The organism is Halolamina sp. C58, assembly GCF_051195095.1.
Taxonomy (GTDB): domain Archaea; phylum Halobacteriota; class Halobacteria; order Halobacteriales; family Haloferacaceae; genus Halolamina.
The window spans coordinates 771,546-825,969 of the sequence record NZ_JBNTJY010000001.1 but is presented as its reverse complement, the minus strand read 5'-3'; the positions used below and the strand labels follow the sequence as shown (position 1 = coordinate 825,969).

Below are 54,424 nucleotides of genomic sequence, written 5' to 3'. Positions count from 1 at the left end.
TGCACCGCTGGAGTGGCAGGTGAACGCGGTCAACGCCCCCCGGGTCGCCGAGGAACGCGGCGTCGACGTGACCGAGACCAAGACCCGATCCTCCGAGGACTTCCGGAGCCTGCTGACGGTGACGGTCGGTGACGGGACCGACGAGCTCGCGGTGTCGGGCACGCTGTTCACGGGCGAGGAGCCGCGGCTGGTCTCGATCGACGGCTACCGCGTCGACGCGCTCCCGCACGGCCACATGCTCGTCGCGCGCAACGAGGACGCGCCGGGCGTGATCGGCCTGATCGGCACCGTGCTCGGCGAGCACGGCGTCAACATCGCCGGGATGTACAACGCCCGCGAGACGATCGGCGGCGAGGCGCTGACGGTGTACAGCCTCGACGACGACGTGCCCGAGGACGCGCTGGCGGCGCTGACGGCCGACGATCGGATCATGGCCGTTCAGGAGATCGACCTCTCGGACTGACCGTTACGCGTTTCCGGCGTCGGTAGTCGGCGCTGTACTGACGCCGCGGATATCGAACCGTACCCCGCCGTCGTCGGGCGCTCGGGCCCTGATCGTCCAGCCGTGTGCCGTCACGATCTCCTCGACGATGTTGAGCCCGAGCCCGGTTCCGTGCTCGCCGGTCGTGAACCCCGCCTCGAACACGCGATCGCGCTCGCCCTCGGGGATGCCTCGTCCGTCGTCGGCGACGTAGAACCCGTCCGCCGACCGTCCCACGCGGACGGTGATCCCACCGTCGTTGTGTTCGATCGAGTTTCGGAAGAGGTTCTCGAACAGTTGGCGCAGGCGACTGCTGTCGGCCCGGACCGTGCCGGTGTCCTCGACTTCGAGCGTCGCGCCGTCGGTCTCCACGACCTCCCACGCCCCGCGTGCGACCTCGGCGAGATCGACGGACTCCACGGACTCGACCGACCGCCCTTCGCGCGTGAGCGTCAGGATGTCGTCGATCAGCGTCGCCATGCGCTCGTGAGCCCGTTGGGCGATCGTCAGGTGTTCGCTGTCGTGGGCCTCCCGAGCCAGTTCGACGCGTCCTTGGGCGACGTTGAGCGGGTTCCGGAGGTCGTGGCTGACGATGCTGGCGAACGACTCCAGTCGGTCGTTCTGTCGCTCCAGGGCGCGCTCCCGCTCCCGGAGCGTCGTCACGTCCACGAGCACGATCACGCGGTCCGGGCTGCCGATGTTGTCGTCGAAGGCGGCGAACCGCACGTCCAAGTGTCGCCGGGTTCCGTCGGCGTCGACGACGAGATCCTCGCCGGGGTCGCCGCTCCGGAACCGTTCGAGGAGTTCGGGCTGCTCGTCGAGCACGGCCGCGATCGGCTCGCCGACGGCCGGCTCGTCGCCGAGGGCGAGCAGCCGTCTGGCAGCGCTGTTGAGGTCGACGACCCGATCGCCGGCCGTCACGACGACGCCCTCGTCGAGCAGTTCGAGCACCGCGTCCCGCCCCCGCGTGGGCTCGATCGCGTCCCACGTCAGCACCGCGTAGGCGAACGCGGCCCCGGTGACCGAGAAGAACAGCTCGGGCTCGACCGAGATCGCGCCCATCAGGGAGAGGAACTGCGCCAGCCACGGGACGAGCGGGCCGATCAGCAGCGCCAGCACCCGCCGTTCGATGATCCGGTCGGCGTAGACGACGGTGCGGAGCACGAGCCCCGTCGCGACGAGGTTCAGGAGGTTGCTGTACGCCCAGCCCAGCCAGAACGCCGGACCGAACGTCCGTTCGATGCGGACGGCCCCGTCGACGACCACGAGGTCGACGCTGCTCCGGACGAGGCCGTGGGCAGCGTTGGTCCACGAGAGCAGGACCAGCACCGCAAGCGGCGCCGCGAGCAGCCCCAGATGCCACCGCCGAATGCGGTCGTCCTCGCCGGCCAGCGCGACGGCGAACGCGAATATCGAGATCGGCAGCAGGGCGATCCCGACGTACTGGACGTTGATCCAGACGACCTTTCCGGCCAACGTCGTCGACGCGAGCTGGAGGGCGTTCCCTCCGGTCCACACCGCGACCGCGACGTTGAACGCCGCGAGCCAACGGCTGGCGTCGGAGTCTCGACGGGCCAACAGATACGCGCCGAGCAGTCCCGTGAGCAGCGCCGTCCCGGTGGAGAGCCACACCCCGACCGTGAGCTGCATCACGCCACCTCCGACGCTGCTCGTGTCAGGAGCGTAAACACAATCTGTACAACCCTGCGGGAAAATGAACAGTATCCGGTATAAGCTTGTGGTATGGCACGAGCGAGCGCCGGCCCAATCTGACGACTCTCGAAACTGTCCCTCCCGTCACGACAACCTCCCCGTCGTCCTCGCTCCGGCGCGAGTCGAGTTCGGAACTGAAGATGTTCGCCCCAAGACGCTCGTGCCCAGGGACCGATGCTCGATCCATGACTACCACGAGGGTCGACCGATGAGCGGGCTCCCCGAGCACGACGTGCCCGACGAGGTCGAGACCGACGACTGGGCGCTCGCGGTTCGTGGCTCGGTCGACCGACCGCGGACGTTCGACGCCGCCGACCTCGCCGCTCTCCCGACGGAGACGTTCGCCGAGGACTTCGACTGCGAAGCCGGCTGGACCGCCGAGGGGCTGTCGTGGCGCGGCGTCCGCGTCGGCGACCTGCTCGACTGCGTCGACCCGACGCCGGAGAGTCGGTTCGCGCTCGTCCACGCGATGGACGGCGACTACGCCTGTGCCTTCCCGCTCGACCGGCTCGAGAGCGCCGTGCTGGCGCTCGAACTCGACGGCGAACCGCTGCCGCGGGAACACGGCGGGCCGGCGCGGCTGGTCCCGACCGGCGACGGCGACTGCTGGGAGAGCGTCAAGTGGGTGGCAGCGATCGAACTCACGGCCGACCGGCCCGACGACACCGCCCGCGAGATCGCGCTGGGCCGGGTGGAGTGAACGGTCGCGGATCGCCGGGTTCGATGGGGATTTCCCCCTCCCCGCGCCACTCGGTCACATGACGGGTGTGCGCGGATGAGCGAGGCGGCGAGGCGGTTCGCCGACGACCGCGAGGACGAACAGCTCGAGGATCTGTTCTCGCTGCTCGCCCAACGGTCGATCAGCGCGACGGGGGAGGGTGTCGCCGACTGCGTGGAACTGGTCCAAGCGCTCTGCGAACAGTACGGGTTCGACGACGCGATGCGGGTCGAGACGCCGGGCCAGCCGGCGGTGATCGCGCGGGCGGAGGCGGCCGAGTCCGTCGACGGCCCCTCGACGGTGTTCGTCTACGGCCACTACGACGTGCAGCCGGCCGACCCCGACGAGTGGACGACGCCGCCGTTCGAGCCGACGATCCGCGAGGGCCCGGACGGCCGCGAGCGCATCTACGCCCGCGGCGCCGGCGACAACAAAGGGCAGTGGTTCGCCCACCTCTGTGCGGTCCGGGCGCTCCGGGAGACAACCGGCCTGCCGACGAACGTCACGCTCCTGCTGGAGGGCGAGGAGGAGAGCGGCAGCCCCAACCTCGACGCGGTGGTCCGGGAGTACGCCGACGTGCTGGGCGACGCGGAGTTCGCGTACGTCGCCGACGGGCCGATCGACGAGTCCGGCCGCCCGCACGTCCTGCTGGGCGCCCGCGGGATGCAGTACGTCCAAGTCGACGTGCAGGGGCCGAACCGCGACCTCCACTCCGGGAACTACGGCGGCCCGGTCCCCAACCCGGCGTGGGAGCTGGTCCGGATCGTCGCGTCGCTGAAGGACGAGACCGGACGCGTGACGATCGAGGGCTTCTACGACGACGTGCGCCCGATCGACGAGCGCGACCGCGAGGCGCTCGACGCGATGCCGTTCGACGCGGAGGCGGTGAAAGTGGACCTCGGGATCGACGCCTTCGCCGCGGGGCCCGGGGAGAGCTACCTCGAGAAGCTGCTGTACTACCCGACCTGCAACATCTGTGGGTTCACCGCGGGCTACGGCGGCGAGGGGAGCAAGACCGTCCTGCCCGCGACGGCGACGCTGAAGATGGACATGCGCCTCGTCGCGGATCAGGACCCGGACGCGATCTACGAGGCGTTCGAGGCCCACGTCCACGAGCACGCCACCGGCGTCTGCGACGTCGAGGTGACGAAGATGGGGCAGATGCACCCCCAGCGGACGCCGCTCGACCATCCGATCCGCGAGCCGGTGATGGCCGCCGTCGCTGCCGCGTGGCCGACCGAGCCGATCCTGAAGCCGACCCTCGGCGGTTCACTGCCGACCGCGGTGTTCGAGCGCGAACTGGGGCTGCCCTGCGTGACGGTGCCGTACGCGAACGCGGACGAGAACAACCACTCGCCCGACGAGAACCTCGCGCTCGACTGCTTCCGGAGCGGGATCCGGACCAGTATCGAGCTGTTCGCGGGGCGTTAGAACGACAGCCCGTCCTCGACCGGCCGTTCCTCCGTCGCGACGACGACGCCCGCGTTCGTGCTGATCTCGGGGTCGGCGTAGCTCAGCACGCCGACGGACGCGTCGGCGCTCAGTCGCGCCTCGACGGCCGCCTCGGGGTCCGAGACGGTCTCGGGCAGGACGAACCCGCTGGTGAGGCTGACGAGCTCTTCCTCGGCGTCGCTGACGCTGAACCCCATCGCGACGGCCGTGGGCGTGGTCTCGCCGACTTGGATTCCCACGTCGTCGCCCATCGAGATTTGGGTGTAGGACTCCTGACCGACCGCGGACTGGAGCGAGGCCAGCGGGCCGTCGCTGCTCGTCCGGCGTGCACCGTCCTCGCGGGCGTCGATCAGCGACTCGATCGCCGCCCGGTCGCGGTCGCCGTTCGCGGCGATGGCGATCCGGCCGTCGGCGACGCCGACGAGGTAGGAACTGAGCGTGGCGTCGACCCGGTAGAGCTCGTAGCCGCTGTACGTGCTGTTCACCGTCTCCGCGTCGAGCTCCTGTCGGTAGGCGTCGACCATCGCGGACTGATCGAACTCCGCCTCGACGCCGTACAGCGAGGTGGTCCACCCCCCGTTGTAGTAGACGGCGTCGAGCTCGCCGAACTCCATCGTCGGCACCGGCGGTTCGAGAAAGGCCGCCATCAGATCGTAGCGATCCCCGAGCGCGAAGCGCCCCTCGGCCAACGCGGCCGGCTCCATCGCTCGGATCGATTCGCCGCTCTGGTCGGCCCCGCTGCCCTCCCGCTCGGGCGTCCACCGACCGTAGACGGTTGCGCTCCCGCCGAGCACACCGGAACAGCCGGCGAGCCCGACGACCGCGGCCGCACTGCCGACTCGGAGGGCGTCACGTCGCGTCAGCGTGGTTCGGTCCATACCGGAGCGTCGTGCTACCGACGCAAAACTCTTCTTGCCGGAGAAACTGTGAAAGAAAGTCACACGCGTTGTCTCAGGCCACGCCGTCGAGCAGCGCGACCCCGCTGACTCCGGCGGTCGCGAGATGCGCGCGCCGACTCCCCTCGTGTGCGCCCTCGTCCCCGGGAAAGTCGACCAAGCGACTCCCGGAACCGTCACCGAGCATACTGCTTCGTCGAAGCCGGAGGCGGATAGTTCTCCGGGCCGTCACCCCTACGCGGAGTTCGCCGTCTCGGTGGCGATGGTCGCTGCGCTGTGGACCGGCCGGGAGCTCTCCCGGCTGTAGGGCGGGCTGTTCGCGGGCTCGGAGATCGTCCGCTGGGTGGTGGGGCTGCTCGGCTGAGCCGGCCCCCGTTTCCGCCACGGGTGGCTTTATTTTCCGGCGGCGACGACTCCCGCCATGACCGAGCCACGCGACGAGCGGTTCGACCACCTGTTCGCGTCGACGGTGCGCGAACGCCTCGACCGGGAGGGGTACGGCAGCAGCGCCTCCCCGGACGCCGAGGATGCGGTCCCCCTGACGTACGGCTTTCCCTACCCCGACTCGTTCCCGACCGCCGCACTCGAGGCTGCCACCGAGACCGTGCTCGAGGAGGAGGGCGCCGACGTGCTCCAGTACGGCGGCGGCGAGTACGTCGAGCGCCTGCGCGACGGGGTGCTGGCCCGGGAGGAGACGCAGGGGATCGACGCCACACACGAGGAACTGCTGCTCACCAACGGCGCGACCCACGCGCTGGACGCCGTCTGCGCGACGTTTCTCGACCCCGGCGACGAGGTGCTCGTCGAGGCGCCGACGTTCGTCTGGAGCCTCGCGGTGCTCGACAACCACGGTGCCGCCCTCACGGGCGTCGAGATCGACGAGAACGGGCTCGACCCCGACGCGCTGGAAGCGACGCTCGCGGCGCGCGAGGCCGCCGGCGAGCCGACGCCGAAGCTGCTGTACACGATCCCGGAGTTTCAGAACCCCACGGGCGCGACGCTCACCCGCGAGCGCCGCGAGCGCGTGCTCGAACTCGCCGACGAGTACGACTTCCTGATCGTCGCCGACGACGCCTACGGCGAACTCCGCTTCTCCGGCGAGTCGCCGCCGCCGCTGTCGGCGCTGGACGACGCGGGTCGTGTGATCCGGCTCGGCACCGTCTCGAAGACGATCGCGCCCGGCGTCCGGACGGGCTGGATCGTCGCCGACGAGACGCTGGCCGACCAGATCGGCGACATGCTGGCCGGCGGCACGAACACGTTCACCCAGAGCGTGCTCGGCCGCTACTTCGACGCCGGCCACTACGAGCCGACGCTGGACGATCTCTTGGCGGGCTACGAGACTCGCCGCGACGCGATGCTCGCCGCGCTCGACCGTCACCTCCCGCCGGGGTCGTCGTGGACCGAGCCCGCGGGTGGGTTCTTCCTCTGGGTCACGCTCCCCGAGGGCGTCGACGCCGAGGCGCTGTTGCCGCTGGCCGCCGAGGAGGGCGTGACGTACCTCCCCGGCGAACGCTTCTTCGTCGAGGACGGCCGGGGGACGCGCTCGGCGCGGCTCTCCTTCAGCCACTGTTCGCCGGCGGAACTGGAGGCCGGCGTCGCGGCGCTGGCGCGGGCGACCGAGGCGTACCTGGAGTAACGGACCACGCAGACGTATCCGGCGTTGCGGGCGGCGAAACAGCTTTGTACCCCCGGCCCAATCTCACGCCTGTGACTCACGCGACCACCGCCGTCGACGGCACGCACGCCGCCGACGCCACCGCCGTCGCCGCTTCCCGACAGCGGCGGGTCGCGTTCCGGCCGCGGGCCGCTTAGGCCCAACTCCACCTCTCCCCCTCGTCACCGTTTCGCCGATGTTCTCCACCTCTTCGTTCGATTAGCGTGTCGTCGCACATTTTCTTACAAACTCTAAAGCGATGTATTTATCGGGTAGCGACTATCAGACGTAGATATGACGAAAGTCGCACTCGCGTTCAGCGGTGGACTCGACACCACCGTCTGTGTCCCGCTACTGAAAGAGGAGTACGGCTACGACGAAGTGATGGCCGTCACCGTCGACGTGGGCCAGCCCGAGGCCGAGTTCGCGGAGGCCCGCGAAACCGCCGACGCGCTGGGGCTGGAGATCCACGTCGTCGACGCGAAAGCCGAGTTCGCCTCGCTCTGTTTCGACTCGGTGCGCGCCAACGCCACGTATCAGGGCTACCCGCTCGGCACCGCGCTGGCCCGTCCCGTGATCGCCGAGGCGATCCTCGAAGTCGCCGAAGCGGAGGACTGCGACGCGATCGCCCACGGCTGCACCGGGAAGGGGAACGACCAGCTCCGTTTCGAGACGGTGTGGCGCGGCTCGGACCTCGAAGTCGTCGCGCCCGTGCGCGAACTCGGCCTGACCCGCGAGTGGGAGGTCGAGTACGCCGCCGAGCGCGACCTGCCCGTCGAGGCCGGCAACGAGGGGACCTGGAGCATCGACACCAACCTCTGGTCCCGTTCAGTCGAAGGTGGTGACCTCGAGGACCCCAGCCACGTCCCCAGCGAGGAGATCTACGAGTGGACCCAGACCCCCAGCGGCGGCGAGGAGCTCGTCGATATCGAGTTCGAGGAGGGGTACCCCGTCGGCCTGAACGGCGAGCTGCTCGACCCCGTCGACCTGATCGAGGAGCTCAACGCGCTCGCGGGCGCCCACGGCGTCGGCCGCACCGACATGCTCGAGGACCGCATGCTCGGGCTGAAGGTGCGCGAGAACTACGAACACCCCGCCGCGACGGTGCTGCTGACCGCCCACGAGGCGCTGGAGCAGTTCGTGTTCACGAAGACCGAGCGCGACTTCAAACCCCAGATCGACCAGCAGTGGGCCGAACAGGCCTACCGCGGGCTGGTGTTCTCGCCGCTGACCGAGAGCCTGAACGGCTACCTCGACGCCTCACAGGAGAAAGTCACCGGCACGGTGACGGTCAAGCTGCAGGGCGGCGGCGTGCGCCCGGTCGCCCGTGACTCCGAGTACGGCGTCTACTCCGAGAACGCCGCCTCGTTCAACACCGAGACCGTCAACGGGATCGAGCAGGCCGACGCGACCGGCGTCGCGAAGTACCACGGGTTCCAGGAGCGCCTCGCGAACCAAGTGAAGGAGGCCGCCGAGAAGGAGGACGAGGCGGAGAAAGCGACGCTCTCGACCGACGGCGGGGAGTAGATGTCCGGAGAGTCGAGCGACGACGCGGAGATCGTGATCCGCCGCGAGCGCTTCGCGGACGGGCCGGCGCGCTCGTTCATGTCGAGTCTCGACGCCGACCAGCGCATCTTCGCGGCCGACCTCGCGGTCGACCGCGCCCACGTCGTGATGCTGGCCGAGCAGGGGATCGTCGGCGGCGACGACGCCGCGGCGATCCTCGACGCGCTCGACGGGGTCGAAACCGCCGGCCACGACGCTCTCCCGGAGGGCGAAGACGTGCACGAGGCGATCGAGTCGGCGGTCGTCGCCGCGGTCGGGCCCGCAGGCGAGCGGATGCACACCGCGCGCTCGCGCAACGACGAGGTCGCGACCTGCATCCGCTACCGCTTCCGCGAGGACCTGCTCGACGCGGCCGAAGCGTCGCTCGACCTCCGCGCGGCCCTGCTCGACGCGGCGGCCGCGGAGGCCGACACCGTCGTCCCCGGCTTCACCCACCGCCAGTACGCCCAGCCCACCACGGTCGGCCACCTGCTCGCGTCGTACGCGGGCGCGGTGGCCCGTGACACGGAACGCCTGCTCGCGGCCTACGAGCGCACGAACCGCTCGCCGCTGGGCGCGGCGGCCTTTGCGGGCACCACGTTCGACGTGGACCGCGAGCGCACGGCCGAACTGCTCGGCTTCCACGACGTGATCGAGAACAGCGCCGACGCCGTCACCGCCCGCGACTTCCTGATCGAGGGCTGTTCGGCGTTCGCCGCGCTGTCGGCGACGCTCTCGGGGCTCGCGACGGATCTGGTCGAGGGATCGAAGGACGGCCACGTCGAGTTGGACGACGCCTACGCCTCCACCTCCTCGATCATGCCCCAGAAGAAGAACCCCGACTCGCTGGAGCTAGTCCGCGCGGTGTCCGGCGACGCCGTCGGCGACCTGACCGGGCTGCTCACGACGCTGAAGGGGCTTCCCCGCGCGTACAACCGCGACCTCCAGCGTGCCACCCCCCACGCGTGGGACGCCGTCGACATCGTGACCGAAGCCACCGAGGTCACCGCCGGCGCCGTCGCGACCGCCGACTGGGACGCCGCGGCCTGCGCGGCCGACGCCGGCACGGGGTTCTCGACGGCGACGGGCGTCGCGGACGCGCTCGCGAGCGCGGGCGTCCCGTTCCGCACTGCCCACGAGCTCGTCGCCGACGCGGCGAGCGAGATCGACGACGGCACGACGGTGAATGAGCAGATCGACGCGCTCGCGGCGGCGGCCGAGGGCGTGCTCGACGAGTCGCTCTCGGCGTACGTCGACGAGGCGACGCTCGCGGACGTGCTCTCGCCCGCCGGCAGCGTCGCGGCGCGCGACTCCCGCGGCGGCCCCGCTGCCGCGGCGGTCGCGGACTCGCTAACCCGGCTGCGCGACACTCACGACGACCACGCTGCGGCTGTCGACGCCCATCGCGAGGCGCTCGCGGCGGCCGAGAACCGGCTGACTACGGCGGTGACCGACTATGTCTGAGAACCATCCCCCGGCCACGTCAGCCCCGCGGCGACAGCCGCGGCCAACGCCACCACGGCGAGGTCGGCGACGGCTTCCGCGGTCGCTCCGACGGCGACCGCGGCCACGGCCCGTCCGGGCCACCACTCACTCCGCGCCGCCGCGGCCCGTTCCGCGCGGCACCGTTCTGGGATAATTCGGCGGATAGAGGCGTCTAAGCGTTTATTTTACGGAAAATAAATAGACGGATTAAAGTACTCCCGTCGCCTCCCTCGGAGTACGATGTCAGAAGCTACCTGCGTGACTTGCGGCGACAGCGTCACACTGCCCGCGGACGTCGAGATCGGCGAGATCGTCGACTGCGGGAGCTGTGGCACCGAACTCGAAGTCGTGGGCGTCGAGCCCGTCGAACTGGACGAGGCGCCCGACCTCGCTGAAGACTGGGGGGAGTGATGGACGTCGGTCTGCTCTACTCCCGCATCCGCCCGGACGAGAAGCTCCTGCTTTCGGAGCTGCGCGACCGCGGCCACGAGGTCCACAAGGTCGACGTGCGGAAGACGACGTTCGGCCTCGACGCGCCGCCCGAACCGCTCGGCGCGTGTGACGTGGTGCTCGACCGCTGTCTGGCGACCTCGCGCTCGAAGTACGCGAGCCGGTTCATGGCCCACTACGACGTGCCGGTCGTCAACAGCCCCGAGACGGCGAAGCTCTGCTCGGACAAGGTCGAGACGACGCTCGCGCTCTCTGCGGCGGGGATCCCGACGCCGGAGACCACCGTCGCGTTCACGAAGGAGTCGGCGCTGGAGGCGATCGAGTCGTTCGGCTACCCCTGCGTGCTGAAGCCGGTCGTCGGGTCGTGGGGCAGACTGATGGCCAAGGTCGAGTCGCGCTCGGCCGCCGAGGCCGTGCTCGAACACAAGGAGACGCTGGGCCACTACGAGCACAGCGTGTTCTACGTCCAGCAGTTCGTCGAGAAGCCCGGGCGCGACCTGCGCGTGCTGACCGTCGACGGCGAGCCCATCGCGGCGATGAGTCGCAGTTCGGACCACTGGCTCACCAACGCCGCGACGGGCGCCGAGACCGCGACGTTCGAGATCGACGACGAGGTCGAGCAGCTCGCCCGCGAGGCCAGCGCGGCCGTCGGCGGCGGGCTGCTCGGCGTCGATCTGATGGAGATCGGGGGGAAGGGCAGCGGCGAGTACACCGTCCACGAGGTCAACCACACGGTGGAGTTCAAGGCGCTGAACGCCGCCGTCGACGTCGACGTCGCCGGAGAGATCGTCGACTGGCTGGAAGCGGCGTTCGCGGCTCCGGACCCGACAGCCCCGGAGGTGGAGTCGTGACGCTCGCCGCGGGCGTCGTCGGCGGCTCGGGCTTCGCGGGCGGAGAGCTGCTCCGCCTGCTCTCGGCCCACCCCGAGTTCGAGGTCGTGCAGGCCACCTCCCGCGAGTACGAGAACCGCACGGTCGGATCGGTCCACCCGAACCTCCGCGAGCTCGACCTGCGCTTCTCGGACCCGGCGGAGCTCGAGAGCGTCGACGCGCTGTTCACGGCGACGCCCCACGGCGTCTCGATGGACCACGTCGAGCAGTATCTCGACGCCGCCGACACGCTGGTCGACCTCTCGGCGGACTTCCGCCTCGGTAGCGAGGCGGCGTACGACGAGTGGTACGACGGCCACACTGCACCCCAGTACCTCGACGCCGCGACGTACGCGCTCCCCGAACTCGGTCGCGACGGACTCGAAGACGCGGACATCGTTGCCTCCGGCGGCTGCAACGCCACGGCGACGATGCTCGCGCTCAAGCCGCTGGTCGACGCCGGCCTGCTGACGGCCGACGATCAGATCGTCGCGGACCTCAAGGTCGGCTCCTCGGAGGGCGGCGCCGGCGGCGGCGCGGCCTCCTCGCACCCGGAGCGTTCGGGCGTCGTCCGCCCGTACGCGCCCACGGGCCACCGCCACGAGGCCGAGATCGAGGAGCAGTTGGGGCTCTCCCTGTCCTTCACCGTCCACGCGGTGGACATGGTTCGCGGCGCGGCCGCGACCTGTCACACGTTCCCCACGGGCGGCGACGGCACGATCGAGACGCCCGACCTCTGGGGAGCCTACCGCGACGCCTACGACGACGAGCCGTTCGTCCGACTGGTCGCCGGCGGCAGCGGCGTGTATCGCTACCCCGAGCCGAAATCCGTCGCGGGCACGAACCTCGCGGAGGTCGGCTTCGCGGCCGACGGCGAGCGCGTCGTCGCATTCGCGGCCATCGACAACGTGATGAAAGGCGCCGCGGGGCAGGCGGTCCACGCGGCCAACCTCGCGTTCGGGCTCGACGAGACGGCGGGACTCGACCAACAGGGACTCCACCCGGTGGGATCGCCATGAGCGAGTCCAACGCCGCGGTCGGGCCGGATCAGCCCCCGCTGGTCGTGAAGATCGGCGGCGCCCGCGCGGTCGATCCGGCGGGCGTGATCGAGGACGTGGCCCACATCGTCGCCGCCGGGCGCGAAGCGGTCGTCGTCCACGGCGGCTCGACGGCCGTCGACGACACGCTCGAAGCGATGGGGAAGGAGCCGGAGTACGTCACCACGCCCTCGGGCGTCTCCGGGCGCTTCACCGACGACGAGACGCTCGAAGTGTTCGAGATGGTGCTGCCCGGCAAGCTCAACACCGAGCTCGTCACTGAACTCCGCGCGGCGGGCGTAAACGCGGTCGGGCTCTCGGGCGTCGACGGCGGCCTCGTGACGGGGCCGCGCAAGTCCGCGGTCCGGATCGTCGAGGACGGCAAGAAGAAGATCCGCCGCGGCGACCACGCGGGAACGCCCGAGTCGGTCAACGCCGACCTGCTCCAGTCGCTGCTCGCGGACGGCTACGTCCCGACGGTGTCGCCGCCGATGCTGGCCGACGACGGCACCGCCGCCAACGCCGACGCCGACCGCGTGGCCGCGCTGCTCGCGGCCGAACTCGGCGCCGAACTGGTGTTGCTGACCGACGTGGAGGGAGTGTACGAGGACCCCGACGACCCCGCCACCCTCATCGACGAGGCGTCGACGCCCGCGGCGTTCGCGGCCGTCGAGGACGCCGCAGAGGGGTTCATGAGCCGCAAAGTCCACGCCGCCAAAGAGGCACTCACCGGCGGCGCCGAGAGCGTCGTCGTCTCCGACGCGACGCTCCGCAAGCCGCTGCTCGCGGCGCTCGAGGGCCACGGCACGTGGATCTCCAAGGAAGCGGTCGCGGACGACGACGCAGCGACCACAGCGAACGGAGGTGGGTCCGCGTGACCGGCGAGGGGTTCGTCTTCTCCGAGAAACCCATCGCGATCGAGTCGGGTTCGGGCGTCACGCTCACGAGCGAGGACGGCACCGAGTACCTCGACGTCGGCGCCTCCTACGCCTGCACGCCGCTGGGGCACTCGCCGCCGGCGGTCGTCGACGCGATCACCGAGCAGGCCGAGCAGCTGCTGTACGTGCAGGGCTCCTACCCCGTGGCCGCGCGCACGGCGCTGCAGGAGCAGCTCGCCGAGGTCGCGCCGGGCGAGCTCTCGAAGGTGTGGCTCTGCAACTCCGGCACCGAGGCAAACGAGGCGGCGCTGAAGTTCGCACGCTCGGCGACGGGCCGCGAGAAGATCGTCGCCGCTCAACGCGCGTTCCACGGCCGCACCCTCGGCGCGCTCTCGCTGACGTGGAAGGACGACTACCGCGACCCGTTCGGGCCGCTCCCGGGCGGCGTGGAGTTCGTCCCCTACGGCGACGAGGACGCGCTCGCTGCGGCCGTCGACGACGAGACTGCGGCCGTCTTCCTCGAACCGATCCAGGGCGAGGGCGGCGTCCACCCCGCCGGCGACGCGTACCTCCAGACCGCCCGCGACGTGACCGAGGAGACGGGTGCAGCGCTCGTGCTCGACGAGATCCAGACCGGCGTCGGCCGCACCGGGACGATGTGGGCCTGCCAGTCGGCGGGGATCGTCCCGGACGTGCTCACGACCGCGAAGGGCGTCGCCTCCGGCCTCCCGCTGGGCGTGACGCTGTGTGCGGACTGGATCGCGGCGGACGCCGGCAACCACGGGTCGACGTTCGCGGGCAACCCCGTCGTCGCCGCCGCCGCGAGCGCGACGCTGACGGGGTTGCAGGCCGACGACGTGCCCGCGAACGCCGCGGCGGTCGGCGAGTACCTCCGCGAAGAACTGCGCGCGGCCGTCGACGAGCACGATCTCCCGGTGCGCGAGGTGCGCGGCTCGGGGCTCATGATCGGGATCGAAGTGAAGCGTGGCTCGATGCGCGTGCTGCGCGATCTCGCGATCGAACAGCAGGTGCTCGCGCTCCCGGCCGGCCGCTCCGTCGTGCGCCTGCTCCCGCCGCTGACGATCGACGAGGGCCACGCCGACAGCGTCGTCGACAGCCTGATCGAGGTGCTCGGCTGACGATGACCGATCTCGCGGACGGCGTCCCCGACCCCGCCGGCGCGCTCGACACGCCGGGCCGCGAACTGCTCGCGGCGCTCGTGTCGACCCCTTCGCCCTCGGGCGACGAGAGCGAAGCGGCGGCTCGCCTCGCGGGCTTTTTCGCCGAACACGGCCGCGAGGCGTGGACCGACGACGCCGGCAACGTTCGCGCGCCGGGCGACGACTCGGTGCTGCTGACCTCACACGTCGACACCGTCCCGGGCGAGATTCCCGTCCGCGTCGAGGACGGCGACGACGAACTGGGCGTCGAGGGGCCCGTCCTCTGGGGGCGCGGTAGCGTCGACGCGACGGGCCCGCTGGCCGCGATGGCCGTCGCGGCCGTCGAGACCGGCGCCTCCTTCGTCGGCGTCGTCGGCGAGGAGACCGACTCCCGCGGCGCGCGCCACCTGATCGAAGACCGCGACGCGCCCGAGACCGTGATCAACGGCGAGCCCTCGGGCTGGGATGCGATCACGCTGGGCTACCGCGGGATCGTCGGCGGCGAGTACTCGGTGTCGACGCCCGCGGGCCACGGCGCCCGCCCGGACGCGAACGCGATCGACCACGCGACCGCGTGGTGGGAGCGCGTCCGCGCGGCCGTCGCCGACGAGAACGGCGACGCCGAGCCCGGCGGCTTCGACACGATCACCGCCACCGCGGCGGCGATCGACGGCGGACTGGCTGACGACGGCTCGGCGGTTACGGCGTCGATGGCGACGCGCTTCCGCGTGCCGCCGAGTGCGACGCCCGACGCCGTGCGCGGGCTCGTCGAGGGCTGCCTCGACGCCGGCGAGATCGAGTGGGGGGCGTCGATCCCGCCCCACGTCGCGTCCCCGCGCAGCACGCCCGCAACGGCGCTCCGGAAGGGGATCCGCGGCGCCGGCGGCGAGCCGACCCACCTACAGAAGACCGGCACCGCCGACGCGAACCTCTACGCCGGCGCGTGGGACGTACCGGTGGTGACCTACGGCCCCGGCGACGCGGCGTTGGACCACGCGCCCGACGAGCGCCTCCCGCTCGCGGAGTTCGACCGCGCCGTTTCCGTGTTGGAGACCGCCTGCGAACAGCTCACCGACTGACCGACTCAGAACCATGTACGACAACGACACCGCGACCACATTCCCGACGGACCTGCTCACGATCGACCAGCTCTCGCCGGCGGCGCTCCGGCGGCTCCTCGACCGCGCGGCCGTTATCGAGGCCGGCGAGGAGTCCGCGCGGCTGGACGACCGGAGCGTGGCCATGGTGTTCGAGAAACCCTCGACGCGCACTCGAACGTCGTTCGAGGCCGGCGTGAGCGAACTCGGGGGCCACCCGACGTTCCTCGGGCAGGACGACATCCACCTCGGCCACGGCGAGCCGCTGAAGGACACCGCCCGTGCACTCTCGCAGTACGTCGACGCGCTCGTGGCGCGGCTGAACAGCCACGACGACCTCGAAGAGCTGGCGGCGTACGCCGACGTGCCGGTCGTGAACGCGCTGACCGACGACGCCCACCCCTGTCAGACGCTGGCGGACCTGCTGACGCTGCAACAGCTCGCGGCGGAGTCGGGTAGGGAGCTCGAGGACCTCACCCTCGCGTGGGTCGGCGACGGGAACAACGTCGCGCGCTCGCTCGTGGTCGGCTGTGCGCTCGCGGGCGTGGACCTGCGCGTGGCGACGCCCGAAGGCTACGGCGTCGACGACGAGGCGCTCGCGGCGGCGGCCGAAGCCGGCGGCGAGCCGACACGGTTCGACAGCCCGGAGGCCGCTGTCGCCGGCGCGGACGTGGTGTACACCGACGTCTGGGTCAGCATGGGCGACAGCGAGGAGAAGCTGCCCGCGTTCGAGGGGTTCCAGGTCGACGAGGCGCTGCTCGGCGACGCGAAGCTGATGCACTGCCTGCCCGCCGACCGCGGCCGTGAGGTGACCGACGGCGTGCTGGAGAGCGAGCAGTCGGTCGTCTGGCAGCAGGCCGGCAACCGCAAGCCGACCCAACAGGCGCTCCTGCTGGAACTCCTCGGCGAGTAGCGCTCAGAACGGCGAGGAGACGTGCTCGCTGGGGATCGCGTTCCGCACCGTCACCAGCGGGTCGACGACCTGCGAGATCTCCAGCCCGCCGACGAGGCTGCCGAACGTGTGGGCCTCCGTGGTGCTGTAGCCGTGTGCCGCCGAGAGCAGCGCCATCGCGTCCTTGTGTGCCAGCCGGGACGCCTCCTCCATCGTCTCCGCGCTCGCGACCGTCTTCCAGTGGTCGCCGGTGTCGATCAGCGGCCGCTGGAGGTCGAACTCGGGGTCGGAGATCACGTCGAGGGTCACGTCCACGTCGGTTGCGATCTCCGCGCCGGTGCCGCACATCTCGCCGTCGGCCATCACCGCCTTCGAGTCGCCCATCGCGAGCAGCCCGCCGGACTGGAACACCGGGAGGTACAGCGTCGACCCCTCGGTCACGTCGTTCGTGTCGAGGTTCCCGCCGTGGTCGTGAGGGACGAGCGTCGAGTGGGTCTCCCCGGCGGTCGCGACGCCGATCGTGCCGATACAGGGGTCGGCCGCGATCTCGCGACCCTGGAACCGCACCCGCGGCCGGCCGTCCGCGTAGTTCGACCCCGTTTCGACCGGTGTGACACGGGTGAACGGCGCCTCCACGTCGGGGTCGTCCTGCATGAGGCCGAACCCCGGCGTGGTGACCACTCGCCCGCGGTCCTCCGCGAGCCGCATGTCCTCGATCTCGACCCGGAGCACGTCGCCGTGCTCGGCGCCCTCGACGGCGACCGGCCCGGTGGCGGCGTTGACCTCCTCGGGGATCTGTTCGAGGAGGTCGTCGTCGTTCTGGATCACGCCGTTCAGACTGTCCCGCGTCTCGAACGTGAGTTCGGTCCCGGGCTCGACGGTCCGGACCGGCTCCATCTCCGGGCTGAACTCGTAGACGACGCCGTGGGTGTCGTCGCTGATGGTCTCTCTGGCCATACGCGTCGGTTGGGTCGTGTTCGCAAAAAGCTGCTGTCGGGCCGTCCGCCGCCACACGATTTTTGCGCCGCCGCGAACTACCGGCGACCGTATGTCGGAGTTCGACACGTACGACTGTGTGGCGTGTTCGACGACGTTCCGCGCGTACCCCGACGCGAACGCGACGGCGGGACCGTACTGCTCACCGGCCTGCGAGATCGACGCGAAAGACCTCGCGTAGGCGTCCCGTCTCGGACCGGCTCCGAGGACCGTGGTACTGACCCACACATATTTATCCGAGCGGTCGTAATCTCTCCGCTGGAGATACCGATGGCGACAGGCACGGTTGCGTTCTTCAACGACACGGGCGGCTACGGCTTCATCGAGACCGAGGACGCGGACGACGACGTGTTCTTCCACATGGAGGACGTCGGCGGCCCCGACCTCGAGGAGGGTCAAGAGGTGGAGTTCGACATCGAACAGGCAGACAAGGGACCGCGCGCGACGAACCTGCAGCGGCTGTAACCGTCGCGCGGCGGTTCGATTTTTCGGGGTCGATCATCCCAGATAGCGCACGGTGACCTCGTGGTCCGTTTCGGGAAGCGTGATGCGCTCCCGGAGCCGACTTTCGACGCGGTCGCGCCACCGATCCACGGCTCGCTGGTGGGCCTCGCGGTGGCGATCGAGATCGTACTCGTCAGCCGCCCGGAGTCGATCCTCGGTCTCGTCGACGCTCGGGAACGCCGGGGGGTCGGCGACGAACGCCGCCGGCTCGACGTGAATCTCTTCGGGGCCGGCGTCCTCGCGGGCGACGTGGAGGCGTGCCCGCATCCGGCCGGAGAACGGGGCGACGAGACGGAGAACGGCCGGATCGCGGCCGCGCTGTCGCGCCTCGAACGCCGTGAGCACGTCGTCGCGGTGGACCGCCAGCGAGCGGATCCGGGTGGGGTCGGTCGACTCCTCGTTCACATCGCGCGACGCTCTCGGTCGAGTTCGCCGCCGCAGTCCGGGCAGACCGCACGGTAGGAGAGGTTACTCACCGTCCGGGCACACTCCTGACAGGCGAACTGTGGGCCGACCATCGAGTTACCGTGTGAGTTCTACCGTGGTAAATGTTGTCGTGGTTCGTGAGGGCGTCGAAACGCTTAGCGCGTTCGCGGTTCGATGGCGGAGTGATGCGCGCCGTCTCGTTCGACTGCTTCGGCACGCTCGTCGCCGTCCCGCGCCCCTCGGACCCCGCCGAGGCGGTCGCCGAACAGCTCCGTGCCCGCGGCGTCGCGGTCCCCGGAGACTGGCACGAGGCGTACACCGAACCGCACCTCGACTCGCCAGCCGGCGCCGAGATGTCGCTACCCGCACACGTCAGCGTGGCGCTGTCGAGTCGCGGGATCGAGGCCGACGAGTCCGTCGTCGAGCCCGCCGTCCTCGACGCGTTCGACCGCGAGGTCGAGCCGGTCCCCGGCGCCGAAGCCGCGCTCGACGCCGTCGACGCCCCCGTGGGCGTGCTCTCGAACTGCTCGATGCCGGGGCTGGTCCGCCGAGTCCTCACTCGCGCGGAACTGCTCGACCGGTTCGATACCGTGGTGTCGAGCGTCGATATCGGCTGGCGAAAGCCGGACCGTCGCGCGTTCGCCACCGTCGCCGACGAGCTGGACGTGCCCGTCGAGGCGTTGACCCACGTCGGCGACGACCGTGACGCGGACGGCGGCATCGACCGGTACGGGGGCCGCTACCTCCACGTCGACGGCGATCTGACCGGGCTCCCGGAGCGACTCGCCGACGGCGAGGGGACGGAGCCGGGTGGGAACCACTAAGACGCTGGCCCGTCGGGATCGGGCCATGACCGACGACCCGACCGGCCCGCTCGACGGCGTCACCGTCCTCGACGCCTCGCGCGTGCTCGCCGGCCCGTTCTGCGGGATGCAGCTCGGCGATCTGGGCGCCGACGTGATCAAGGTCGAACGCCCCGACGGCGGCGATCAGACCCGTCACTGGACCCCGCCCGCCTTCGGCGACGACGTGGCCTCCTACTACGCCAGCATCAATCGGAACAAGCGCTCGATCACGCTGAACCTCACCACCGAGGACGGCCGCGAGGCGTTCCGCGAACTCGCGAGCGAGGCGGACGTGCTGCTCGAGAACTTTCGGGTCGGGAAGGCCGCGGAGTGGGGGCTGGACTACGAGACGCTCAGCGAGGTGAACCCGGGACTGGTGTACTGCTCGATCACGGGCTACGGACAGACCGGCCCGAAGGCCGACCGCCCCGCGTACGACCTGATGATGCAGGCCGAGGGCGGAATGATGAGCATCACCGGCGAGGAGGGTCGCCCGCCCGTCCGCGTCGGCGTCGCCGTCGCCGACCTCGCCGCGGGGATGTACGCGACGCAGTCGATCCTCGCGGCGCTGTTCCGGCGCGAGTTTGCAGACGAGGGGGGCGACCGCATCGACGTGGCGCTGTTCGACGCGCTGCTGGGCTGGCTCTCCTACATGGCGACGGACGCGTTCGCCTCCGGCGAGGCGCCGGAGCGAATGGGCTCGCGACACCCAAACATCGCGCCGTACCAGGCGTTCGAGGCCGCGGACGGCTACGTCGTCGTCGCCTGCGCGAGTCAGGCCATCTGGTACCGGCTCTGTGAGGCGCTCGATCGGCCGGACCTCGTCGACGATCCACGGTTCGAGACCAACGAGAAGCGCGTCGACAACCGCGAGGCACTGGAGTCGATCCTCACCGACGCGTTCGCCGACGCCACCGTCGACGAGGTGGTGGACCTGCTCCGGACCAACGACGTGCCGGTCGGCCGGATTCGGGACGTGCTGGAGGCGTTCGACGACCCGCAGGCCGAAGCGCGGGGGATGCGCCAGCGCGTCAGTCACCCGACGGCGGGCGAGATCGAACTGCCGGGCTCGCCGATGCAGTTCTCGGAGTACGCGGCGACCGCACGGCGACACCCGCCGCTGCTGGGTGAGCACACCGAAGACGTGCTGGCGGAGTTGGGGTACAGCGAGGCGGAGATCGAGCGATTGCAGGAGGAGGGAGTCGTCTGAACGCGGTTTGGGTCGTCGAAGGCAGTCAGTCCTCGTCCTTCTTCTCGTCGTTCTTCTCGTCCTGCTTCTTCTCCTTGTCGTCCTTCTCGTCCTGCTTCTTCTCCTTGTCGTCCTTCTCGTCCTGCTTCTTCTGTTTATCGCGCTTCCGATCGTTCTTCTGCAGCTTCTCCGGGCAGTCGGATTTCTCCTTCACCTGCGCGGTCACGGTCGCGTCGAGTCCGCCGCTCACTTCGATGGCGACCGTGCCGTCGGACGTGTCGGCGAACGCGTTGTTGAACGTCGTCGAATCGCCGGGTTGGAGAGTGCGCTCATCCTTCAGATCGTCCCACGAGACGTCTTCGATGGTGAACTCCTCACTGAATTGGTTGGTGACCATCACTCGCGCTGGCTCGGTGCCGTTGTCTCCCCCGTTGCTCTTCTCGCAGGCGACGACACCCACGTACGCCTCCTCGGACTCCACGACGTTGACGGCGACCCCGCGGTCAGCGCTGACGCTCGTGAACCCGAAGCTGCCGGTGACGAGCATCGTCGCGGCGACGGCCGCGAGCAGGACGCTGACCGCGCGGTGGGTGTTCATTCTTTCCTGAGTTCGGGCGGCTTGTCCACCTCGCCGATACGCTGACCACGCGCGTAGTACGTGTGAGCGACCGCGGAGACGGTGAACATCGCGGTGATGGCGGTGGCCCACGCCACGTCGGGCAGGAGGGCGAACGGCCACGCCCCAAGCCACACCGCCGCCGTGAGCGAGGCGGCGACCCCCGAGAGCCCGAGGTAGTAGACGCTCCAGGGGATCTCGTTGCCTTGGACGACCTCCATGTACACCTCGATGTCGTTGAGGGAGTCGGTCGGCTCAACTACCCCCCGGTTCTTGTTGAACTCGACGATACCCGCGTCGTCCATCATCGGCAGGTGGGACTGCTGGAGCGCCGTGTACACCCGCTTGCGCTCCTCGTAGGACACCTCCTCGACGTCGACGTCGTACTCCCAGGCGGCCACCTGCTCGGCGACGTCGCCGATCTCCGCGGCGCCATCCGTCGCCTCCAGCGCGTGCACCGCGTACCGACGGCGACGATTCGAGAGCACCTCGAACAGCTCGTCGTCGGAGAGGCTCGGCGGCTGTCCCTCCTCGACCGAGCCCGTGGTCACGTCGCCGGCAGCCTCCCCTTGCTGCTGGCGCGGAGTTGTGGATGACACAAGGAGAGTGTTAGTACAATGGCATATAAATCCCATGTATAGTTTAACAGACTGGTCAGTATACTGTCCTTAGGTAGAATGAATATAAACGGCGATAGAAGCGTTTAGAGTACAGATTTCTCAGTATAGTTCCGGAACTATATTCTGATATAATGTCGTCGAACGGTGGTTCTCGGACGCTTCAGGCGGAGTTTATTGTACGGATCCGGCGCTACAGCAATCGTCAGACGAATATTCGTTCGCTGTCACTTTCTTCGGGGCGTATCTTCTCCCTCGTCCCGACGCTGTTCCCGGACTGACGTGTCGGCGTTCCCGAGAGCGAGTCTCGATACCGGCCGATCGACCGACGGCGGGTGCGTAGGCAGATCCTGAGACGGCTCAGACATCACAATACTACGGTAGTTGGTACCTATACGACACGTTGCACTCGCTCCAAACGCGGGGGAGACAGTGAACCGTCGAACACTCACGCTCGTCGTCGCGTTCGTCGTCGCGGGAACGCTCGCGTTCCCGTCCGCAGCAGCGCCGCTGTTCGCCGGTCCGACGGACCAGATCGGGAGCGACGTGGTACTCGCCCCGAGCAGCGACTACGCCTACCTCGACGGCGACGACGAGCTCGTCGTCGACCTGTCGGCGTCGAACCCGGCGATCGACGGCGAGGGCGTCAACGCCGACGGGCGAACGACGATTGGGGACGTGTTCCGGGTGCGGTACAACGGCTCCCGGTACGCCGACGTCTGGCTGACCCACGGCTCCGACGCGGTGACCTTCACCGTCGACGGGCAGCCGATCCAGTCGCCGGAGAACAACGTGACGCTCGCGCCAAACGAGTCGGCCGCCGTCTCCCTCACCGTCGATACGACCGGGAGTACCGTCGACGGTTTCGTCGACGACGTCACGATCCACGCCCGGGTCGCCGAACCCGAGGAGCAAGCGGAGGAAGCCGATCAGAGCCTCGGCGTCTCGACCCTGTCGAGTGTGCCGACCGAGGACTCGCGGCGGTTCACCGCCCTCGGCACGGAGCCGGGACAGCCCGTGGAGTTCGACGCGAGGAGGCTACCGCTGGACAGTATCGACGGCGAGATCCTCACGTTCGACGGGCTCTCGGTGACGAGCCCGAACCGGACGTTCTCGGTGAGCGCCGAGGCCACGGGCGCCAGCGAGCCCCGGTCGGCGGTGGTCGACGACGGCGCCGGGCCGTTGGGGGCGGTTCGCATGACCGTCCGTACCGGAACCGTCTCGAACGCGACGATGCGGTTCAGCGCGCCGCCGGCGTACTTCGAGGCTCAAGGCGTCGATCCCGCGAACCTCGCGGTGTACCGGTATTCGGACGGTGAGCTCTCCAGCGTTCCCGTCACGTCGACGGGCGAGCGCGACGGTCGGCTGACGTTCGAGGCCGAGGCGCCCGGCTTCTCGACGTTCGTGGTCGCCGTCGATCGACCGCGGCTGGCGGTGACCGACGCGAGCCTCGACACGGACACCGTCGCGCCCGGCGAGGCCGTCACCGTGAACGCCACCGTCGCGAACGACGGCACGCTCGCGGGCGAGCGAACCGTCCGAGTGACCGTCGACGGAACGGTGGCCGCCGAGCGGACGGTCGCGGTGCCGCCCGGCGAGAGCGAGACGGTGTCGGTCCAAGTCGTCCGGAACCAGACTGGCGAGTTCGCCGTCGCCGTCGACGGAAGCGAGGTGGGAACGTTCCGCGTGGTGGCCGAACCGAGCGCAACGCCGGCATCGGACGACGCGGAGGCGGGCTCGCCGGCGTCGACGGCACAGTCCACGCAGTCACCCATCGGGGAGGCCAGCGGGTTCGGCCTCCGCGCGCTCGCCGGCTTGGTGGGCCTCCTTGCGATCGTCGCCGTGACGCTGGTGCTGGTCCGGCGGACGCCACAGCCCTGACCTGCCGGGAGACAGCCTTTTGCCGTTCAATCGCGACCATTGACACATGACGCAGCCGGACGACGACTCGTTTCTCGCGGCGCTGCGGGACGCCGTCCGGCTCCGGGACTGCCTCGCGCTCGCGCTCGTGCCGGCGGTCGCCGTCGCCGTCTTCACCCTCCCGGCCGCGCGCCGGCGATCGCTCGCGTTCACGTACCGCGACCCGTCGCTGGTAACCGCCTACACCGCACAGTTCGTCCACTTCGACGCCGCCCACCTCGCCGCGAACGTGCTCGGCTACGCGCTTGTCGCGGGGTTCGGCTACGTGCTCGCGGCGCTGTCGGGCTACCGGCGGCTGTTCGGCGTCACCGCGGCGACGTACCTGCTGGCGTTCCCCCCGGCGCTGTCGTGGCTGAACCTCGCGCTCCCCCGCAACGCCGTCGGCTACGGGCTCTCGGGGCTGAACATGGCGTTCGTCGGACTGCTCGCGCTCGTGCTCGTCGCGTACTGGAGTCGGCTGGACGACCGGATCAGCGTCCGATACGCGCCGGGACTGTTCTTCGCGGTCGTGGCGCTGATCGCGCTGATCGTCCCCCGGGCGGGAACCGTCACGGGAATCGGTGCCGCGAGCGTGTTCGTCGCCGCCGGCTACGTGGTCTCGGCACGTCGGTCGTGGCCCGAGCGACCGCGATCCGGGCGCCGTCCCCGCCTCGACCGGGCGGGCTGGCTCGACGCCGGGATCCTCGGCGTCGTCACGCTGTTCGGCTACCAGTTCGTCGGCTTCGACAGCCTCGCGGCCGACAGCGGGATCGTGAACGTGTACGTCCACCTGTTGGGGTTCTGTCTGGGGTTTATCGTCCCGTACACTGCGCTCGCGCTCGGCGTCCTCGGCGCCGACCGAGGATTTTTGTCAGACTAACTCCACTCCCCGCGTAGTCGTGTCCCCTCGACGGTTCCTGACGATCGGCGCCGAGCTGGCCGTGGCGCTGATCGTCGCGTCGCTGCTGCTCGGGCAGGTGCTCGGCACGCCCGTGCTGCTCGGCTACGTCGAGACGGGGAGCATGGAGCCGACGCTCGAGCCGGGGGACGGGTTCGTCGCCGTCCCCGACGCCGTCGCGGGCGACGTGGAGGAGGGCGACGTGATCGTGTTCCGCGCCGAGGAGCTCCAGGGCGGCGGGCTGACGACTCACCGCGTCGTCGGGGAGACGGACAGAGGCTACATCACGCAGGGGGATGCCAACCCCTTCACCGATCAGGACGGCGGCGAGCCGCCGGTGAAGGAGGGGCAGATCGTGGCCCGGGCGCTCCAGATCGGCGGGAGCGTGATCGTGATCCCGAACCTCGGAACGCTGGTCACCGGGCTCCAGAGCTCGTTCGGCGCGGTGCAGCAGCGGCTCGCGGTGCTCACCGGCTCGCGGGCCCTGCTCGGCACACAGGGGCTCGCGTACGTCCTGCTGGGGCTGTCGGCGCTGCTGTACCTCTACGACCTGCTCGTGGGGGGCGGGAAGAGCCGGGATCGGAGCCGGGACCGCGGCCGCGATCAGGGAATCTCCCCGGAGCTGATCGTCGCCGTGCTGGCCGGGGTGCTCGTGGCGTCGGCGACGGCGGCGATGGTCGTGCCGGCCGGCACCCAGCAGTTCGGCGTCGTGAGCGCGGAGTTCGCCTCGGAGAACCCCACGGTGATCCCGCAGGGCGAGTCGTCGACGATCCCCTACACCGTTCCGAACGCCGGGTTCGTTCCGGTCGTGGCGTATCTCGAACCGGGCAGCGAGGGGATCGCCGTCTCGCCCGACCGCGTCCGCGTCGCCGGCAGGGGGGAGGCCACCGTCGAGATGACGCTGTCGGCGCCCGACCGGACGGGGTACTACCGCCGGTTCGTGACCGAACATCGGTACCTCGCAGTGCTCCCCGGGCCGGTGATCGACGCGCTGTACGACGCTCACCCGTGGCTCCCGATCGTCGTCATCGACGCCGGGCTCGCCGGGTTCGTCGCGCTGTTGGGACTCGCCCTCCTCGGCGGTCGGCGAGTTCGAGTCAGGGACCGGAGCTCCCGCCACAGCCGGTCCGGCTGGCGCCGGCTGCTCCGGTAGCTCACGCGGCGGGTTCGTTTCGAATGACCAATAGTTCTATGTAACCGCATCCCACAGGAATGGCCATGACCGAGGGGACGAGCAGGCTCCGGGCTCGCTCGATCGTGGGGTCGTGGTTCGCCGTGTTGACCACCGTACTGGTCGCGGTCGCGGTCGTAGGGGGCGCCGCGGCGTACACCGCCCACGTCGCCCCGGGGACCGAGACCGAGCAGGTCGAGCGGACCCACTGGCGGGCCGACGGCGCGTTCCAGCACAGCGCCGACGTGACCCGCGAGAACCCCGTGTTCCCGGTCGGATCGACGCTCTCGGACCGCTCGACGTACTACGCCGGGCCGGCGCCGGTGCTCGACGGCCAGTACACCCTGACGTACGCCGGAGCGGACGCCGAGCCGGCGACGGTCGACCTCGACGCCACCCTCGTGATCCAGTCGAGTTCGGAGGAGACGGTGTTCTGGTCGGACCGGACCTCGCTCGAAGCGACGAGTGTCGAGTCGGTTGCGCCGGGCGAGTCGGTCGATCTGGGCTTCTCGGTGAACGCGACGGCGGTCGCCGACAGACGCGCGGCGATTCAGGAGAGCCTCGGCGACACCGAGGGGGAGATCTCCACGTTCGTCAGGGTCGACGCGACGGTCGCGGGGAGCCTGAACGGGCAGCCGGCCAACCGCTCGTTCACGCATCGGCTCCCGATCGCCGTCAGCGGCGAGACGTACTCGGTCGGCCCCGCGGAGGCGGGGAGCGAACCGGTGACCACGACGCGGACGGTCCGGACCCCCCGTGAGTACGGCCCGTTCTGGTCGATCGGCGGGCCGCTCCTGTTCGTCCTCGGCGTGGCCGGCGTCGGGGGACTCGTCGTCGGGTGGCGCGAGAACGCGTTCACCCTCTCCGAGGCCGAGCGCGACCTGCTCGCGTTCCGCGAGGAGCGTGCGGAGTTCGACGAGTGGGTCGTGCGGGCCCGCCTCTCGACGGCGTTCGACGACCGAGCCCGCGCCGACGCGGAGTCGCTGGGCGACGTGGTCGACTTCGCCATCGACGCCGACACCGGCGTGATCGAGAACCCGGACACGGGACTGTTCTACGCGGTCGCCGACGAGCTGGTCGTGGTGTACGAGCCGCCGGCGCTCGCGCGGTCCGAGCCCCCTGCGGGCGACGAGGAGGCCGGCAGCCTCGGGGCGCTGCTCGGCGACGGCGTTACGCTCGCCGACGAGGCGGCCGACGAGTCCGATGACGGCGCGCCCGCAGTCGACGAGACTGATGACGGCGCGCCCGCTGCCGACGAGTCCGACGGTCAGAGCGACGGGGAGTCGAAGAACGCCGAGTCCCCCAGCCCCGAGGAGGGCGACTCGGACCCGTCGGTGGAGTAGGGGACACGTCTGTCGAGTCGATTGTGACTGGGCAGTGGTCTCCACGACCACGACATGGGCTCCGAGCGAGCGGCCGACGCCGCTCGCCGGTCGCGCGCCGTGATCGGTTTCTCACTCCGCGACGAACCGCGTCTCCTCCTCCATGTACAGCACCTCGCCGGCGTCCTGATCGGAGAACTCCTCGGCGTCGGCCAGCAGCGTCTCGCCGGCCTCGGAGTCGAACGCGGCGCCGAGTTGCTCCATGTCCTCGAAGTACACCTCCGCGACGCCGTCGTAGGCGCTCTTCTCGGGCTCCGTCGGGTGAGACCTGACGTAGCGCTCGACGCCCGGAAGCTCCTCGACCAGCGGGACGTGCTCTTCCTCCCAGTGGGTCAGGAACTCCTCGTAGTCGAGCGACGCCTTCCGGACCAGCAGGACGACCATCTTGACCATACGCTGGACTGTCGACGGTGCGACCTTCGGTCTGTCGGTTCGTGGAGCGAATCCCGCCGCCGTTTGCCGATCGTGAGAATCGCCGGACCATTGAAGTAGCTTCGAGTCAGTTGTTCACACACTCAAATGCCCGCTTCGTACGGATTCTCCCCGGACATCAAGCAAGAAGTAGCGGCCTGTAGCGGCGCGTTCGGCTGCGCCGAGGCGGTCGCGGGGTCGCTGATCGCGCTGGTGCTGTGGGCGGGGCTCTCGACCGGCTTGTTGTTCGCCCCGCGAGCGAACGTGCGGGCGGCGAAGGAGGCGATCCGGACGGAGTACGAGGCGATCACCGCCGAGCAGGACGCGCTGTCGTCGTTCGCGTCGCGGGTGGAGGAGCTCTCGCCGACCGGGCCGACCTCGACCGTGGAGGGCGGCGGGGTCGGCGTCGTCGGCGCCGCCAAGGGCCAGTCCGGCGGGATGGCGCAGGTGCGGGAGGCGTACCGCGAGACGGTGATGGACGTGGAGCACTACGAGCGTGACTACGGGGAGTCGTTGCCGGTCAACCTCGCGAACGAGTTCGGCGACGGCGTCGCCGGCGCGGTCGTGGCGAACGACGCGCTCTCCCCGCAGGTCAAGCGCGCGGTGATCGCGAGCGCCGAGGAAGGCTACGCCCGCCGGGACCGCTACCTCGACACGCTCGACAGCGAGCGCCAGCGCCTCGATCGAGCGGGCGACGCGCTCGACGACGCCGCGGCCCAGTGTGCGGAACTGGACGGGGACCGCCTCCGGCGGCGCTCGTTCGGGGATCTGCAGGCGCGCTTCGAGCGACTCGACGAGACCCGCGAGTCGCTGGAGACGACGCTCGCCCGCCGGCAGGAGCAGATTCAGGAGGGCGTGACGTTCGGCTGGCAGCGACAGGACAGCGAGTCGGTGTACCGATACCTCTACCGCGACCTCGACGCCACCTACCCCGTGCTCGCCGACGGGACGCGCGTGCTGGCGCGGATCGACGACGTGGAGAGCCGCATCACGACCGCGCTGACCGCACAGGCCTGACCGCCGCCCGTTTTCTTCACGGCCTCGCGTCAGTAGTTCCAAGTTCGTCGGCCAGCCACAGTGGGTATGGTCTCACGCAGACGGTCCCTCCAGTTCGCCGGCACTGCCGTCGCGGCCGCGCTGGCCGGCTGTTCGAGCGACGTGCTCGCTGACGAAACGTCCCGAGAGTACACGCTACAGGTGGATCGGATCGCGACCGAGCCCGTCCCGTGGGCGCTGTACGACCCGCCGGAGGGCGAGCTGTTCGGCGACCCGGCGCGGGCAGCTCTCGACGCGACCGTGCCGACGGGCCGGCACGTGACTCGCGGCTACACGCCGATCAGCGAGGGGGCGTACGTCGAACACGACGGCCAGTACTACCGGACCGACCGGTTCGTCAGCGGCCGCGCGGTGCGTGAGCGCCCGCTGGTCCGAGCCGAGTCGGTCGACGAAACGCCCGGCGACGCGGTCCTCCTCGACAGCCTCGAGCGGCCCAGCGCACGAACGGTGAAGATCCTCCACACGGACGCGGTGAGCGACGGCGCCTCCTCGGCGGCGTCGCTGCTCCGCGGTGACGCCTACGTGATGGCTCGCCCGGCAGAGCGCGAGAGCCGACTCGTCGACGAACTGGACGGCCGAGTCGTCAGGATGAGTGCGGAGGGCGAGCTCTCCTACCGGATCCACGTCGAGCGCGAGCAGGTCACGCTGACCGAACACACCACGTTCGCGACCGTGGTCGCCGACGACCGTGAGGCGTTCCGCGAGGTCGTGCTGGGTTCGACGGTCGACGCCGATCTCGGCACGATCGAGCTCTCGGAGGACGCCCGGGCGCTGCTGGACCGCGCGATCGAACGCGAGACGTACCGGCAGACCGGCGAGCCGTCCGACGCGTTCGAGACGCTGCTCCGGCGGCTCGGTTTCTCGGTCGACGAGTCGGCGACCGGCCGAATCCTCTGGGACGGGCAGAGCCTGTTTCGCGCCAGTTTCTACGTGAACCGGGCGGACTGAGCCGTCTCGGAGCGCGACTGCTGCACCGATCGGCGGTTCCCGCCGGGCGAAACGCTCAATAAACCCCAGGGTCGTTCGGGACGAAACCCTCAAGTAGCCGTCCGCGGCCACGTCCGGCGTTCTGCCCGATTTCCAGAATTCGCAACAATTCGGCTGTTTCAGCGGTTCTTCCCGATTCTTCTCCACCGATCCGAGCGAGAAATCAGACGGCAGATTTAAGTAGGTCCGTACGGTATCCGGACGTGAGACGACTGCAGTCCAGACGCATCTGTCTCTCCCCACCCACACCCAATGAGCGACAAAGTACAAGCGTACACCAGTGAGCGTGCCGAGGCCGCACAGAGCGAAGAAGAGACCGAGGAGGAGCAGGAGTCCGTCGACGAGCTTCAGTGCCCCGAGTGCGGCGGCAGCCTCGCGACAGACACCGAACACGGCGAGACGGTCTGTCAGGACTGCGGTCTCGTCGTCGACGAGGACAGCATCGACCACGGGCCCGAGTGGCGCGCGTTCGACTCCCGCGAGAAGGACGAGAAGTCCCGCGTCGGCGCCCCGACGACGAACATGATGCACGACAAGGGGCTGTCGACCAACATCGGCTGGCAGGACAAGGACGCCTACGGGAACCAGCTTTCCGCCAGCCAGCGACAGAAGATGCAGCGGCTCCGGACCTGGAACGAGCGGTTCCGGACACGGGACTCGAAGGAGCGCAACCTCAAGCAGGCCCTCGGCGAGATCGACCGCATGGCCTCGGCGCTCGGCCTGCCGGAGAACGTTCGCGAGACCGCTTCCGTCATCTATCGACGCGCGCTCTCGGAGGATCTCCTGCCGGGACGCTCGATCGAGGGCGTCTCCACCGCGAGCCTCTACGCCGCCGCCCGGAAGGCCGGCACGCCGCGCAGCCTCGACGAGATCTCCGCCGTGTCGCGCGTCGAGAAGGACGAGATCGCCCGGACGTACCGCTACGTCGTCCGCGAACTGAAGCTGGAGATCCAGCCCGCCGACCCCGAGCAGTACGTCCCCCGGTTCGCGAGCGACCTCGGCCTCTCCGACGAGGCCGAGCGCCGCGCGCGACAGCTGCTCCAGACCGCGAAGGAGCAGGAGGTCCACTCGGGCAAGTCGCCGGTCGGCCTCGCGGCCGCCGCCGTCTACGCCGCCTCGCTGCTCACCAACGAGAAGGTGACCCAGTCCGAGGTCAGCGAGGTCGCGAACATCAGCGAAGTCACGATCCGCAACCGCTACCACGAGCTGCTGGAGGCCGAGGAGAGCATCCACATGCCCTGAGACGGGTGGGGAACTCTCACACCGCCGACTGATCGGCTCGTTCTTCGATTTTCCGACCGTCGCCCCGGTAGCGACGCGTCCGCCCGAGCGGTCGAGTCCGTCGGGGGGCGGTTCCGAACCCGCCCCGCCGAAGAGTTCTCAGAGCCAGTCGCGGACCGGCTGGACGACGCCGAGGGAGGAGCCGACGACGTAGAGCCCGATCGCGAGCAGCCAGATTCCGGCGGCGAGAAACCCGATCGAGAGCCCGCTCTCGGTGGCCGTCCGGACGAGGAGGCTGGCGCCGGCGAACGCCAGCGCCCCGCCGACGGTGACCAGCGCGATCGTTCCGACGGCGTCGAGGATGGCGTCCTGCACGGCTTGGCGCACCGTTCGGTAGAGCGCTTCCTGATCGAGGTCGGTCGCGTCGACGGTCCGGCTGTCGGGTTCGTCGTCGCGTGAGCGATCGGAGGGCACGCGGGGTCGGACGGTCGCGCGACGGTTAAACGTACACGTCGCTGCGAGCAGCGACCCGCCGGTCGCGGTACCGACGGCGTGGCGGCGACGGACCGGCGGGGTTTTTGCTTGCTTCGCTCATACGCCCGTGCATGAGCGAGCAGGGTCTGCTGGACGTCGTCGACAGCGAGGAACACCGGATGATCCGCGACACGGTCCGGGAGTTCTGCGAGGAGGAGATCGAGCCCATCGCACAGGAGATCGAGGACGAGCACCGCTTCCCCGAGGAGATATTCGAGCAGCTGGGCGAGCTCGACATGATGGGCGTGCCCGTCTCGATGGAGTACGGCGGCCTCGGCGGCGACCAGCTGATGTACGCGTTGGTCGCCGAGGAGCTCGGTCGAGTCTCCGGCGGGATCGGGCTCTCCTACGCCGCCCACGTCTCGCTGGGCTCGAAGCCGATCGAGATGTTCGGCACCGAGGAACAGAAGCAGGAGTGGCTCACGCCCCTCGCGGAGGGTGAGGGGATGGGCGCGTGGGCGCTGACCGAGCCCGGCAGCGGCTCCGACGCCTCGGACATGGACACGATGGCCGTCAAGGACGGCGACGAGTACGTCCTGAACGGGACGAAGCAGTTCATCACCAACGCCAACGTCGCCAACAGCGTGCTCGTGAAGGCGGTCACCGACCCCGACGCGGGCTACGACGGCATCTCGACGTTCATCGTCGACCCCGAGAACGACGACGGGTTCGAGGTGACGACCGTCTGGGACAAGATGGGGCTGAACTGCTCGCCCACCTGCGAGATCCAGCTCGACGACGTGCACATCCCGGAGGACCGCCTGCTCGGCGAGGAGGGCGAAGGCTGGGAGCAGACGAAGAAGACCCTCGACGGCGGCCGGATCTCCATCGCCGCGCTCTCGACGGGGCTCGCACAGGGCGCCTACGAGGCCGCGCGTGACTACTCCACCGAGCGCGAGCAGTTCGGGCAGCCGATCTCGAAGTTCGACGCGATCCGGGACAAGGTGGTGGACATGCACCGCAAGATCGAGCGCGCCCGCCTGCTGACTCACAAGGCGGCGTGGGCGTACGATCAGGGCGAGTCCGTCAGCCGGGAGTCCGCGCTCGCGAAGCTCGACGCCAGCGAGGCCGCCCGCGAGGTCGCCGAGGAGTCGGTCCAGACCCTCGGCGGCTACGGCTACACGGAGGACTTCGCGCCCCAGCGGTTCTACCGCGACGCGAAGCTGATGGAGATCGGCGAGGGGACCAGCGAGATCCAGCACCTCGTGATCGGTCGCGAGATCGGGCTCTGAACGGTCGGTTCGGCTTCTCTTCCTGCTGACGCTGTCTGCACCCCTCGAACGAGCCTCACGCGGATTTTCGCGCCGGAACGACCGCGGCAGCGGCGACCGCGCCGCCGACGAGGACGGTCGCTGCCGCCAGCCCGAACGTCGTGAGGGGGTTCGTCGCCGCGGCGACAGCGCCGCCGACCGCGTTCCCCACGCCGCCGCCGATCCCGGTGATCGCAACGACCAGCCCGAGCGCCTCGCCGCGGACGCGTTCCGACGCCAGTCGCGCGACGATCCCGGTCGTGGTGACCGCGACCACCGCCCACGTCACGCCGATCGCCGCGAGCACGCCCCCGACCAGTAGTTCACCGACGAGGAACGCCGTGGCCACGAACAGCACCGCGCGGACGGCCAGCGAACCGATCTGGAGGTTCATCGCCGCGTAGCGCTCCATCAGCCGCCCCACGGGGTCGTAACACACCGTCGCGCCGAGCGTGTTCGCGAGAAAGCAGAGGAACACGACCCCGTCGCCGAACCCGAGATCGGTGAGGTGGGCGGGCATCGGCCCCCAGAACACCGCGAAACCCGCCGAGAACAGCGCCGTCCCGGCGAAGTAACCGAGCAGCGGCCGACCGAAGCGCTCGGAGAGCCGCCCCGACCGCAGCGAGCGCAGCGCCCAGTACATCCGGCTCGGGCCGTAGGGAATCCCGCGGAGGAACCGGTCGCCGCGCCAGCCCTCCCGGGACAGCGAGCGGTAACGGCGCAGGAACCGCTTCTCGGAGACGTGGGTGGCGTCCGGGTAGAAGCGGACGAACAGCAGCGTCGCCGCGACGGCGAGCAGCCCCAGCCCCGTCAGGAGCGTGCGTTGGGCGGAGACCGCGGTGTAGCCCAGCCGCGGCGCGGCGGCTGTCCAGACGGTGCCGACGACCAGCCCCGCCAGCCAGCCCCAGCCCTGCAGCGCGTTCAGGCGGGCGATGCGGCCGTCCCACCGCGACTGCTCGACCCCCTCGACGACGACGAGGTTCAGGACGGGCGAGGCGGCGGTGACGGCGAACCAGAGTGCGGCGTTGGCGGCGACCAGCGCGACGGGGCTCCGGAGCAGCGGCGAGACCAGCAACACCGCGGCCGTCGCGACGAGGGCGAACAGCACGAACGGGCGCCGTCGCCCGGCCTTCCCGGCGATCCGGCCCCAGAGGATCGCGCCCGGGACGCCCGCGAACGCGGCGGTCGAGGCCATCAGCCCGACGAGGAACGCGCCGCCGTCGAGGCTCAGCGCGTACAGCGGGAGGAGCACCGACGCGCCGCCGACGGCCGCGTAGCCGGCGGCCCACGCCCGGAGCCAGCGGTCGTCAGTCGGCGTGTCGGTCACGAACGCGAGGTTCACAGCATCGCTGTCGAACGGTTCCGGGAAAGACGTTCTGGGAGCGGGCTCGGGGCTCACCGAAACCCTTACTCCCGGTCCGCGGCGACCGAGAGGTATGAGCGACGGAGACGAGCCGGCGGTCACCGGCGAGGAGGTCCGGAAGGTGGCGGACCTCGCGCGGGTGGACCTGACCGACGAGGAGGTCGAGCAGTTCGCCGAGCAGTTCGAGGACGTGCTCGCGGACTTCGAAACCTTGGACGAGGTGCCCGAAGTCGAGAGCGAGCCCGAGCTCGTGAACGTGATGCGGGCCGACGAGGTGGAGGAGGGGCTTACGCAGGCGGAGGCCCTCGAGAACGCCAGCGAGACGGAGGACGGCTACTTCAAGGGGCCGCGGGTGTCGTAATGCCGGAGCTGAACACCTACATCACCGAACAGCGCATCGAGGGCGCCGACGACGGCCCGCTCGCGGGCAAGACCGTCGCTGTCAAGGACAACATCTCCACCGAGGGCGTCGAGACCACCTGCGGGTCGAAGATGCTCGAAGGGTACGTCCCGCCGTACGACGCCACCGTGGTCGAGCGCCTGAAAGAAGCCGGCGCGACGATCAACGGGAAGGCGAACATGGACGAGTTCGGGATGGGGACGACCACCGAGACCTCCCACTTCGGCGCGACGCTGAACCCTGTCGACACCGACCGCGTGCCGGGCGGTTCCTCCGGGGGCTCCGCCGCTGCTGTGGCGGCCGGGGAAGCGGACCTCGCGCTGGGCAGCGACACTGGCGGCTCGGTCCGCGCACCCGCCGCGTTCTGCGGCGTCGTCGGGATCAAGCCCACCTACGGGCTCGTGAGCCGGTACGGGCTGGTGGCGTACGCGAACTCGCTGGAACAGATCGGCCCGATCGCGCCGACCGTCGAGGAGGCCGCGGCGCTGCTCGACGTGATCGCCGGCTCCGACGACCGCGACGCGACGACCGTCGAGGAAGGTGACGGCTCGAACTACGCGGCCGCCGCCGACGGCGACGTGGAGGGGATGACGATCGGAATCCCGAGCGAACTGGTCGAGGGCGCCGACGATGGCGTCGTCGAGACGTTCCGCGACGCGATCGACGAACTCGAAGCGCAGGGCGCCGAGACGGTCGAGGTGTCGATGCCGTCCGTCGAGAAGGCGGTCGCGGCGTACTACGTGATCGCGATGTCGGAAGCCTCCTCGAACCTCGCGCGTTTCGACGGCACGCGCTACGGGCTGAACGCCGTGGAGGCCGGCGAGTACGACGACCTCGCGGAGGCGGGCAACTGGAACGAGGCGTTCGCGACCGCCCGCGAGGAGGGGTTCGGCCCCGAAGTGAAGCGGCGGATCCTGCTCGGCACGTTCGCGCTCTCGGCCGGGTACCACGACAAGTACTACGCCAAGGCCCAGGACGCACGAGCGTGGATCAAGCAGGACTTCGACGAGTCGCTGGAGCAGGCTGACGTGCTCGCGTCGCCGACGATGCCCGTGCCGCCGTTCGAACTGGGCGAGGGGCTCGAGGATCCGCGGACGATGTACCTCGCCGACGCGAACACGGTGCCGGTGAACCTCGCGGACCTGCCCGCGATCTCGGTTCCTGCCGGGAAGGCCGACGGGCTGCCGGTGGGGCTGCAGTTGGTCGGTCCGAAGTACGGCGAGGAGACGATCGTTCGCGCTGCGAGCGCGCTGGAGTGAGTCGGTAGTTCGGGTTTTCGTTTGTTGGGTTCTTTTCGCAGGGATTAGCGACATCTTGACGGGCCCTAACCGGAACAGCAACCGCGACAGCATCTCGGTCGTTGGCTACTGGAACCGCAACCGCGACAGCATCTCGCTCGTAGACTACTTGCGACCGAACCACCCCGCACAGCCCTCACACCTCCCCAACCGACTCGCTCCCTGCGGTCGCTCGTCCCTCGCGCTGACGTGCGCCACGAGGGCGCACGCGGTTCGCGCCGACAGCCACAGCGGTGCGGTGGCGGTGGACGCCTCGCGAGCGCCGGCCGTCGGCGCTCGCGGGGGGAGGGGTGGGGACTCGGCACCGTGCCGGGCCTTGTGCCCGGCACCCTGCGGTCGCAAGGTGCCAGCGATCGAGCTGTTGTTGGTGCCGCTGTTCCCGAGGTTACTACAGTCGCTGCTCCCGAGATCACCCAGAGACCACGGTACCGAGAGTCCGACACCGAAACACGGTCCCCAATCAGCACCTACCCACTCCGAGCGCGTCGAAGCACCCGCGAGACGTACACCTGCTTCCACACCACCCACCCGCCGACGGCGACCGCCGCGAACCCCAGCAGCGTCACGCCCACCGCGCCCCAGTTCGTCGTCTCGAGCGCGCAGGCGAGCGTCTCCCGCGCACAGGAGCCGAACAGCTCCCGCTCGAACGCGCCGCCGGTCACCAGCCCGACGCCGACGAGTATCGACGCCGCGCCGGCCAGCGTTCGCAGCAGTCGCTCCCGACCGCTCGGCGGATCGGCGACGATCCGCTCGCGAACACCCGCTCGCGGGCCGGCGGCCTGTGCCGCGAGCGCGCTCCCGAGTAGCAGGAGCGCGGTCGGCGCGAAAAGGAGGCCGACGGACAGCATCCCGACGACGGAGAGGCCGACCGAGAGGAGCGCCGCGACCCAGACGACCACGGTCCGGTCGGTCCACGCGCCGGCAATGCCGACGGCCGCGAACAGGGGGTTCAGGAGAACGACCCCGGCGAAGAAGGCGTCCGAGAGCGGCGCCGGAAACAGGAGGGCGGCCGACGCCAGCAGCGACACGGGGAGGGCGAGCGCGGCGAGCAGCCGACTCGTTTCGCGGGTGGCGGGGACCATCCCCTCGGATGTGGGTCGTTCAGCACTTAGCTCCTCTGTCGGTCGAAACCGACGCGTTCCCGAAAGCACTTACCGGCGACGGCGGCCCGCCACGTATGGAGACTGCCCCGCTTTCCGACGCCGACGACGCCCTCCTCGATCACGCGATCGCCCTGAACCGGGAGGCGTACGATCCGGACTTTTTGGACGGTGCACACATCGTGACTGCGAGCGTCCGCACGGCCGACGGCTCCGTCTACGACGGCGTCAGCCTGCCCGCCAGCATCGGTCGGGCGTCGAACTGCGCCGAGCCGGGCGCCGTGAGCGCGGCGATCGCCGCGGGCCATTCGGGATCCGACATCGAGGCCTGCGTCGCCGTTTCCTACCCGCTCCCCGAGCACGACGCCGACGAGCAGCGCCCGATTCCGCCCTGTGGCGTCTGCCGGGAACTGCTCGCGGACTACAACCCGGAGATGCGGGTGATCGTCCCCCGCGACGGGGAGATTCGGGCCGCCCGGGCCGGGGATCTGCTCCCGGTCCGGCCGTGGTGACGCGGCGCCGAAATCCGCCGGGAGCCGGAGTTCTTTACGCCGCCGCGCCCAGTTCCCCGCCACAGCATGAGTCTCGACCTTCCCGACATCGGTCTCGGCACCTCCGGCACGAAAGGCCACGAGTGCGCCGACGCGGTCGCCACGGCGCTCGACGCCGGCTACCGCTTCGTCGACACCGCACAGATGTACGACAACGAGCCCGCCGTGGGTGCGGGTATCCGACTCTCCGAAGTGGACCGCGAGGACGTGGTGCTCGCGAGCAAGATCCTCCCCGACAATCTCGGCTACGAAGACGCCAAACGAACGAGCCGGGAGAGCCTCGACCGGCTCGGCGTCGACGAACTCGACCTGCTGTACGTCCACTGGCCGACGGGCGCGTACGACGCCGAGGAGAGCCTCCGCGCGCTCCAAGAACTCCACGACGAGGGCGTCACCCGCAACGTCGCGGTGTCGAACTTCACGCCCGAACTGCTCGACGAGGCCCGCGAGATCCTCGATGCGGACATCGCCGCCCACCAGGTCGAGTGCCACCCGCTGCTCCCGCAGGAGGAACTCCGCGAGTACGCCGCCGAGTACGGCCACACCCTCGTCGGCTACTGTCCGCTCGGGCAGGGCGAGATCTTCGACACGCCCGAACTGCAGGAGGTCGCGGGGCGCCACGACACCACGCCCGCGGCGGTCTGCATCGCGTGGGCCGTCGCGAAGGAGGCGCTGGTCCCGATTCCGAAGTCCGCCACGCCGGAGCACATCCGCGCGAACCACGAGGCCGCGAGCCTCGACCTGACCGAGGAGGATATCGCGACAATCGACGGGATCGAGGAGGAGGAGCGACTGATCGACCCCGACGGCGCGGCGTGGAACCAGTAGCGATCGATATCTCAGCCGCCCGAGTCAGCGATTTCGGTCGATCCAACGGCAGAACTCGTCGAAGTCGTTCGCGCCGGCCTGTTCGGCGATGCTTCTGAGGACGCCTGTGCTCACCTCGTCATGCATCGGAACGGTCACTGTCCGGGCATCAGTTTCGTGGTCCGGGGGTGGCTCCCACCGGAGTTGGACGTGACTCCCGCTGCGCCCGACACCGCGATACCCGTTCTTGGTCAACGCCCGGACGATCTCACGTCCCGAGAAGTTGCGCCGACCCACTACTCCACGAACTCCGGAACGTCGTCGGCGGTTTCGCGGGCCGACTCGATCTCGTCCGAGTCGATTCCGAGCTCTTCGAGTAGCTGACGCTCCGCTTCCGGTGATTCGATCCCCTCGCCGACTTCACCCTTATGCAGCGCGACGGCCTCGTCCAGCATCTCCAGCGCCTCCGTGCGAGTCTCGCCTTGCGAGGCGACCCCGCTGTCCTCGTCGCGAGCGACCCAGCCGTCCCCCTCCTCCATCCGGGTGAGCGTAATGGTCTCGACGGCGGTCTCGTCGTCGCTGTCGACAGTATCGGCGCTCATCTTCTCTACCGGCAGTTCGGTCGCTATGACTGATAAGGGTTCGGTGGGCGGAGTGAGATACAGTTTTCCCCTCGCCGACCGCCACACCGACCATGACGCTCGCCGCCGCCGTGATCGACCGACTCGTCGAGCGCGGGATCGACACCGTGTTCGGCATCCCCGGCAAGCAGACGCTGCCGTTGAACGAGGCCGTCGACGGCCGCGACGACGTGCAGTTCGTGATGGCGCGCCACGAGACCGCCGTCTCCCAGCAGGCGTGGGGGTACGCTGAAACCTCCGGCCGCCCCGCCGCGACCGTCGTCGTCCCCGGCCCGGGCGACATGAACGCGATGAACGGGCTGAAGAACGCGTTCAACGACAACACGCCGCTGGTCCACATCGCCGTCGAGACCGACCCCGAGGTCCGGGGTCGCGACGGTATCCACGAGACGCCGCCGGAGACGTACGACACCGTCACGAAAGCCAACCGCGTGGTGAAAAATCCCGACGGCGTGCTCGCCGAGGTCGAGCGTGCGGTCGAGACGGCGACGACGGCGCCGAAGGGACCGGTCCGGCTCGGCATCCCCAAGTCTTACCTCCCCGCCGCGACGCCCGAGGGCGGCGTCGCGGGGACCGACACCAGCCAGCCCGAGGCGCCGCCCGCGGGGACGGTCGCCGACGCGGCCGCGATCCTCACGGGCGCCGACGCGCCGGTCGTGATCGCCGGCGGCGGCGTCCGGAGCGCCGAAGCGAGCGAGGAGCTGCTCGCGTTCGCCGAGCGCTACGACGCGCCCGTGCTGACGACGTACAAGGGGAAAGGCGTTATCCCGGAGGATCACCCGCTCTCGGCGGGCGTGCTCTGTGGCGCGACCACGCCGGAGATGCACGAGTACGTCGCCGAGGCCGACGCCGCGATCGCGGTCGGGACCGACTTCGACGAGCTGGTCACGCGCGGGCGGACGCTCGAGGTGCCAGACGCGCTGGTCCACGTCACGCTCTCCCCGGACGACCTCGGGACGAACTACGAGCCCGCGGTCGGCATCGTCGCCGACGCGAAGCCGACGCTCGCGGCGCTGACGGCAGAGATGCCCGCCGGCGATCACGACGCCGAGACGGTGACGGACCGCCTCCGCGCGTCGGTCGCTCGACGCGTCGACGAACTCGTCGACGGCGAGCCGCCACTGACCTCGCCGGGCGCGCTGCGAGCCGTCCGCGAGGCGGTGCCCGACGACGCGATCGTCGCCGCCGACGCCGGCGGCTTCCGCATCTGGGCGCTCGCGACGTTCCCCGCGACGGGGCCGCGCTCCTACGTGAACCCGGGCTCGTGGGCGACGATGGGCAGCGGGCTCCCCTCGGCGCTGGGCGCGCAGGCGGCCAACCCCGACAGCGACGTGGTCGCGCTGGCCGGCGACGGCGGGCTGATGATGGCGATCCACGAACTGCACACCGCCGCGGCCGAGGGGCTGCCCGTCACGACGGTCGTGTTCCGAAACGAGGATTACGCGATCATCAGCGACGGCGCCGAGCGCGAGCACGGCCTCCCGAAGGGGACGTACGCGTGGGGCGACTCGCCGATCGACTTCGTCGCCCTCGCGGAGTCGATGGGCGTCGGTGCGGTCAGTGCGGAGACGCCCGCCGAGGTGCGCGAGGCCGTCGCCGACGCCGTCGACGCCGACGAACCGCGGCTGGTCGAGGTGCCGACCCACCCCGACGAACCGCAGGCAAGCGACTACCTGACGCGCTCGGACTGAGGCCGGCCGGCGATCGCCGGTAGACCTAACCGGGCGACGGCCATCCGACCGGGTATGAGTACGACTGGCGGCAGCGACGACCCCTCGCTCGCGATCCGTGCGGTGTGGTTCCTGCTCGTGGGCTGGTGGGCGACGGGGATCTGGCTCGGCGTCGCGTGGTTCCTCAACGTCACCATCGTCGGCCTCCCGCTGGGGATCAAGATGATCAACGCGACGCCGAAGGTGCTCTCGCTGAAGGAGCGCGACTTCGTCGACGAGACGGGGAGTCCGGGCGAGCAGCAGTACGGACTGCTCGTTCGCGGGGTCTACTTCGTGCTCGTCGGCTGGTGGGCCAGCGGCGTCTGGATGTCCATCGCTTACGCGTTCACGCTGAGCATCGTCGGCATCCCGATCGCGGTCGTGATGTACAACAAACTGCCGTTCGTGGTGTCGCTGTACGAGTACTGATCCTTTCGGTCACAGAATTCGGTCCCGCGCGATCCACCACGCGATCCCCGCGAGGAACGCGACGCCGACGTTGGTGAGCAGGCCGAGCGCGCCGACGCCGAGCGTCGTGGGGAGGTGGTCCGTGCCGAACGCCGACCGACCGAGTTCGACCGCGACCAGCGCGAGCACCACGCCCAGCACCGCCATCGGGAACGCCGTGACGACCGCCGTCCCGAGCGCCGCGACGCCGTAGAGTCCGCCGAGCAGGACGTTCGAGCCCGCGGTCCGGGCGCCGAAGGCGTACTTCCCCGCGACGCCGCCGCTGCCGTGACACATCGGCAGCGCGCCGAACGGCACCGCGGCGAGGTTCATCGCCCCCATGCTGGACGCGAGCTCGTCGGGCGTCACGTCGGCGTCGTAGTACTCCGAGAGCAGCAGCGCGGTCGCGACGGCGGCGTTGCCGACCGTCATCGCCAACTGCGCGGCGGTCGCTTCGGCGGCCGACCGGGTGAGCCCGGTCGGATCGGGGAGCGCGAGCCCGACGGACGGTAGCGTCGGCTGTGGTACACCGGTCGAGGCGAGCGCGATCGCCAGCCCCACGGCGAGCACGACCAGCGCGCTCGCGCGGCGGTAGCCTGCCCCGACGACGACAGCGGCCGCGACGACGCCGGCCAGCGCGACCGTCGGGTCGCCGAGGCTCAGCTCCACGCCGGTTTCGAGCAGGAGCAGCGCGACCGCCAGCTGGATGCCGCGGGTGACGGGCTCGCCGACGTACCGCGCGATCCGGCCGAGTGCGCCCGTCGTTCCGACCCCGAGCAGCACGACGCCCGCGAGCAGGCCGGCGATCGCGAGCTCGTCGGCGCCGAGCGTGCCCGCGATGGTCAGCGCCGCCAGCGCCTTCATCGGCTCGACGGAGATCGGCAGCCCGTACCGGAGCCCCCAGACGATCTGGAACGCGCCGAACCCCAGCAGCATCTTCGCGAGCGACAGCTCCGTGAGCGCGCCGACCGCGACGACGATCGGGAGGACCGTAACCGAATCCCCTAACGCCCCGGTCAGCTCGTTGCGGGAGAACGAAACGGAGTCAGTGACGACCGGAAACCGTGCTCCGTTCACTACGACGACTCTGGTGAGACGGACGTATCAACCTTTGTGATGGGGCATATCGCCGCCACACGCACGTAACTGGTACCTGTTTCAAAACGGGAGTCGCGTGGCCGATCGTTGAACCGGGCTGGACCGGGCGACGGGCTGGCTACGCGACCGCCGACGCCATCGCCGTCCGGATCCGTTCGACCATCCCGACGTCGTTGGTCCAGAAGCCGGTGAACCCCTCCCCGGGGCGTTCCCTGCCGACGAGCCCGGACGCCTGTGTTCTGTCGGGGCCGCCGTCGAACGCGAGCACCCAGTACGGCGCCAGCCGCTCGTCCTCGTGTGCGTGGTACCGGATCGCGGCGTGCTCCGGCGGCGTCCAGTCGTCGACGCCGTGGACGTGGATCTCCAGCGCCGTCTCGGCGGCGATCCGCTCGTACACCTCCTGCTGGGACTGGAACATCGACAGCCGCTGGAAGCTGACGTGGAGGGTGCCGTCGCCGACGCGGCGAGCGCGGTCCTCGATCTCCCGACTCACCGCGAGCAGCTCCCGGCTGCTGATCGAGGTGAACACCGTTCCGGCGAGCGCGTCGAAGAACTCCCGATGGCCCGGCGAGAGCTCCTCCCGATCGGCGGGCGGCTCGATCGGCGGTTCGAGCAGCCGTTCGACCTCCGCGAGGTCGAGCACGCCGACGAACTCCCCGTCGCGCTCGACGACGAGGAACGGGCGCGGGATCCCCTCGGGGAGCGGTCGGTGGGCCACGTCGACATCGTGGTTCCGGAACCAGTCCGCCGCCGCCGTCTCGGGGTCGTCCGAGTGGATGACGAACTGGTGGTCGCTCGATCGCGCGTCGGCGAGCAGGCTGTCGAGCATCGCTACCAGCCCCCTACACGGTCGTCCCGTGCTCGGTTGGTGCGCATCTGTCGTCCCGAAAGGTACGGGGACGGACGAGTATAGTACTTCTGTACGTGCCCCCGGCGATCCAGCGCTGCCCCAGTCGGGGACCGCCGACCGCGCTCCGCTCCCGCGACGAAGCACCTATGCCGTCGGGCGGCAACGCCGAACTATGCAACTCGCCGTTCTGGGCGTCGGCGGCGCGGGCGGTCGGGTGGCCGCCCGGCTCGCCGCCGCGGAGCCCGATGATCGGCCGTACGTCGCGACCGTCGCCGCCTTCGACACCGACCCCGAAGCGATCGCCGACCTCGACGTGCCACAGGAGCGCCGGCACGCGTTCGGGACGACCTCGCGGTCCACGGGCGACGCTGCGGCCGTCCGTGCCGCCGCGGAGGCGAACGTCCGCGAACTCAGCCACGCGGCCACCGACGCCGTTCCCTCGACGGTCGACGGCGTGCTCGTCACCGTCGGGATCGGCGGCGCGACCGGCGCGGGCGCCGCGCCGGTGCTGGTCGACACGCTCCGCGAGACGATCGAGGTGCCCGTCTACGCGCTGACCGTACTCCCGGCGTCCGCGGAGGAGGGCATCGCCGCGAACGCGCGCGCCGGCCTGCTCGGCCTCGAAGCGACCGTCGACTCACAACTACTGTTCGACAACGGGAGCCTCGACGCGCCCGCGGAACGCCCGTCCGACGCGGAGGCAGCCGACGCCTACGACGCCGCGAACGACACGATCGCCGAGTGGGTGGCCGCGCTGTTCGGTGCCGGCGAGGCGGCCGACGCGGCCGCGGTCGGCGAGAGCGTCGTCGACGCCAGCGAGATCATCGCGACGCTGGGCGACCCTGGGTACGCGACGATCGGCTACTGGCGCCAGCAGGTCCGTGAGAAGCCGTCGCTGTTCGATCGACTGCGCTCGAAGACCGAGACGCCCGACGAGATCGAGAGCTACAGCACGATCGAGACCGCGGTCCAGCGCTCGCTGTTCCGCCAGCGCTCCGCCGGCGGCGATCTCTCGCGGGCGACCCGGGCGCTGCTGGTGACGATGGGGCCGCCCGAATGGCTCAACCGCGAGGCGATCGCCGACGCCCGACGGACGCTCGACGACACGATCGACGGCGGCGCGGTCCGCGGCGGCGACACGCCGATCGAGGGCGGGCGCCACCTCACTGTGCTGTCGGTCTGTGCGGGGATGGACCGCCCCGATCGCGTCGTCGCGCTGATCGAGGCGGGGTCGCCGTCGAAGGACTAGCCGAGAACGGTGTAGCCGGCGTCTTCGATCGCGTCGGCGACGGCGTTGCTGTCGACCTCGCCCTCGATCTCGACGGTGTCGGTCTCGTTGTCGGCCTCGACGGACTCGGCGCCGTCCAGCGCCGCGACCGCGGACTCGACTGTCTCCTCACAGCCACCACACGCCATTCCTTCGACGGAATACGTCTCCTGTGCCATAGCTGTTCGTTGGGCGGGGACACCCGAGAACGTTACGCCCGGGGCAGTCGGCGCGGACTACTCCCGGTCGGTCCAGAACTCGAAGCCGCGGCCGGGCGCGAACACGTCGAGCCCGACCGCGCGCTCGTCGGTCTCGTTCTCGACGCGGTGGGACTCCCACGCGTCGAGGTGGACCGAGTCGTTCTCCGAGAGCGTCACCGACTCGTCCTCGGTGTGGACGGTGAGCTCGCCTTCGAGACAGACACAGACCTGCTCGTTCTCGTGGTCGTGCATCGGCGAGGAGTGGCCCGGCGGCTTCTCGAACCACTCGAAGGTGAACCGGTCGCTGCCGGCGAGGGCGCGGCGCTGCCACCCCTCGTCGGGCTCGTACGTCTCGGCCTCGTCGAACGCTACGTACTCCATATCCGCCCGATGGGCGAGGGGGCACATTACCGTTCCGCGTCGCTCCCGCACGGCGGCGGCTCCGGAAATCGCCCGCCTCGTTCACTTTCGCCGTATCCTTCACTTTCACTCCGGGGATGGCTCACTCCCTTTACCCTCCGGTCCCGACAGTGGTGTATGGCTACTCGAACGCGTACCACGACGCCGTTCGACGCGCTCGTCCGGGCGCTTCGCCCGCGAACTCCCGACGTGGCCGTCCGGAAACGGACCGCCGACCTGCTGTACGACGCCGACGTCGGGAACCGCACGCTGATCGGCGTGCTTTCGGGCGCCGAAGAGGCGGTGTACTACTCGACGCGGACGCGCTGTGTCGCCGCGGTCCCCATCACCGACGTGGGGCCGAACCTGGGCGGCGCTCGGCCGCTGGGACAGGCCGTCGACGACCCGACCCGCGCGTTCGAACACGTGGATCAGGAGTGGGCGTGGACGAACCCCGAACTCCGCGAGCGACCGCTGGCTCACTGACGCGACCGCGCTCAGAAGCGTTGGGACGGGAGCCGGAGCTCGTCGAGCCCGGGCAGGTGTTTCACGTTGTACACCACCTGAAGCTCGTCGCTTCGCGGGCGACAGAGACAGGAGAGCCGGATCCCCTCCTCGACCATCCCCTCGGGCAGAACGTGGCTGTCGGCCATCTCGACCTCCCCCTCGCGTAGCAGCACCGCACAGTTCGCACAGGCGCCGCCCCGGCAGGCGTACGGCCACGCGAACCCGCAGCGCTCGGCCGCCTCCAACAGCGTCTCCTCCCGGTCGACGAGCAGGCGGCCGTACTCCCCCGGTTCGAGGTCGGCGTTCGACGCGTTCTCGAACAGGTCGTCGTCGTCGATCTCCCAGCCGTGGTCCGCCAGCACCTCGAAATCGAGGTACTCCATCCGGGCAGTGCCCGGCGGCGGCCCCTGATCGTGAGTCGCGGTCGGCTCCGTCGCGGCCGTCGACTCGACGGAGCCGTCCTCGGCCACCTCGACGTTGCCGTTCCGGACCGCGGCGTAGGCCTGCTGGACCCGCATGAACTCCTCGCGGGAGCCGCCCTGATCGGGGTGGGTCTCCTTCACGCGCTCCCGGTACGCTCGGGAGACGTCGGACTCGTCGGCGTCGGTTTCGACGCCCAGAACGTCGAACGGGTCCACACGACGGCTTGCAGGTCCGCGGAGTTAAGCGGAGCGAAACCGGGGTTCGACTGCCGCCGCAGGACTCCGTCGTCGGTCGGTCGTCGCGGCCCGCGGATCAATCGCCCACCACGGCTGACTGCGTGCCGTGGCGATCAGTCGTCCGCCACGGCTGACCGCGTGCCGTGGCGATCAGTCGTCGTCGTTGGTGCGTACAGGGTCCCCACCGTCGGGCGTGTTCGCAGCGTCGGTCCGAGACTCCCCAACGATCCGGGCGTACGCCTCCCTGTCGGGGGAATTCTCAGAGTCCGCCGCCAGCACGGCGTCGCGAACCTCGCGGGCACTCGCCGGATCGACTCGGGTGAGGCGCCACGGGTCGTCTTCGCTGTCGCCGTCGACAGCGTCCTCTTCCTCGGTGCTGTCTTCCTCGACGATGTCGGCGTCGGCCCGGACGCTCTCGGGCAGCGACCCCGACTCCTCGGTTTCCGCGTCGTCGTCGCCGACGGGGGGATAGACCCCCGACTCGGGCGCGTCGGAGGTCGTCTCGGGGTCGTCGCCCCCGGAGAACACGCGCCCCTCCCGGGCGGCCTCCTCGGGATCGGGCCACTCCTCGTCGCTCGCTTCGAGCATCGGCCCGGTGCCGCCGTCGTTCTCCCCGACGTCCAGCGCGTCGACGATCCGCTCTCTGGTAGTCTCGACGCGCTCGGCATCGGCGTGGCCGGCGGCGGGCTCGTAGTTCTCGACGCGCACGTCGAGCACCTCCGTCGCGAGCTGGTGGAACGCCACCATCGACTTCACGGCGGTCTCGAACTGCTGCTCGCGCTTCTCGTCGAGCGCGCCGTACTCCGATTCGCGGATCGCGTCGAGCTCGTCGAGCGCCTCGGAAAGCGTCGCGGCCAGTCGATCGGTGGTCTCGCGCAGCGCCGCGACCTCCTCGGCGAGCTCGTCGACGCGGTCGTCGGCCGTCGACTCCGGTTCGGGTGCGTCGTCGGCGTCGGTGGTTCGGTCCTCCAAGCGCTCGATCCGTGCTTCGAGTTCGGCGATCCGGTCGCGCTCCTCGGGTGACTCGTCCGTCTCCCCGTCATCCCCGTTCGTTTCCCGGCTCACGCCACGCCGTACTTCAGCCGGACGTATAACGGTACGCCCGACGGCGGATCACGCGATCGCTACGGCGAGCATGTGTCCCGAGAGGTCCGCGACGCCGGGGTCGCCACGCAGCGTCGCGACGGTCTCCCGGATCGCCTCACGGTGGTCGTCGTCGAGCGCGTCGAACTCGTCCCGGCGCTGGGAGGCGACGCTCTCCAGCCCGGTCACGGTGTGGACCGTCAGCCCGGCGTGCTGGAGCAGTTCGCGGAGCTCGTGGGCCCGGAACAGGTGCATCGGCGGCCCCGCCGGTTCGAGGTCGAACGCTTCGAGCAGTTCGGCGTCGTAGTCGCCGGTCCGGGCGACTCGGGGCAGGATCTCGGTTTCGTCGGCGTCCGGCTCGACCCGGCCAGCCATCCGGGCGATCGTCTGCAGTGCGGCCAGCCGCCCCATCACCGAGACGAACACCGGCCCGCCCGGCGCGGTCACGCGACGCAGTTCCGCGGCCGCGTCCCGTCGCTCCCCGGGATCGAGGACGTGCGAGAGCGGGCCGCCCAGACAGAGCGTCGCGTCGAAGCCGTCGGTCGCCGCCGCGAGATCGCGTACGTCGCCGGTCCGGGCCGTCACCGCGTCCGCGACCCCGTGGTCGGCGGCGTGCTCCCGGGCGAGCGCGACCTGCTCGCTGCTCCGATCGACGAGCGTCACCTCGTACCCCCGATCGGCGAGTTCGACGCTGTAGCGCCCGGCGCCGCCGCCCGCGTCGAGGACGCGCCCCGACTCGGGGAGGTGGCGATCGAGGTAGTGCCACGTCTCGTCGTGTTCCAGTTCGCCGTAGAGATCGCGATCGAGCCGGTGCCACTCGCGCTCGCCGTACTCGTCGTAGTACGCCTCCGGCGTGAACTCCTCGGGCATGGGATCCTCGTCGGCCGGCTCCCCCATCCCGCTACCGATGCGACAGCCGGACTGTCGAACCGTTCGCTACCGACCGATGCCGCAGCCCGACACCGTGTCGCAGTCCAGCCCCGCTTCCTCCAGCGCGTCGATGAACTCGTTCATCCCGATCGCATCGCTGGCGATGTGGCCGGTGACGACGAGGTTCTTCCCCTCGTCGCCGTACTCCTCTTTGAGTTCGGCCGTGTCGCCCGCGCCGACGTGGATGTACAGCACCGTGTCGACGCCGTTGTCGAAGTAGGCGCTGGCCACGTCGCTGCCGCCGTTGGTGCCGGCGGCGTGGTGGATCGCGACCTCGCCGAGGTCGTTCTCGCGCTCGCCGAGGCGCAGTTCCACGTCGGTGATCGCCTCGTCGATCTCGGGGATCTCCCCCAGCGCGTCCGCGAACGCGCCGACGGTCGCATCGTCGGCCAGATCGTCGGCGACCTCGCGGAACCGCCGGCGGCCGAGTTCGTCCGGCGCGAGATGGACGTTCATGTACGGCTGGTCGAGGTGCTCGGCGATGCTGGGGTCGTGGCGGTAGTTCGCGCTGTGGCCCGCGTGCTCCATGCCGGAGATGATCGACGAGGCCGCCGCCTCCGCGCGCTCCTCGGGGACGCCGTGGTCGGTCATGAACTCGATCTGCTTGTCGAGCACGGGCGCGAAGTTCACCCGCGGGTCGCCGCCCGGCGGGTGGTGTGCGAGCACGAGGTCGTACCCCTCGCGGTGGGCCAACTGGATCTCCGGCGACTCGAGGTCGATACCGACCAGCGCCGTCTCTACGGCGTCGGCGGGGACGTGAACCCCGCTGTCGGCCGGCACCTCGTCCCAGCCGACGAGGTCGAGGCTGATCTCCATGATCTCCGCAGTCGAGAGTGCCATGGGCTCTCTCCCCACGGCCCCGGTGAAAAACTCCCGAAGCCGGCACGGACCACCGGGACGCCGCGACGTCCGCCGGCGACGGAATCGGCAATCCGGACATCAGCCGACAGCGCCTTTTCCCGCCCCGCCGTGGTCCCGGTGTGAACGCCGAACTGTTCGAACCCCTCACGCTGCGCGAGACGGAGATCCCGAACCGCGTGATGGTGTCGCCGATGTGCCAGTACTCCTGTGACGACCGCGACGGGCTGGCGACGGAGTGGCACCACGTCCACCTCGGCAGCCGCGCCGTCGGCGGCGCGGGCGTCGTGATCGCGGAAGCGACCGCCGTCGAGCCCCGGGGCCGCATCTCGCCGGAAGACCTCGGGCTCTGGAGTCAGGAGCACGCCGACGCGCTCGCTCCGACGGCCGAGTTCATCCGCGAGCAGGGCAGCGTCCCGGCGATCCAGCTGGCCCACGCCGGCCGGAAAGCCAGCACCCGGCGCCCGTGGGAGGACGGCCCCCGCCTCGTCAAGCCGGACGAGGGCGGCTGGACACCCAAGGGTCCCACCGAGACGCCGTACCCGCGCGACGAGGAGAACACGGCGCCGACCGAGCGCATGGACACCGAGGACATCGCCGACGTGATCGACTCCTTCGAGCAGGCTGCGAAGCACGCGCTCGACGCCGGCTTCGAGGTGCCCGAGATCCACGCCGCCCACGGCTACCTGCTCCACGAGTTCCTCTCGCCGGTGTCGAACGACCGCGACGACGAGTACGGCGGCGACTTCGAGGGACGGACGAAGCTCCTCCGGGAGGTCTGTGAGCGCGTCCGGTCGATCTGGCCCGACGAGAAGCCCATCTTCGTGCGCATCTCCGCGACCGACTGGCTCCCCGACCGCGAGTCGTGGGACGTGGCTCAGTCCGCTCGTCTCGCCGGCGATCTCGCCGAGCTCGGTGTCGACTTCCTCGACGTTTCCTCGGGCGGCATTCACCCGGACCAGCAGATCCCCCGAGCCGGCCCCGGCTATCAGGCCCAGTACGCCGAGACGATCCGCGAGGTGCTGGCCGAGGACGGGCAGACGCTCTCGGGCGACGCGCTCGCGGCGGGCAGCGACGAGATCGCGGTCGGCACCGTCGGCGGCATCACCGACGCGACCCACGCCGAGGCGCTGGTGGGCAACGAGCGCGCCGACGCGGTGCTGCTGGCACGCGAACATCTCCGGGACCCGTACTTCACGCTCCACGCCGGCCGCGAACTCGACGCCGAGAACGCGCCGGAGTGGCCGGATCAGTACAAGCGAGCCTGAGAAACGCCAGCGAGGCGGTTTCGGGGGTAGACTTTTCGAACCGGTCGCCGAAACCCTGCTCATGCCGACCGTCGAGACGTGGTCGCTGTGGCTTCACATCGCCGCGGGAACGGTCGCGGTGCTCGCCGGCGTCGGCGCGCTCGCGACGGAGAAGGGCGGCCGCCGACATCGCGGGGCCGGCAAGCTGTTTCTCGCCGCGATGGCCGTCACCGTGTCGACAGTGTTCGTGCTGCTCGCGGCCGCGGTGACGACGTTCCGGATCGTCCTGACGCTCGTCGCGATCTTCAGCGGCTATCTCGCGTTCTCGGGCTACCGCGCGCTGTCGCGGAAGCGCCCGGACGACTCGCCGCAGCCGGTCGACTGGCTGGCCGCCGCGGCCGTCGTTCTCGCGTGTCTCGCACTGGGCGGCTGGGGGATCGTGTGGTTCCTCGGCGGGAGTTCCTTCGGGCTCGTCATGGCCGTCTTCGGCGCCATCGGCGTCGCGTTCGGCGGGCAGGACCTGCGGTCGTTCCGTCGCGGGGGGAACGGAGCGTGGATCGTGAGCCACCTCCAGCGGATGCTCGCGGCGTTCATCGCGACGGTCAGCGCCGTCTCGGCCGTGAACCTCGGGCCGACGCTGGGCGTGCTGGCGTGGCTGTGGCCGACGATCGTCGGGACGCCGCTGATCGCCTACTGGTCGAACGAGTACGAGTCGGACTGAGAGCGTAGTCGCTCGCGAACTGAGAACGGAATGAATGACGGACGACCGGGGTTGCCCGGCGTTCCGACACGGGGAGTCTCGGTTGCCTCCTCCACCCCGCGACCCGACGAGCGACGGGCGTCCGACGGTGGGCTGCTCGCTTCCGCGCCTGACCCAGTGCCGTCGATCAACCGCGGCGGACCGCCCCTGCGGGCGGGCGTCGCGGACCGCTGTCCCCGGCGGACGAGGCTTCCACGTCGGCTCCCGAGGCCCGTGCCGGTCTGACCGGACGCGCCCGGGGTTCGGCCCCCCCTGAAGACTATATCGGGGGTGACGAGCGGGGCCTAACCGCCCGACCTAGTCCACCCAGACGTAGCGGGGTCGAACTTAAGGCCCTTTCGGGTCGGAAATCCCGGCGCCGGCGGCGTGTTCGACGAAGCTCAGAACTCGACCCGCGACAGCGTCTCGGTCCGATCGGCGACCGACTCGTTGTACGCCGCGACGAACGCGGGGAACTGCGGGACGTACCGGCGCACGTCGGCGGCCTCCGGCGGCGCGTACTGCGAGAGCAGGTAGACGCCGTCGCTGCCGCCGATCCGGAGGTAGGAGACGCCGTCGCGGTCCCAGTTGAGCTCCCAGCGCTGGCCGTCGATCCGGCTCTCGAAGGTGCCGTACTCCCCGCCTTCGAGGCGGTGGAGCTGGCCGGCGATCTCGTCGCAGACCTCCTCGACGCGATCGAGCACGCGTCGGCGCTCGGCGACGGCCTCGTCGGTGCTCGCCGGTTCGGGGAACTCGGTCGGCACGTCTTCCAACTCCGCCTCCACGGCCCTGACGTGGCCGTTGAACGCCCGGACGAACGCCGAATAGTCCCCGAGCGCCCGTGCGAGCGCGGCCGGCTCCGGCTGGCGCTTGGTCGAGACGACGTACACCTCGCTGCCGCTCTTCGGCTCGAACAGGAGGAACTCCAGATCGCCAGCCTCGTACTTGACGGTCCACTCCCCGGCGTCGGTTGGGAACTCGACGCGGCCGTAGTCACCGCCCTCCAGCAGCGCGAGTTCGTAGGCGATCTGCCCGGCATGATCGCGGACGGCGTCGACCAGTTCGTCGCGACGCTCGGCGACCGCGGCGGCGTCGGTCGGGTCGACCGGCGGCCAGTCGGTCACAGCGCCGTCCGCGCTTGGAGTCCCGAGGCCGCCGTGAGGACGACCGCCCCGCCGAGCACGGCCCAGCGGTGGTTCTCGATCCACGCGTACTCGGCGGGGAAGCCGAACAGCACCGTCGAGTCGAGCGTGAGCAGCCAGACGACCGCGGTCAACGCGGTGCCCAGCGCGACGACGACGCCGACGCCCGACAGCGTTAGGGCGTCGGTGTGGGGCTGCCCGATCGCGAGGAACACGACCGCGGCGACGATCGCCAGCAGGCCCACCGCGGTGAGCCCGAACGGGCCGGCCGCGTAGTAGGCGCCGAGCGTGTCCCCGGCCTCGGTCACCAGTACGAGCGGCGCGAAGGCGACGACGGCGAGCAGCGCGGCGACGGCCGCCGTCAGCTTCCCGGCGTCCGCGGGGTCCGCGAGATCCATAGCCGGAACTCGCGCCGCGCCGGGCATAAATCGCTCGTGTTCGGCGAAGGGAAACGCGTAAGCGACCTGCGGCCGGCCAACGGGTATGGACCGAGTCGCCATCGTCGGCGCGTCGATGACCCCCTTCGGCGACCGCGAGGGGGAGTGGCTGCGGGACCTGCTCGCCGAGGCGGGCGCGGACTGCCTCGACGACGCCGGGGTCGCCGCCGACGCCGTCGACCACCTGTACGTCTCGAACATGGCCAGCGGCGAACTGGAGGGGCAGACGGGCGCGCCGAACATGCTCGCCCACGATCTCGCCGCCCAGCCGGCCTACACCGCACGGATCGACCAGACCTCCTCCTCCGGGGGTGCGGGCATCTACGCGGCGTGGCAGTCGGTCGCCTCCGAGGCCAGCGAGATGACGCTGCTCGTCGGCGGGGAGAAGATGACCCACAAGACGACGGGGGAGGCGACGGACGTGATCGCCTCCCTGACCCACCCGGTGGAGTACAAACACGGCGTCACGCTCCCCTCCTTCGCCGGCCTCACGGCGCGGCTCTACCTCGACGAGTACGACGCGCCGCGGGAGAGCCTCGGGAAAGTCGCCGTCAAGAACCACAAGAACGGCGTCGACAACCCCAAGGCGCAGTTCCGGAAGGAGGTCGATTTGGAGACCGTCCTCGACTCGCCGATCGTCGCCGACCCCCTCCGACTGTACGACTTCTGCCCGATCACCGACGGCTCCGCGGCGCTACTGTTCTGCCCGGAGTCGGTCGCCCGGGAGATCACGGACGAGTACGTCGTCGTGAGCGGCGTCGCGGGCGCGACGGACACCCACGTCGTCCACGAGCGCGCGGACCCGACGACGATGCGCGGCGTCGTGGAGTCGAGCGAGCAGGCCTACGAGATGGCCGACCGCGACCCCGAGGACGTGGACTTCGCCGAACTCCACGACATGTTCACCATCCTCGAGTTCCTGCAGTTCGAGGACCTCGGCTTCGCCGAGAAAGGCGAAGGCTGGAAAGCGATCGAAGAAGGTCGTACCGAACGCGACGGCGACCTGCCGATTAACACCTCCGGGGGCCTGAAGTCGAAGGGCCACCCACTCGGCGCATCCGGCGTCGCACAGGCGGTGGAGGTGTACGAACAGCTCCTCGGCGAGGCCGGCGACCGACAGCTCGACGACCCCGAAGTCGGGCTGGCCTGCAACGTCGGCGGCTTCGGCAACTGCGTGACCACGACGATCCTCGAAACTCCGGAGGCAGAATGACCGACCAGACCGACGATACGACCGACAGCGACGACCACGAGATGACCGCGTACCGCTACCCCGACGGCAGCGTCACCTACCCCGGCCACCCGCGCGGCCCGGGCGGCGAGGAGCCGGTCGGCACCGTCGACCTCGGCGAGTACACCGCCGAGGTGGTGACGTGGACCACCTCGACGGCGACGCCGCCGGGCGTCCGCCAGCCGAACCACCTCGCGATCGTGGAGTTCGACGTGGACGGCGTGCCGGTCCGCGCACTCGGCCAGTTGGAGGACGCGAACGTCGACATCGGCGACACCGTCGAGCCGGTTCACGTCGACGAACTCCGCGACCCCGAGGTGGGGATTCGCGAGCCCGAGAGTCAGGACTGGGACGGGTTCCGGTTCCGACCCGTCGAGGAGTAGCTACTCGGCCGCGGTGTCGTCCGTGTCGTCCGATCCATCGTCGTCACCCGCGCTCTCGGACCCTCTGACCTCCTCCCGGATGGAGTCGAGTTCGGCGTCGACGTCGGGTTCGGGCGAGCCGTCGGACTCCGCAACATCGCCGCCGGCGTCCGGTTCACCGTCGTCGGCTACGTCGATCGAGACTGCATCGTCACCCGCCGCTCCGCTGTCGTCTCCTTTTCGCCCCGCGTCGGCCGCTTCGTTCGCGTCCCGGAGTCGCTCCTGAATCTCCGCGGAGAGCGATTCGGCCTCCGAGAGCAGTTCGCGGGCCTCGGGGTCGGGCGCCTCGGTCCCCGCGATCGCGTCGTTCAGTTCCTCCAGCGTGCTCGTCAGTCGATCCGTCGAGAGCCCCCGGCCGGCGTCGATCGCCCGGCGGACCGCGCCGTCGTCGCCCGGCGCGGCCGACCGCTCGGGGTCGAGCGCGCGCAGCGCCGCACCGGTGAGCCGGAGCAGCCGGACGTTCGTCTCCAGGATCGAGATCAGCGTCGGGATGGTGTACTCCTCGGTGAAGCGCAGCACATCCCGCAGCCGTGGCGGGCGCGGCGGTCGCCGACCACCGCCCGGGAGCCCGTGGGGGATCGTCGGTGGCTGGCGGCGGTCGTCGTCGAGCTCCTCGCGGAGTTCGGTCAGCGTCGATTCGAGCTCGTCGAGGCGGGCACGCAGGTCGTCCTCGGAGGGGTCCCGACGGTCGGTCATGACTCCGCGTT

General features: G+C 70.2%; 60 protein-coding genes and 1 other RNA gene (1 of these 61 running past the window's edge). 37 read left to right on the top strand and 24 right to left on the bottom strand.

Features of this window, described 5'->3' with window-relative positions; all coding sequences use genetic code 11:
• Window positions 1–463, top strand: the final stretch of a protein-coding gene (serA, locus tag ACQUSM_RS04330) for a phosphoglycerate dehydrogenase (RefSeq protein ID WP_435116095.1). The gene continues 1,118 nt to the left of window position 1, outside the view; only the last 463 of its 1,581 coding nucleotides appear in the window; the start codon falls outside the window, past its left edge; the stop codon is at window positions 461–463.
• 3 nt (window positions 464–466) lie between these two features.
• Here serA and ACQUSM_RS04325 read toward each other — a convergent pair whose 3' ends face one another.
• Window positions 467–2,131: a sensor histidine kinase gene (locus tag ACQUSM_RS04325; protein WP_435116093.1), complete on the bottom strand. Its 1,665-nt coding sequence runs from the start codon at window positions 2,129–2,131 to the stop codon at window positions 467–469.
• 271 nt (window positions 2,132–2,402) lie between these two features.
• Here ACQUSM_RS04325 and ACQUSM_RS04320 point away from each other — a divergent pair, with 271 nt between their 5' ends.
• The gene (locus ACQUSM_RS04320) at window positions 2,403–2,894 is read left to right on the top strand and encodes a molybdopterin-dependent oxidoreductase (protein ID WP_435116091.1); all 492 of its coding nucleotides are present in this window, start codon (window positions 2,403–2,405) and stop codon (window positions 2,892–2,894) included.
• 75 nt (window positions 2,895–2,969) lie between these two features.
• Entirely contained in the window at window positions 2,970–4,343 is a 1,374-nt protein-coding gene (locus ACQUSM_RS04315; RefSeq protein ID WP_435116089.1) for a M20/M25/M40 family metallo-hydrolase, read from the top strand.
• On the opposite strand, the gene ACQUSM_RS04310 is transcribed toward ACQUSM_RS04315, so the two are convergent.
• Window positions 4,340–5,242: a hypothetical protein gene (locus ACQUSM_RS04310; protein WP_435116087.1), complete on the bottom strand. Its 903-nt coding sequence runs from the start codon at window positions 5,240–5,242 to the stop codon at window positions 4,340–4,342. The two genes, ACQUSM_RS04315 and ACQUSM_RS04310, sit on opposite strands and share 4 nt — an antisense overlap.
• A gap of 439 nt (window positions 5,243–5,681) precedes the next feature.
• On the opposite strand from ACQUSM_RS04310, the gene ACQUSM_RS04305 reads away from it, so the two are divergent.
• From ACQUSM_RS04305 to argF, 10 genes are all read left to right on the top strand, one after another.
• Window positions 5,682–6,899 carry a PLP-dependent aminotransferase family protein gene (locus ACQUSM_RS04305; protein ID WP_435116085.1) on the top strand — a complete coding sequence of 406 codons (1,218 nt, stop codon included), beginning with the start codon at window positions 5,682–5,684 and terminating at the stop codon, window positions 6,897–6,899.
• A 312-nt stretch (window positions 6,900–7,211) separates the two neighbouring features.
• On the top strand, window positions 7,212–8,444 hold the full coding sequence (locus ACQUSM_RS04300) for an argininosuccinate synthase (protein WP_435116083.1): 1,233 nt from the start codon (window positions 7,212–7,214) through the stop codon (window positions 8,442–8,444).
• Window positions 8,445–9,926: an argininosuccinate lyase gene (gene argH, locus ACQUSM_RS04295; RefSeq protein ID WP_435116081.1), complete on the top strand. Its 1,482-nt coding sequence runs from the start codon at window positions 8,445–8,447 to the stop codon at window positions 9,924–9,926. It begins immediately after the preceding gene.
• A gap of 261 nt (window positions 9,927–10,187) precedes the next feature.
• Window positions 10,188–10,358, top strand: coding sequence for a lysine biosynthesis protein LysW (gene lysW, locus ACQUSM_RS04290; protein ID WP_435116079.1), 171 nt, complete (start codon window positions 10,188–10,190; stop codon window positions 10,356–10,358).
• Window positions 10,358–11,248, top strand: coding sequence for a lysine biosynthesis protein LysX (gene lysX / locus ACQUSM_RS04285; RefSeq protein WP_435116077.1), 891 nt, complete (start codon window positions 10,358–10,360; stop codon window positions 11,246–11,248). Before lysW ends, lysX begins: the two co-directional genes overlap by 1 nt.
• Entirely contained in the window at window positions 11,245–12,285 is a 1,041-nt protein-coding gene (gene argC / locus ACQUSM_RS04280) for an N-acetyl-gamma-glutamyl-phosphate reductase (protein ID WP_435116075.1), read from the top strand. The genes lysX and argC overlap by 4 nt, the downstream gene beginning before the upstream one ends.
• Window positions 12,282–13,181: an acetylglutamate/acetylaminoadipate kinase gene (locus ACQUSM_RS04275; RefSeq protein ID WP_435116073.1), complete on the top strand. Its 900-nt coding sequence runs from the start codon at window positions 12,282–12,284 to the stop codon at window positions 13,179–13,181. The genes argC and ACQUSM_RS04275 overlap by 4 nt, the downstream gene beginning before the upstream one ends.
• Window positions 13,178–14,320, top strand: coding sequence for an aspartate aminotransferase family protein (locus tag ACQUSM_RS04270; RefSeq protein ID WP_435116071.1), 1,143 nt, complete (start codon window positions 13,178–13,180; stop codon window positions 14,318–14,320). The genes ACQUSM_RS04275 and ACQUSM_RS04270 overlap by 4 nt, the downstream gene beginning before the upstream one ends.
• Before the next feature lie 2 nt (window positions 14,321–14,322).
• Window positions 14,323–15,420: a [LysW]-lysine hydrolase gene (locus tag ACQUSM_RS04265; RefSeq protein WP_435116069.1), complete on the top strand. Its 1,098-nt coding sequence runs from the start codon at window positions 14,323–14,325 to the stop codon at window positions 15,418–15,420.
• 13 nt (window positions 15,421–15,433) lie between these two features.
• A complete protein-coding gene (gene argF, locus ACQUSM_RS04260) occupies window positions 15,434–16,351 on the top strand; it encodes an ornithine carbamoyltransferase (RefSeq protein ID WP_435116067.1) in 918 nt (305 codons plus the stop codon).
• 3 nt (window positions 16,352–16,354) lie between these two features.
• On the opposite strand, the gene ACQUSM_RS04255 is transcribed toward argF, so the two are convergent.
• Window positions 16,355–17,287 (bottom strand): acetamidase/formamidase family protein, encoded by a 933-nt coding sequence (locus tag ACQUSM_RS04255; RefSeq protein ID WP_435116065.1) that lies wholly within the window; start codon window positions 17,285–17,287, stop codon window positions 16,355–16,357.
• Window positions 17,288–17,378: 91 nt separating this feature from the next.
• Between ACQUSM_RS04255 and ACQUSM_RS04250 the strand changes: the two genes are divergently transcribed.
• Window positions 17,379–17,507 carry a hypothetical protein gene (locus tag ACQUSM_RS04250; protein ID WP_435116063.1) on the top strand — a complete coding sequence of 43 codons (129 nt, stop codon included), beginning with the start codon at window positions 17,379–17,381 and terminating at the stop codon, window positions 17,505–17,507.
• An 89-nt stretch (window positions 17,508–17,596) separates the two neighbouring features.
• Window positions 17,597–17,791: a cold-shock protein gene (locus tag ACQUSM_RS04245; protein WP_379732062.1), complete on the top strand. Its 195-nt coding sequence runs from the start codon at window positions 17,597–17,599 to the stop codon at window positions 17,789–17,791.
• Window positions 17,792–17,824: 33 nt separating this feature from the next.
• Here the strand turns inward: ACQUSM_RS04245 and ACQUSM_RS04240 are convergent, their stop codons facing one another.
• The gene (locus ACQUSM_RS04240; protein ID WP_435116060.1) at window positions 17,825–18,235 is read right to left on the bottom strand and encodes a hypothetical protein; all 411 of its coding nucleotides are present in this window, start codon (window positions 18,233–18,235) and stop codon (window positions 17,825–17,827) included.
• A 206-nt stretch (window positions 18,236–18,441) separates the two neighbouring features.
• On the opposite strand from ACQUSM_RS04240, the gene ACQUSM_RS04235 reads away from it, so the two are divergent.
• Together ACQUSM_RS04235 and ACQUSM_RS04230 are read left to right on the top strand one after the other, a co-directional pair.
• Window positions 18,442–19,080, top strand: coding sequence for an HAD family hydrolase (locus tag ACQUSM_RS04235; RefSeq protein WP_435116058.1), 639 nt, complete (start codon window positions 18,442–18,444; stop codon window positions 19,078–19,080).
• 25 nt (window positions 19,081–19,105) lie between these two features.
• Entirely contained in the window at window positions 19,106–20,311 is a 1,206-nt protein-coding gene (locus ACQUSM_RS04230; protein WP_435116056.1) for a CaiB/BaiF CoA transferase family protein, read from the top strand.
• A gap of 25 nt (window positions 20,312–20,336) precedes the next feature.
• On the opposite strand, the gene ACQUSM_RS04225 is transcribed toward ACQUSM_RS04230, so the two are convergent.
• Together ACQUSM_RS04225 and ACQUSM_RS04220 are read right to left on the bottom strand one after the other, a co-directional pair.
• Window positions 20,337–20,888 (bottom strand): hypothetical protein, encoded by a 552-nt coding sequence (locus ACQUSM_RS04225; RefSeq protein WP_435116054.1) that lies wholly within the window; start codon window positions 20,886–20,888, stop codon window positions 20,337–20,339.
• Window positions 20,885–21,457 carry a DUF7344 domain-containing protein gene (locus ACQUSM_RS04220; protein WP_435118283.1) on the bottom strand — a complete coding sequence of 191 codons (573 nt, stop codon included), beginning with the start codon at window positions 21,455–21,457 and terminating at the stop codon, window positions 20,885–20,887. Before ACQUSM_RS04220 ends, ACQUSM_RS04225 begins: the two co-directional genes overlap by 4 nt.
• A gap of 498 nt (window positions 21,458–21,955) precedes the next feature.
• Here ACQUSM_RS04220 and ACQUSM_RS04215 point away from each other — a divergent pair, with 498 nt between their 5' ends.
• The 4 genes from ACQUSM_RS04215 (at window position 21,956) to ACQUSM_RS04200 (ending at window position 26,834) form a co-directional block, all read left to right on the top strand.
• Window positions 21,956–23,404 (top strand): PGF-pre-PGF domain-containing protein, encoded by a 1,449-nt coding sequence (locus tag ACQUSM_RS04215; protein ID WP_435116052.1) that lies wholly within the window; start codon window positions 21,956–21,958, stop codon window positions 23,402–23,404.
• A gap of 46 nt (window positions 23,405–23,450) precedes the next feature.
• Complete coding sequence (locus ACQUSM_RS04210; RefSeq protein WP_435116050.1) at window positions 23,451–24,302, top strand: hypothetical protein; 852 nt, start codon at window positions 23,451–23,453, stop codon at window positions 24,300–24,302.
• 19 nt (window positions 24,303–24,321) lie between these two features.
• Window positions 24,322–25,473, top strand: a complete 1,152-nt coding sequence (locus ACQUSM_RS04205) for a signal peptidase I (protein ID WP_435116048.1) — start codon at window positions 24,322–24,324, stop codon at window positions 25,471–25,473.
• Window positions 25,474–25,538: 65 nt separating this feature from the next.
• Entirely contained in the window at window positions 25,539–26,834 is a 1,296-nt protein-coding gene (locus tag ACQUSM_RS04200; RefSeq protein ID WP_435116046.1) for a DUF5305 family protein, read from the top strand.
• Window positions 26,835–26,945: 111 nt separating this feature from the next.
• Here ACQUSM_RS04200 and ACQUSM_RS04195 read toward each other — a convergent pair whose 3' ends face one another.
• Window positions 26,946–27,266: an EthD family reductase gene (locus tag ACQUSM_RS04195; RefSeq protein WP_435116044.1), complete on the bottom strand. Its 321-nt coding sequence runs from the start codon at window positions 27,264–27,266 to the stop codon at window positions 26,946–26,948.
• Window positions 27,267–27,392: 126 nt separating this feature from the next.
• On the opposite strand from ACQUSM_RS04195, the gene ACQUSM_RS04190 reads away from it, so the two are divergent.
• From ACQUSM_RS04190 to ACQUSM_RS04180, 3 genes are all read left to right on the top strand, one after another.
• A complete protein-coding gene (locus ACQUSM_RS04190; RefSeq protein WP_435116042.1) occupies window positions 27,393–28,301 on the top strand; it encodes a DUF7260 family protein in 909 nt (302 codons plus the stop codon).
• 66 nt (window positions 28,302–28,367) lie between these two features.
• Complete coding sequence (locus ACQUSM_RS04185) at window positions 28,368–29,288, top strand: hypothetical protein (protein WP_435116040.1); 921 nt, start codon at window positions 28,368–28,370, stop codon at window positions 29,286–29,288.
• A 291-nt stretch (window positions 29,289–29,579) separates the two neighbouring features.
• Entirely contained in the window at window positions 29,580–30,569 is a 990-nt protein-coding gene (locus tag ACQUSM_RS04180; RefSeq protein WP_435116038.1) for a transcription initiation factor IIB, read from the top strand.
• 138 nt (window positions 30,570–30,707) lie between these two features.
• Here the strand turns inward: ACQUSM_RS04180 and ACQUSM_RS04175 are convergent, their stop codons facing one another.
• Window positions 30,708–31,022 carry a hypothetical protein gene (locus ACQUSM_RS04175; RefSeq protein WP_435116036.1) on the bottom strand — a complete coding sequence of 105 codons (315 nt, stop codon included), beginning with the start codon at window positions 31,020–31,022 and terminating at the stop codon, window positions 30,708–30,710.
• Window positions 31,023–31,153: 131 nt separating this feature from the next.
• On the opposite strand from ACQUSM_RS04175, the gene ACQUSM_RS04170 reads away from it, so the two are divergent.
• Entirely contained in the window at window positions 31,154–32,314 is a 1,161-nt protein-coding gene (locus ACQUSM_RS04170; protein WP_435116034.1) for an acyl-CoA dehydrogenase family protein, read from the top strand.
• 55 nt (window positions 32,315–32,369) lie between these two features.
• Here the strand turns inward: ACQUSM_RS04170 and ACQUSM_RS04165 are convergent, their stop codons facing one another.
• Window positions 32,370–33,674, bottom strand: coding sequence for an MFS transporter (locus tag ACQUSM_RS04165; protein ID WP_435116032.1), 1,305 nt, complete (start codon window positions 33,672–33,674; stop codon window positions 32,370–32,372).
• 94 nt (window positions 33,675–33,768) lie between these two features.
• On the opposite strand from ACQUSM_RS04165, the gene gatC reads away from it, so the two are divergent.
• Together gatC and gatA are read left to right on the top strand one after the other, a co-directional pair.
• The gene (gatC, locus tag ACQUSM_RS04160; protein WP_435116030.1) at window positions 33,769–34,056 is read left to right on the top strand and encodes an Asp-tRNA(Asn)/Glu-tRNA(Gln) amidotransferase subunit GatC; all 288 of its coding nucleotides are present in this window, start codon (window positions 33,769–33,771) and stop codon (window positions 34,054–34,056) included.
• Window positions 34,056–35,354, top strand: a complete 1,299-nt coding sequence (gene gatA, locus ACQUSM_RS04155; RefSeq protein WP_435116028.1) for an Asp-tRNA(Asn)/Glu-tRNA(Gln) amidotransferase subunit GatA — start codon at window positions 34,056–34,058, stop codon at window positions 35,352–35,354. The genes gatC and gatA overlap by 1 nt, the downstream gene beginning before the upstream one ends.
• 506 nt (window positions 35,355–35,860) lie before the next feature.
• On the opposite strand, the gene ACQUSM_RS04150 is transcribed toward gatA, so the two are convergent.
• Entirely contained in the window at window positions 35,861–36,475 is a 615-nt protein-coding gene (locus ACQUSM_RS04150; protein ID WP_435116026.1) for a hypothetical protein, read from the bottom strand.
• A gap of 95 nt (window positions 36,476–36,570) precedes the next feature.
• Here ACQUSM_RS04150 and ACQUSM_RS04145 point away from each other — a divergent pair, with 95 nt between their 5' ends.
• Together ACQUSM_RS04145 and ACQUSM_RS04140 are read left to right on the top strand one after the other, a co-directional pair.
• The gene (locus tag ACQUSM_RS04145; protein ID WP_435116024.1) at window positions 36,571–37,005 is read left to right on the top strand and encodes a cytidine deaminase; all 435 of its coding nucleotides are present in this window, start codon (window positions 36,571–36,573) and stop codon (window positions 37,003–37,005) included.
• A gap of 66 nt (window positions 37,006–37,071) precedes the next feature.
• Window positions 37,072–37,872, top strand: a complete 801-nt coding sequence (locus ACQUSM_RS04140; protein WP_435116022.1) for an aldo/keto reductase — start codon at window positions 37,072–37,074, stop codon at window positions 37,870–37,872.
• Window positions 37,873–37,896: 24 nt separating this feature from the next.
• On the opposite strand, the gene ACQUSM_RS04135 is transcribed toward ACQUSM_RS04140, so the two are convergent.
• Together ACQUSM_RS04135 and ACQUSM_RS04130 are read right to left on the bottom strand one after the other, a co-directional pair.
• Window positions 37,897–38,148 carry a type II toxin-antitoxin system HicA family toxin gene (locus ACQUSM_RS04135; RefSeq protein ID WP_435116020.1) on the bottom strand — a complete coding sequence of 84 codons (252 nt, stop codon included), beginning with the start codon at window positions 38,146–38,148 and terminating at the stop codon, window positions 37,897–37,899.
• Entirely contained in the window at window positions 38,148–38,453 is a 306-nt protein-coding gene (locus ACQUSM_RS04130; protein WP_435116018.1) for a type II toxin-antitoxin system HicB family antitoxin, read from the bottom strand. Before ACQUSM_RS04130 ends, ACQUSM_RS04135 begins: the two co-directional genes overlap by 1 nt.
• 92 nt (window positions 38,454–38,545) lie before the next feature.
• Between ACQUSM_RS04130 and ACQUSM_RS04125 the strand changes: the two genes are divergently transcribed.
• On the top strand, window positions 38,546–40,183 hold the full coding sequence (locus tag ACQUSM_RS04125; protein ID WP_435116016.1) for a thiamine pyrophosphate-binding protein: 1,638 nt from the start codon (window positions 38,546–38,548) through the stop codon (window positions 40,181–40,183).
• A gap of 54 nt (window positions 40,184–40,237) precedes the next feature.
• Entirely contained in the window at window positions 40,238–40,630 is a 393-nt protein-coding gene (locus ACQUSM_RS04120) for a YccF domain-containing protein (protein WP_435116014.1), read from the top strand.
• Window positions 40,631–40,639: 9 nt separating this feature from the next.
• On the opposite strand, the gene ACQUSM_RS04115 is transcribed toward ACQUSM_RS04120, so the two are convergent.
• Together ACQUSM_RS04115 and ACQUSM_RS04110 are read right to left on the bottom strand one after the other, a co-directional pair.
• Window positions 40,640–41,725 carry a putative sulfate/molybdate transporter gene (locus ACQUSM_RS04115; protein ID WP_435116012.1) on the bottom strand — a complete coding sequence of 362 codons (1,086 nt, stop codon included), beginning with the start codon at window positions 41,723–41,725 and terminating at the stop codon, window positions 40,640–40,642.
• A gap of 139 nt (window positions 41,726–41,864) precedes the next feature.
• On the bottom strand, window positions 41,865–42,575 hold the full coding sequence (locus tag ACQUSM_RS04110; RefSeq protein WP_435116010.1) for a DICT sensory domain-containing protein: 711 nt from the start codon (window positions 42,573–42,575) through the stop codon (window positions 41,865–41,867).
• Window positions 42,576–42,768: 193 nt separating this feature from the next.
• Here ACQUSM_RS04110 and ACQUSM_RS04105 point away from each other — a divergent pair, with 193 nt between their 5' ends.
• Window positions 42,769–43,845 (top strand): hypothetical protein, encoded by a 1,077-nt coding sequence (locus ACQUSM_RS04105; RefSeq protein WP_435116008.1) that lies wholly within the window; start codon window positions 42,769–42,771, stop codon window positions 43,843–43,845.
• On the opposite strand, the gene ACQUSM_RS04100 is transcribed toward ACQUSM_RS04105, so the two are convergent.
• Complete coding sequence (locus ACQUSM_RS04100) at window positions 43,842–44,042, bottom strand: heavy-metal-associated domain-containing protein (protein ID WP_435116006.1); 201 nt, start codon at window positions 44,040–44,042, stop codon at window positions 43,842–43,844. The two genes, ACQUSM_RS04105 and ACQUSM_RS04100, sit on opposite strands and share 4 nt — an antisense overlap.
• A gap of 57 nt (window positions 44,043–44,099) precedes the next feature.
• A complete protein-coding gene (locus ACQUSM_RS04095) occupies window positions 44,100–44,444 on the bottom strand; it encodes a cupin domain-containing protein (protein WP_435116004.1) in 345 nt (114 codons plus the stop codon).
• 156 nt (window positions 44,445–44,600) lie between these two features.
• Between ACQUSM_RS04095 and ACQUSM_RS04090 the strand changes: the two genes are divergently transcribed.
• Complete coding sequence (locus tag ACQUSM_RS04090; protein WP_435116002.1) at window positions 44,601–44,948, top strand: hypothetical protein; 348 nt, start codon at window positions 44,601–44,603, stop codon at window positions 44,946–44,948.
• 11 nt (window positions 44,949–44,959) lie between these two features.
• On the opposite strand, the gene fer is transcribed toward ACQUSM_RS04090, so the two are convergent.
• The 4 genes from fer to ACQUSM_RS04070 all read right to left on the bottom strand — a co-directional run bounded on the left by fer (window position 44,960) and on the right by ACQUSM_RS04070 (window position 48,481).
• On the bottom strand, window positions 44,960–45,607 hold the full coding sequence (gene fer / locus ACQUSM_RS04085) for a ferredoxin Fer (protein ID WP_435116000.1): 648 nt from the start codon (window positions 45,605–45,607) through the stop codon (window positions 44,960–44,962).
• Between the two features lie 171 nt (window positions 45,608–45,778).
• Window positions 45,779–46,693 (bottom strand): hypothetical protein, encoded by a 915-nt coding sequence (locus ACQUSM_RS04080; protein WP_435115998.1) that lies wholly within the window; start codon window positions 46,691–46,693, stop codon window positions 45,779–45,781.
• A gap of 48 nt (window positions 46,694–46,741) precedes the next feature.
• A complete protein-coding gene (locus tag ACQUSM_RS04075; RefSeq protein WP_435115996.1) occupies window positions 46,742–47,581 on the bottom strand; it encodes a class I SAM-dependent methyltransferase in 840 nt (279 codons plus the stop codon).
• A gap of 66 nt (window positions 47,582–47,647) precedes the next feature.
• On the bottom strand, window positions 47,648–48,481 hold the full coding sequence (locus ACQUSM_RS04070) for a hypothetical protein (protein WP_435115994.1): 834 nt from the start codon (window positions 48,479–48,481) through the stop codon (window positions 47,648–47,650).
• A gap of 140 nt (window positions 48,482–48,621) precedes the next feature.
• Here ACQUSM_RS04070 and ACQUSM_RS04065 point away from each other — a divergent pair, with 140 nt between their 5' ends.
• Together ACQUSM_RS04065 and ACQUSM_RS04060 are read left to right on the top strand one after the other, a co-directional pair.
• The gene (locus ACQUSM_RS04065; protein WP_435115992.1) at window positions 48,622–49,767 is read left to right on the top strand and encodes an NADH:flavin oxidoreductase/NADH oxidase; all 1,146 of its coding nucleotides are present in this window, start codon (window positions 48,622–48,624) and stop codon (window positions 49,765–49,767) included.
• A gap of 61 nt (window positions 49,768–49,828) precedes the next feature.
• Window positions 49,829–50,467 carry a hypothetical protein gene (locus ACQUSM_RS04060; protein ID WP_435115990.1) on the top strand — a complete coding sequence of 213 codons (639 nt, stop codon included), beginning with the start codon at window positions 49,829–49,831 and terminating at the stop codon, window positions 50,465–50,467.
• Between the two features lie 35 nt (window positions 50,468–50,502).
• On the opposite strand, the gene ffs is transcribed toward ACQUSM_RS04060, so the two are convergent.
• The 3 genes from ffs to ACQUSM_RS04045 form a co-directional block, all read right to left on the bottom strand.
• An RNA gene (gene ffs, locus ACQUSM_RS04055) (signal recognition particle sRNA) lies at window positions 50,503–50,814 on the bottom strand.
• Between the two features lie 72 nt (window positions 50,815–50,886).
• Complete coding sequence (locus ACQUSM_RS04050; protein ID WP_435115988.1) at window positions 50,887–51,609, bottom strand: hypothetical protein; 723 nt, start codon at window positions 51,607–51,609, stop codon at window positions 50,887–50,889.
• Complete coding sequence (locus tag ACQUSM_RS04045) at window positions 51,606–52,025, bottom strand: DUF7548 family protein (RefSeq protein ID WP_435115986.1); 420 nt, start codon at window positions 52,023–52,025, stop codon at window positions 51,606–51,608. The genes ACQUSM_RS04050 and ACQUSM_RS04045 overlap by 4 nt, the downstream gene beginning before the upstream one ends.
• Window positions 52,026–52,110: 85 nt before the next feature.
• Here ACQUSM_RS04045 and ACQUSM_RS04040 point away from each other — a divergent pair, with 85 nt between their 5' ends.
• The gene (locus ACQUSM_RS04040; protein ID WP_435115984.1) at window positions 52,111–53,277 is read left to right on the top strand and encodes a thiolase C-terminal domain-containing protein; all 1,167 of its coding nucleotides are present in this window, start codon (window positions 52,111–52,113) and stop codon (window positions 53,275–53,277) included.
• On the top strand, window positions 53,274–53,678 hold the full coding sequence (locus tag ACQUSM_RS04035) for an OB-fold domain-containing protein (RefSeq protein WP_435115981.1): 405 nt from the start codon (window positions 53,274–53,276) through the stop codon (window positions 53,676–53,678). Before ACQUSM_RS04040 ends, ACQUSM_RS04035 begins: the two co-directional genes overlap by 4 nt.
• On the opposite strand, the gene ACQUSM_RS04030 is transcribed toward ACQUSM_RS04035, so the two are convergent.
• A complete protein-coding gene (locus ACQUSM_RS04030) occupies window positions 53,679–54,413 on the bottom strand; it encodes a DUF7547 family protein (RefSeq protein WP_435115979.1) in 735 nt (244 codons plus the stop codon).
• Window positions 54,414–54,424 lie beyond the last annotated feature (11 nt).

Coding starts and splice junctions, on each gene's coding strand:
- ACQUSM_RS04195 (WP_435116044.1), bottom strand. CDS start 27,266: ATGGTCAAGATGGTCGTCCTGCTGGTCCGGAAGGCGTCGCTCGACTAC.
- ACQUSM_RS04245 (WP_379732062.1), top strand. CDS start 17,597: ATGGCGACAGGCACGGTTGCGTTCTTCAACGACACGGGCGGCTACGGC.
- ACQUSM_RS04180 (WP_435116038.1), top strand. CDS start 29,580: ATGAGCGACAAAGTACAAGCGTACACCAGTGAGCGTGCCGAGGCCGCA.
- argH (WP_435116081.1), top strand. CDS start 8,445: ATGTCCGGAGAGTCGAGCGACGACGCGGAGATCGTGATCCGCCGCGAG.
- ACQUSM_RS04250 (WP_435116063.1), top strand. CDS start 17,379: ATGTCGGAGTTCGACACGTACGACTGTGTGGCGTGTTCGACGACGTTC.
- ACQUSM_RS04110 (WP_435116010.1), bottom strand. CDS start 42,575: ATGCTCGACAGCCTGCTCGCCGACGCGCGATCGAGCGACCACCAGTTC.
- gatA (WP_435116028.1), top strand. CDS start 34,056: ATGCCGGAGCTGAACACCTACATCACCGAACAGCGCATCGAGGGCGCC.
- ACQUSM_RS04325 (WP_435116093.1), bottom strand. CDS start 2,131: ATGCAGCTCACGGTCGGGGTGTGGCTCTCCACCGGGACGGCGCTGCTC.
- ACQUSM_RS04060 (WP_435115990.1), top strand. CDS start 49,829: ATGCCGACCGTCGAGACGTGGTCGCTGTGGCTTCACATCGCCGCGGGA.
- ACQUSM_RS04100 (WP_435116006.1), bottom strand. CDS start 44,042: ATGGCACAGGAGACGTATTCCGTCGAAGGAATGGCGTGTGGTGGCTGT.
- ACQUSM_RS04275 (WP_435116073.1), top strand. CDS start 12,282: ATGAGCGAGTCCAACGCCGCGGTCGGGCCGGATCAGCCCCCGCTGGTC.
- lysW (WP_435116079.1), top strand. CDS start 10,188: ATGTCAGAAGCTACCTGCGTGACTTGCGGCGACAGCGTCACACTGCCC.
- ACQUSM_RS04030 (WP_435115979.1), bottom strand. CDS start 54,413: ATGACCGACCGTCGGGACCCCTCCGAGGACGACCTGCGTGCCCGCCTC.
- ACQUSM_RS04265 (WP_435116069.1), top strand. CDS start 14,323: ATGACCGATCTCGCGGACGGCGTCCCCGACCCCGCCGGCGCGCTCGAC.
- ACQUSM_RS04090 (WP_435116002.1), top strand. CDS start 44,601: ATGGCTACTCGAACGCGTACCACGACGCCGTTCGACGCGCTCGTCCGG.
- ACQUSM_RS04075 (WP_435115996.1), bottom strand. CDS start 47,581: ATGCCCGAGGAGTTCACGCCGGAGGCGTACTACGACGAGTACGGCGAG.
- ACQUSM_RS04145 (WP_435116024.1), top strand. CDS start 36,571: ATGGAGACTGCCCCGCTTTCCGACGCCGACGACGCCCTCCTCGATCAC.
- ACQUSM_RS04190 (WP_435116042.1), top strand. CDS start 27,393: ATGCCCGCTTCGTACGGATTCTCCCCGGACATCAAGCAAGAAGTAGCG.
- ACQUSM_RS04095 (WP_435116004.1), bottom strand. CDS start 44,444: ATGGAGTACGTAGCGTTCGACGAGGCCGAGACGTACGAGCCCGACGAG.
- ACQUSM_RS04070 (WP_435115994.1), bottom strand. CDS start 48,481: ATGGCACTCTCGACTGCGGAGATCATGGAGATCAGCCTCGACCTCGTC.
- ACQUSM_RS04210 (WP_435116050.1), top strand. CDS start 23,451: ATGACGCAGCCGGACGACGACTCGTTTCTCGCGGCGCTGCGGGACGCC.
- ACQUSM_RS04200 (WP_435116046.1), top strand. CDS start 25,539: ATGACCGAGGGGACGAGCAGGCTCCGGGCTCGCTCGATCGTGGGGTCG.
- ACQUSM_RS04140 (WP_435116022.1), top strand. CDS start 37,072: ATGAGTCTCGACCTTCCCGACATCGGTCTCGGCACCTCCGGCACGAAA.
- ACQUSM_RS04225 (WP_435116054.1), bottom strand. CDS start 20,888: ATGAACACCCACCGCGCGGTCAGCGTCCTGCTCGCGGCCGTCGCCGCG.
- ACQUSM_RS04105 (WP_435116008.1), top strand. CDS start 42,769: ATGCAACTCGCCGTTCTGGGCGTCGGCGGCGCGGGCGGTCGGGTGGCC.
- ACQUSM_RS04300 (WP_435116083.1), top strand. CDS start 7,212: ATGACGAAAGTCGCACTCGCGTTCAGCGGTGGACTCGACACCACCGTC.
- gatC (WP_435116030.1), top strand. CDS start 33,769: ATGAGCGACGGAGACGAGCCGGCGGTCACCGGCGAGGAGGTCCGGAAG.
- ACQUSM_RS04315 (WP_435116089.1), top strand. CDS start 2,970: ATGAGCGAGGCGGCGAGGCGGTTCGCCGACGACCGCGAGGACGAACAG.
- ACQUSM_RS04125 (WP_435116016.1), top strand. CDS start 38,546: ATGACGCTCGCCGCCGCCGTGATCGACCGACTCGTCGAGCGCGGGATC.
- argF (WP_435116067.1), top strand. CDS start 15,434: ATGTACGACAACGACACCGCGACCACATTCCCGACGGACCTGCTCACG.
- lysX (WP_435116077.1), top strand. CDS start 10,358: ATGGACGTCGGTCTGCTCTACTCCCGCATCCGCCCGGACGAGAAGCTC.
- ACQUSM_RS04305 (WP_435116085.1), top strand. CDS start 5,682: ATGACCGAGCCACGCGACGAGCGGTTCGACCACCTGTTCGCGTCGACG.
- ACQUSM_RS04170 (WP_435116034.1), top strand. CDS start 31,154: ATGAGCGAGCAGGGTCTGCTGGACGTCGTCGACAGCGAGGAACACCGG.
- ACQUSM_RS04185 (WP_435116040.1), top strand. CDS start 28,368: ATGGTCTCACGCAGACGGTCCCTCCAGTTCGCCGGCACTGCCGTCGCG.
- ACQUSM_RS04235 (WP_435116058.1), top strand. CDS start 18,442: ATGCGCGCCGTCTCGTTCGACTGCTTCGGCACGCTCGTCGCCGTCCCG.
- ACQUSM_RS04150 (WP_435116026.1), bottom strand. CDS start 36,475: ATGGTCCCCGCCACCCGCGAAACGAGTCGGCTGCTCGCCGCGCTCGCC.
- ACQUSM_RS04130 (WP_435116018.1), bottom strand. CDS start 38,453: ATGAGCGCCGATACTGTCGACAGCGACGACGAGACCGCCGTCGAGACC.
- ACQUSM_RS04310 (WP_435116087.1), bottom strand. CDS start 5,242: ATGGACCGAACCACGCTGACGCGACGTGACGCCCTCCGAGTCGGCAGT.
- ACQUSM_RS04320 (WP_435116091.1), top strand. CDS start 2,403: ATGAGCGGGCTCCCCGAGCACGACGTGCCCGACGAGGTCGAGACCGAC.
- ACQUSM_RS04045 (WP_435115986.1), bottom strand. CDS start 52,025: ATGGATCTCGCGGACCCCGCGGACGCCGGGAAGCTGACGGCGGCCGTC.
- ACQUSM_RS04040 (WP_435115984.1), top strand. CDS start 52,111: ATGGACCGAGTCGCCATCGTCGGCGCGTCGATGACCCCCTTCGGCGAC.
- ACQUSM_RS04120 (WP_435116014.1), top strand. CDS start 40,238: ATGAGTACGACTGGCGGCAGCGACGACCCCTCGCTCGCGATCCGTGCG.
- ACQUSM_RS04230 (WP_435116056.1), top strand. CDS start 19,106: ATGACCGACGACCCGACCGGCCCGCTCGACGGCGTCACCGTCCTCGAC.
- ACQUSM_RS04035 (WP_435115981.1), top strand. CDS start 53,274: ATGACCGACCAGACCGACGATACGACCGACAGCGACGACCACGAGATG.
- ACQUSM_RS04255 (WP_435116065.1), bottom strand. CDS start 17,287: ATGGCCAGAGAGACCATCAGCGACGACACCCACGGCGTCGTCTACGAG.